Below are 56,545 nucleotides of genomic sequence, written 5' to 3'. Positions count from 1 at the left end.
GGAGTCTTTGATTCCTTATATCTGAGGATAAGGATGTTGGCTCCGTTGGAGCCGCCATTGTTTAGTACGCCTTCTCCTTCAAGAGAAGGCGCTTTTGTGTCGGATTACGGCTTTCGCCTAATCCGACCTACATGGCTTCCGAGTACGCGCGGATTCCACCCCGTAGGTCGGATTAGGCGAAAGCCGTAATCCGACAGCCCACGTTAAAGCCCACTCACCGCCGCTTCACGAAATAAACACTCAAATTCTGCCCCATCAGACTCTGCACCTCACTGCCCAATGCCTCCGCCTGAATCTGCTTTTGCACAGGCCCGGTTGCCAGGCTGTGGCCATCCGCATCCCGTGCTTTCACGAGCTTCCATTCCACCTCATTGCTTACCATAGCCATCAGCTCGTTCAGCTGGACGGTGTTCTGCGGCCGGAACCATCTGTCGCGGCAGCCGCCGAGGCTGTAGAAATCGGCGTCGGCGGTCAGTTCCTGCCAGCTGGCATCGTTCCGATTGGCCAGAACCATCCGGCGAAGCTGGCGCAGGGTCTGGCGGGTGGGCTGGAGTTTGTGCTCACTGACCAGTTTGCGAATCTGTTTGTCGCCGGAGGTTTGCTCGGCAATGGCGGTGTGCATATGTACCACGGCGCCGGAGCCGGTGGCTTCGTTCACCAGGGCGGCCAGTGACAGGGTGGTCATGGCCGGTGAGGGCAGGCGGCCGACTTCGATCCAGTGCACCTGGTGGCCATCAGCCACGAAACGCTGGGCGATGGACCAGGGCCAGAACACGATGTTGTCCATGCCCCTCTGGTTTGCCATGCGGGTAGCCTTGGCAATATTGGCCAGGGATTCATCCACTGCGATCACTTCCACATCGTCCAGATAGCTGGCCAGTTCCATGGCCCGCTGGCCGGACTGGGCGCCGCAGACCATGATGCGGAGGGTGGCTGGCAGGTTTTCGGTGGCCAGGCCCAGTTCGGTGGCCATCAATGCTTTCAGGCTGCTTTCGGTGCGATAGGCCAACTGTGACCAGCAGGGCCATGCCTGGGGAACATCGGTCTTATCCAGACACAGTTCCTCGGCTTTCTCATCGAAATTCTGTTTGATGGCCTCTTCTTCGGCCCGATCGTAATAGCTGGCGGCTAAGACTGGCTGCAATGCCAGGGGCCAGTCCACCAGGTTCCATTGGCCAAGCTGTACCGCGAAGGGCTGGTGGAAGAAGGCGCCATACATTGCGCTGATCATCAGTGAGCCGATGAGTCCGTCCTGCTCCTCGCCGAGTGCGAACTGGGCCTGGATGCTGTCGTTGATGGCAGAGACCAGTCGTTCTTCATCGTCTTCAGCTGCCAGGGCATAGCCGGTTCTGTCGGCGTATTGAGCGATGGCCAGCGTCAGGCGTTGCAGTTCGTCCCGAAGTTCAACGGTTTGTGCGACTTCGGCAATGATTGCCCGACGCAGCAGGGTAACCAGCTCTTCCACCGCAGGATTGGGCATTAGAGTTTTCTGGAGGGCAAGGATCAGCAGTTCATCTTCGCTGGCGGCATCCAGGAATATCTGTGCGTCCGGGTTGTCCAGATCGTACTGCTGGTGAATGATCGCGCCGACAAAACGGCCCAATTCCTGATGCGGCAGACCATCCCGCTGCAGCAGGGCGATAGCATCCTGCGCCAGGGCGGAGTCCGCAGTATCTACTTCCAGGTTCTGGGCGCAGGTGAGCATGCCGCTGTAAACGGAATCCCATTCGGCGCCGGTTTCGAGGAGCCTGCGGTAATGTAGATAGGCTACATCAAACTGCCCCTGCAAACGCTTGGAATGGGCAACGCCACAGAAAGCGGCGGCAGATTGCCGGTCGCAGTCCAGGGCCTGCAGGAAATACTGCTCTGCAAGCGCCGGGCGTTCGGTTTTCAGGGCCCAGTAGCCCAGGTTGCAATACTGTTGCGCCTGGCCCGGCTGGTGATTGAGGCTGGCGTTGAACAGGGTATGGGCTTTCTCAAGCTGCCCTTCGTCCAGTTCCACCCGGCCCAGAAGGCCCAGCGCGCCGGCGTTCTCCGGCTCAATAACCAGTGCCCCGGTCAGGTAATCCCGGCATTCCTGCCGGGCCTTCAGCCGCTGGATATGGCTGAGGCCGTTGCTGTTGGACTCCCCGTAGGCAAGGTTGGCCTGCAAAAGCAGACGGGCAGCCTGGGCCTGTTGGGACTGGGATACCTGGACTTGATGCTTGGCTTGCATGGGACACCTCGTGAATACAGCCGCAATTTGGGGCGGCAAAGGTCTGCAGTTTTTTGACGGTTTGCCGTGCTTTGGGGAAGGTGTTGCGAAAGGTGTGCCAGTTTGGAGATGGGGTTGGCAGTGAGATTGGGTTTCGAAACATCTTTGGACTGATCAAGAACTATTGTATCCTGTACATACAGATGTAAATACAAGGATGTGTAATGCGTTTTGAATGGGATGAGGCGAAGAATGCCCACAACATCCGCAAGCATGGAATCGATTTCGTGGATGCCATCGATATTTTCAATCACCCGATGCTGACATCTGTAGACGATCGGTATGCCTATGATGAAGAACGTTGGGTCGCTGTGGGTTTAATGCGACAGTTTACAGGCGTGGTTGTATACGTGGAGAGATGCGGAGACGTTGTCCGGATAATTTCAGCTCGAAAAGCAACCCGGCGAGAGGTGAGGCTTTATGAACAGAACATCTAAAACAGACTGGCAGCGAATGGCTGAACAGGACGACGAACGAATCGACACCAGTGATATACCAGAACTGGATGAGGCCTTCTTTGAAAAGGCCGAACTGCGGGTGCCGGCGAAGCAGCCGGTAACGCTTCGGATTGATGAGGACGTGCTGGCCTGGTTCAAGGCTCAGGGAAAGGGGTATCAAACAAGAATTAATAAGTTGCTGAGGCAATATATGGAAAACCAGGTTCACAGGCGCTGAATGTTGCAAACCAGCCAGAACCTAAACTGCGAAGCATATGAAATCCGCTCAGCTCTCAGGAAGCCCCATGCCCACCGAACCCAGAGCCGCCTACCAGCTCAAAGTAACCCTCTCCGGCGCCAAGCCGCCGATTTGGCGGCGTTTGCTGATTGAGCCCGGCACCACCTTCCGGGACCTTCACCGCATTGTCCAGGTGGCCATGGGCTGGCAGGCCTCACACCTGCATCTGTTCCAGACAGAAGACGGCACCCTGATTGGCGATCCGGCCGAGGATTTCGACGGCATGATGAATTTCCAGGACGAAGCCGCTGTGCCCGTCTCTGCCGTGCTGCTCAGCGAAGGGCAGGCGTTGCACTACGAGTATGATTTTGGCGATAGCTGGGAGCATCAGATAGTGCTGGAGAAGATCACATCCGTGGAGCCGGGCAACGAAACTCTTCCTGGCTGCATCAAGGCCGTGCGCCGATGCCCGCCGGAGGATGTGGGTGGATTGCATGGATTTTACGAATTCCTCGACGCCATGGAGGATATGGCGCACCCCGATCACATCGCCGTTCGCGAGTGGTGCGGCGAGTGGTTCGACCCGGACTTTGTCGATCTCGAACAGATCAACGCGGATCTTGCCGAACGCGATGACTGGTTCCCGGAGGATCCTGAGCATGGCGCCCCACCGGCCAGCGATTTTCAGGGGCTTAGCCCGGCCCAGGTGCATGAATTGCTACAGAACCCGCTGAACTGCCCATCGGTTTTCAACCCTTTTTTCGATGCGGGATCGGTGAATGAACTGCTCGATACGGCACCGATCATCCGCATGGCCAGGGTGTTGGTAGAGGCCATGAAAGGCAAAGGCATTCGCCTGACTGGCAAGGGCAACCTGCCGCTGAAGCAAGTGAAGGCCATGGTCGAAGCGGGCGGGGAATCCATGGTAGCGCCGATGGCCATGTATTCACCGATACGCTCCGAAGAACACGTGCTGGCGGTGATCCTTACTCGCGTGCTGCTGGAAATTGCCGGCTACATCAAAAAGCAGAAGGGTGTGCTCTCCCTTAAGAAAACTGCCGAAACCAGGCTGGAGAAAAAAGGCTGGTTGATGGTTTACAGGGACCTGCTATCCACGGCGTTCACGCGGCTCAACTGGGCTTCCATGGACCACTTCGATGGTCTGGATAAAATACAGTACGCCGCGCCATTCTGCTTCTGGCTGCTGGCCGAGAAAGGCGATGAGTGGCGTCCGGTGGACGAATATCTGGACGACATGCTTAAGGCCTTTCCCCGGCTACCGCTTGCCGCCTACCCGGTGGTCTTCATGAGCGATGAGGAGCAAGCTAGATTTGCTCTGCGCTCGCGAATGATAACGTTGTTCCAGCTCCTCGGTCTGATCGAGCTGGATCCGGAGCATGCACGATTGCAGGATAAGGGTGAGCAGATGATGCGGCGGGCGGCGTTGTTTGAAGGGATGTTTACCGGAATATAAACCCTGGGGCCGTCCTTAAATCGGCGATAATGCAATTTTTGGCAAAATTTGCCATAATCCGAAGATTGGAGGGCTTGATTATGGCAACAATGAATATATCCCTGCCCGATGCGATGAAAACCTGGGCAGAACAACAGGCGGAATCTGGAAGGTATTCCAACACCAGCGATTACGTGCGTGATCTTATTCGTAAAGATCAGGACCGGCGACACAAAATCGACCAGTTACAAAGTCTCGTTTCAGCGGGAATTGCCAGTGGAGAAGGAGCTCGTTCAATGGATGAATTGAGAGCTGCTGCAAAGTGTTTAGCCAGGGATGGAGAAGTCGATGAATTACGTTCTCAGCAGGAAGGCTGAAGAAGATATTATTTCTATCTACCTCCATGGATTGGAACACTTTGGTGAAATGCAGGCCGACGCTTACCACTCAAAGCTAGAGGCTTGCTTCGAGTTTCTTGCTCGAAACCCGCTTTCCACGCCGGAAGCATGGAATTATCCCCGCCGGTACGAATATACCCTGTCGGCGTACATATCGTGATCTACCAGATAATAGACTCATGCAACATATTCATTGCGAGGGTGCGGCACGAGCGTGAAGACTGGCTATGAATATAGGTTCCACCAAAAACCAAAACGGCCGGGTTGTTAGCCCGGCCGTTTTGGTTCCAGAGTTCAGGTTTAGCGACGTTATCCCTGCAGCAACTGCAACACCTGCTGAGGCCGTGCGTTGGCCTGGGCCAGAACCGAGAGGCCGGCCTGCTGGAGAACCTGGGTTCGAGCGAGTTCTGCCGATTCCGCTGCGAAGTCGGCATCGCGGATACGGCTGTTGGAGGCCGAGAGGTTCTCGGAGGTGGTTGCCAGGTTTGCGATGGTGGATTCGAAGCGGTTTTGGACGGCGCCGAGTTCAGCTCGAAAACTGTTAATTTGATCAATTGCATAATCAACAGAAATCATGGCGAGATCGGCACCTTCCGGAGTGGAGATGTCCGTGTTATTCAACGAGATAGTGTTTGCTGCCACAGTGCCCGATTGAGTCAGTGTGACGTCATCAACCGTGTCACCATCCAGATCGGCATTAATTGCAACGTCAAAGTCCTCTCCGAATTGTGATGAAAAGATGATCTCAGTGTTGGTCTTATCAAGATTAGCTCTTACGCCGGTATCATTTGACCTTGCGTTGATTTGTCCGACTACATCTTCCAGCGAACCTACGCCGTCAACTGAAAAAGTCTGCCCATTCACTTCGAAATTAAACGTTGAGCTATTGCCGGCATCGAAGAATTCGGCCAGCCCTCCTCCTGTCGCGACAAAACTCTCTTGATAAGTAGTTGGTGGAGTTCCACTATCAGATAGAGCAAAGTTGACCGGAAGATCCTCTCCCGTCGGGTTGGTAAAAGTAAGTTTGCCGGTTGCGTTGTCACCTGAAACGACAATTCCCAGTGGGTCGAGGGTTCCGTTAGCGTCAATCTTGCCTTGCAGGCTAGTTGCCAAGGCCTCGACGTCTGCTTCGTTGCTATTGAACGGGAGAGACTCCCCGTCAATCGTCACGCTGCCGGTTATGGGCTGTTGCGAGAAATCGAGAGTTACTTCACTCGTTTCAGTTTGAATGGGTACGTCACTGGTAGTGAAATCAGACGTTTGTGAAATAACACTTCCTAGCTGGCTTCCTCTTGAGTCCAGACCGGATACGCCGATGGTTTCACCAGTATTCGCTCCCACCTGAAAGGTCTGAGTGCCAAACGTCCCGTCGAGGACCTTCAAGCCGTTAAACGAAGTCTGACTCGCGATTCGATTAATCTCTTCTATGCGTTGCTGAACTTCTTGGTTCAGAGCCTGCCGGTCCGAGATACTGTTGGTCGCGTTGGCCGATTGAACGGCAAGTTCACGAATACGCTGAAGGTTGTTGGTAATTTCATCCATGGCACCTTCGGCCGTTTGCGCCAAAGAAATGCCATCGTTAGCGTTTCTTTGCGCCATATTCAGACCGGTGATCTGAGATTGAAAGCGCTCTGAAATGGCAAGGCCGGCCGCATCATCTTTTGCAGAGTTGATTCGTAGGCCCGAAGACAGCCGCTCAAGCGCCACATTGGCCTGCCCCTGGGAGGCGTTCAGATTACGTTGCGCGTTCAGCGAAGCAATGTTGGTATTAATGACCTGAGGCATATCAATTCTCCCTGCTCAGAGGTGCCGGAAGCCTGGTGCCCGATCTTTAATGGGAACCCTTGCCGGCTGAAATTCGTTAAATTGCCGTTTTGCAGGGTGATAAGCGAAGGGTGTGCCAGTTTCTTCAGATAATGTTTAGAGCATTGTTTTTAATAGGAATTGAAACAGTGTTGTCAGATTGGGTGGGGGCCGAGCGCCAAAGCGCTGCCGCTCTGAAGGGAACTGAATTGCCGGTTTTACATTTGTTAACAAAAACAGTGGTTTTTTTTCTAAAGCAACTGGATATGGCGCCGTTAAGTGGTGTAACAGGGCGGCGCTCCCAAACTGAAAACGGGCGCCAGACCTTTTCCATGAAATAACGACATCTGTCGAAGGAGAAGCATTATGGCTCTCGGTATTAACACTAACGTCGCGTCACTGTCTGCTCAGAATCAGTTGAACAGTTCTCAGAAGATGAACGACGAGGCTTTGCAGCGCTTGTCCTCTGGTCTGAGGATCAACTCTGCCAAAGACGATGCTGCCGGCCTGGCAATCTCGACTCGTTTCAGCGCTCAGATCTCTGGTCTGAATGTAGCCCAGCGGAATGCCAACGATGGCATCTCATATGCCCAGACAGCTGAAGGTGCGCTTGGCGAAATCACTAACGCTCTGTCGCGGATCCGTGACCTGGCCGTTCAGTCCGCTAACGACACAAATTCCTCATCGGACCGTCAGGCATTGAATCAGGAAGTAAGCGCACTGATTGAAGAAGTGAACAGGATTTCAACTAATACCCAGTTTAACGGACGTAACATTCTGGATGGGTCTCTTGATGATCTTACTTTCCAGGTGGGCGCGAATGCGGGTCAAACCATCAGCGTTGACGGTGTCAACACCAAGGGATCTCAGCTTGGCGCGGAAGTATATGAAGGCGACTCATTTGATGTGTCTAATATTGCAGCCTTGACTGACCTTACCGTAAACGGTGAGAGCGTCGATCTTACTAATGCTCAAGGTGTCGAAGATGTTGTTGAGGCAATCAACGAAGTTGCAGCAGATTCCGGTGTGACAGCTTCGAAAGCTACATCTACAGTCGTTGATACAGGTGCTTTCACCGGAACAAATGCTGGGACAATAAATATCAATGGTGTTGATATTGATATTGCCGCTGGATCCACGATTGGTGAAGCGCAGGATGCGATAAACGCTGTTTCTGGTCAGACTGGTGTTGTAGCGTCCAATGATTCATCCAATATCACTTTAACGGATAAGAATGGTGCAACCATTAAAGTGACTGATGACAGCGGTGAAGATATTCTTGGAGATATTGCCACTTCAGAGCAAGAGTTCGATGCAGGTATTGTTCTGAGTACAGACGTTGGTGAAACAATTACGCTGGGTGGTACGACTGCAAATGTTGAAGGCGTAGGTCTTGAGGAAACGCAGGTTACCACTGACACGCAGACCTTGACAGATGTAGATGTGCTGACTCGTGAAAATGCTTCCGAAGCAATTACGACTGTTGACTTCGCTCTCGATCAAGTCAACAGCCTTCGGGCGGAGTTGGGGGCGGTTCAGGCCCGCTTTGACTCCACTATCTCCAACCTTGCTTCAACCTCAGAAAACCTGAGCGCCGCCAACAGCCGTATCCTGGACGCAGACTTCGCAGCAGAAACTGCGAAGCTCTCCAAATCCCAGGTGCTGCAGCAGGCGGGTATCTCGGTACTGGCCCAGGCCAACGCCCGGCCGCAGCAGGTTCTGTCCCTCCTGCAGTAATTGGGGCATAGCGGTACAAGCCGGAGCCTTCGGGCTCCGGTTTAACGCCGTTTGAGGATAGCGAGGTAAAGCTATGAATGACGTTAACCTGAGCAACCCGAACCTGAAGCTGGTGCGTTCCAGTGAACAGGCACCGGTGAAGGCACTGTCGTCATCTCAGGCCGAAGGCAGGAATGCCTCCGACCTGGCGTCGTCATCCGCAGGCATTTCGGCGAAAGTTCAAAGCGCCCAGCAGTCCAGCGAGCCCTCCACGGCCGAAAGGTTGAAGGATCGCAACGAGGACCAGCGGGAGCAACTGGACGATGCCGTCACTCAACTGAACGATTTCGTACAGAACGTTCAGCGGGACCTGCAGTTTGAAGTGGATCGGGAAGCTGGGCAGACCATCGTAAAGGTGGTCGACCGCAATACCGATGAAGTTATCCGCCAGATTCCGGATGAGGTTGCCATGAGGTTGGCAGAGAACTTGCAGCAGGACGAACCGCTGACGTTGTTTAATATTAAAGTGTAAAAGCTTGCCGCTTCGGCGGTTGGTTAAACAACGGTATTTCAGCACCGCCGCACCTGAGAGGGTCCGGCGGTGTTCTGCGTTTTCGCGTGCAGTTAAAAATGGGGTCAGAAGAAAGTTTTATTTTGACCCCAGAGTAGTAGTGCTTGTTACAGGGCGTTACAAATCGGTGAGAGAAAAAGGCAAAGTTTTGCCGCTTCTTGCCGATAAACTGAACAATGAAGAGATTCGCCCCCTTGAGGAGGCATGGTTATGGCAGGTATATCATCATTAGGCGTTGGGTCCGGGGTTCTTAACTCGGATCTGGTGGATCAGCTGGTTGCCGCGGAGCGCAAGCCCACGGAAACTCGGCTGGATCAGAAAACCGAGCGCACCGAGGCGCTGATCTCCGCCTATGGCAAGCTGCGTAGCGCAGTGACGGAGTTGCGTCTGCCCATGCGCCAACTAGGCTCGGCGGATGCCATGAAGTCGTTTTCTGCTACTTCCTCCGGCGGCAATGTGTCCGCCAGTGTGGATGCCAGCCAGGCTAGCCGGGGTACCTATAACCTGAACGTGGAAACCATCGCGGAATCTGATGCCATGGCGTTTGCCGCCGTGGCGGACCGGGATGCCACCAGCGTGGGTCAGGGCACCATGACTCTGCAGGTGGGGGACAAGACCACTAACATCCTGATTGATGAGGGTAATGACACCCTTCAGGGCGTAGCCAACGCAATCAATGACTCAGATGCCGGGGTGTCGGCCAGTATTCTGAATACCGGTGATGGTTATCGTCTGGTGCTCAACTCCGACGAAACCGGCACTGCTAATCAGATTAATCTGAGCACTGGTGCCGCCGATGGCACGGACCTGGCCAATTTTGTGGCGGGAGCTGAAACGACCACTGAAGCCGCAGATGCCAAATTTACGATCAATGGCATTGAGGTAGTTAAGGGCTCCAACACAGTTGATGATGTGGTGGATGGGGTGACCTTCGATATCACCGGCACCGGTACTTCCACCGTCAAGGTAGAGCAGGACACTGCAGCCGTTGCCGAGCGGGTGCAGGCGTTTGTTGACAAATTTAACGCGCTGCAGACCACCATCAGTGAGCTTTCTTCCTATGACTCTGAAACCGGCCAGGGCAGCATCCTGACCGGTGACTCTACGGTTCGCAACATCCAGGGCCAGCTCAAGCGGGTACTGAGTGATGTGATTCCGGGTCTTGAAAACGCCAATGTTCGCAGTTTGGCGGATGTGGGTGTTACCACCGATTGGCGCACCGGTAACCTGCAGTTTGATAGCCAGAAGTTTCAGCAGCAGTTGCAGGAAAACCCGGACGATGTCACTGCGCTGTTTGCCGAGCAGGGCCGCACCACAGACGGGCAGATTGAGTTCGTGCGTAGTGGTACCAATACTCAGGCGGGTGATTACGATATTAATGTCAGCCAGCTGGCGACCCGGGGTAGTCTTGGATACGACCTCAGCGGTGCAACGGATATTACTGTGGCTGAAGGCACCGAGCTGACTTTTCAGGTGGATGGAGAAACCAGCGCGACGATTGCGTTGACTGCCGGCACCTATTCGGTGGATGCACTGAGGGATGAGTTGCAGTCACAGTTGAATAACAATTCAGCCCTAAACTCAAGCGGCCGTTCAGTGCAGGTGGATGTCGATGGTACGGGTAATCTGACATTCGCATCCGGCCGATATGGCAGCGAGTCCAGCGTGAATCTCACCAGCAGTAATCTGGCGGAGCTGGCAACCAAAACCGGCCAGGCAGGTACCGACGTGCAGGGCACTATTAATGGCCAGACGGCCCAGGGGGACGGCCAGGTGCTGTTCCTGGGTGGTGATGCCGGTTCCGGTGCAGCAGGTTTGCAAGTGCGTGTGCTCGGCAGTGAAACCGGTGCCCGTGGCTCGGTATCGTTTATTGAAGGTGTGAGCGAGCGTGCTGTAAATACCATCACTGACATTCTCGGTGCCAATGGAGCTCTAGATTCCCGCACCAGCAGTCTGAACCGGGAGCTGGAGCGGATTCAGGAGGATCGGGTTGATCTGGAGCGTCGCATCCAGTCCTACCAGGAACGCCTGGTCAATCAATTCAGCGCCGCCGATTCCCTGATTGCCCAGCTCAACAGCACCCGGGATTACGTCAGCCAGCAGTTGGCGGCACTGGCTCCGAATAACAACGGCGGCGGCAACGGTTAAGGGTGCCGCATCAGAACAGATCGGGCTATACATTAGGTATGGCAAAACCGGAAATCCGGTAACGACGAGGTAAATTATGAACGGTTTGCAGGCTTATCAGCGAGTTAATACCCAGACCAGCATCACCGATGCGGACCCCCACAAGCTGATTCAGCTTCTGTACAACGGTGCCCTTGAGCGCATCAACATGGCGAAGGCTCGGATGCAGGCAAAGGACTACGAAGGTAAGGGCAAGCTGATCTCAAAGGCGATTGAGATCATCGGCGGTTTGCGCGGCTTCCTGGACTTTGAGAAGGGTGGTGATCTGGCCGTTCGGCTGGAAGGCCTTTATGACTATATGGAGCGCACTCTGTTCGAAGCGAACGCGAAGAATGATGTTGCCAAGCTTGATGAAGTTGCGAACCTGCTTCGAGCCATCAAGGAAGGCTGGGACGGCATTCGCGAAGAGGCTATTGGTCAGCAGCAGGCTGTCTGAATCGGTCCATCCGCTTTGCTGAAGATGGGGTCAGATGAACGCTTTCATCTGACCCCTTGTTCGTCCGCCTGCTGCCTAATACCCGCGCCCAATAGCCATTCCCCCCGCTCTCCCGTACAATACTGCCCTTCTTTTCAACACATCCATTCTGTTCAGTCTGGAGCAAGGGCATGTCTGATATCAAAAAGGTGGTGCTGGCCTATTCCGGTGGCCTGGATACTTCCGTCATCGTTCGGTGGTTGCAGGATACCTATAACTGTGAGGTGGTGACGTTCACCGCCGACATCGGCCAGGGCGAGGAAGTCGAGCCGGCGCGAGCGAAAGCCGAAGCGTTGGGCGTTAAGGAAATTTACATCGAGGACCTGCGCGAGGAGTTTGTGCGCGACTACGTGTTCCCGATGTTCCGCGCGAATACCATCTATGAGGGTGAGTACCTGCTGGGTACGTCCATTGCCCGTCCTCTGATTGCCAAGCGTTTGATTGATATTGCCAATGAGACCGGCGCCGATGCCATTTCCCATGGCGCTACCGGCAAGGGTAACGATCAGGTGCGTTTCGAGCTCGGTGCCTACGCACTGAAGCCGGGCGTGAAGGTGATTGCCCCCTGGCGTGAGTGGGATCTGAATTCCCGCGAGAAGCTGCTGGCCTACTGCGACGAGCGCAACATTCCGGTGGAGAAGAAGAAGGGTAAGAGCCCGTACTCCATGGATGCCAACCTGCTGCACATCTCCTATGAAGGCATCAATCTGGAAGATCCCTGGGCGGAAGCCGAGGAAGATATGTGGCGCTGGAGTGTGTCTCCGGAAGCCGCGCCGGATAAGCCGACTTACGTTGAGCTGACCTACAGGAAGGGCGACATTGTTGCCATCGATGGTCAGGAATTGAAGGCACATGAAGTGCTGGAAACCCTGAACAAGGTTGCCGGCGCTAACGGTATCGGCCGTCTGGATATTGTTGAGAACCGCTACGTGGGCATGAAGTCCCGCGGCTGTTACGAAACTCCGGGCGGCACCATCATGCTGCGTGCCCACCGTGCCATCGAGTCCATCACCCTGGACCGCGAAGTGGCGCATCTGAAAGACAGCATCATGCCGCGTTATGCCGAGGTGATTTACAACGGCTACTGGTGGTCGCCAGAGCGTGAGGCTCTGCAGGCGCTGATCGATCAGACCCAGAACTATGTAAACGGCACCGTTCGCCTGAAGCTCTACAAGGGCAATGTGGATGTGGTTGGCCGTAAGTCTGATGATTCTCTGTTCGACGAGAAGATTGCCACCTTTGAGGAAGATCAGGGTGCTTACGATCAGAAGGATGCGGAAGGCTTCATCAAGCTGAACGCCCTGCGTCTGCGGATTGCTGCTGGCAAAGGCCGCAAACTGTAAGACTGAGGCTTCGTGCCGGACCAAGGCCGGTGCAAGCTTCCAGAAAACGCCCGTAAATACGTCCATGTAGGGCTCGGTCGCGCCATCCCTGGCGCTCCACGTTTCTGGAAGCTTGCACCGGCCTCGGTCGTTCAGGCTTTTGGGTTTTCCTCCAACTGGCGAAACTCTCCGGGCGTCTTCCCCGTTACCGCTTTGAACTTCCGGTGAAACGATGTGGTTTCACTGTATCCCAGCCTTAATGCGATATCCGGAATGGCCAGTTCGCTGTTGCGAAGATAGTCCTCGGCCATTTTTTGCCGCACTTCATCTAACAGTTTCTGGTAAGACACACCTTCCTGGCCGAGTTTTCTCTGGAGAGTCCGGCTGGTCATGCCCAGGTCTTCGGCCACCATGTCTTGTCTGGTGATACCGTGCATCAGTTGTTGCTGGATGCTGTGGCGGACTTTCGAAGTCAGGTCGCTGTCGGTGTCCAGGGAGGCCAGCTGGCTCAGGGCGTGGGCTTCGAGGGTTTTGCGGAGCAGGGGGTCCGGCTGTCTCAGGCGGGTTTCCAGCAGGCTTTTCTTGAGGGTGATGCTGTCTTCATCCACTGAGAAAGTGATCGGGCACTGCCAGCGCTCCTGGTAGGCCTTTTCAAGTTCTGAACCTGGCGAGGGTCGGCGGAGTTTTACCGAGCTTGGTGACGCCTCCTGATTGTCCGCAAGCCAGCGGGCGTAGTTCACCCAGGAGGCAAAGACGTTGTCCACCAATTGTGGTCGGACGACGGGGTCGGTGTAGTTGCAGTTCCAGGACAGTTTGATGTCTTCGCCTTTCATGGCGAGGCTGGTGGTGCCCATATCGCCAACGAGTTTTTCGAACGGCGCAATGCGTGCCACGGCCTCGCCCAGAGTCGCGCAGCTCATGGTGATGTAGCCGAGCACGCTGTAGGAACCTGGTTGAACGAAGTCGCCGGTTTCCAGGCCCAGAATCGGGTTGCCGGTTTGTTCGCACAACAAATGGATAAAGTGCTGGAATTGTTCGCCGTTGATTCGGCCGTCGTCGGTATCGAGTAGATCCCGGTTCAGTTCGGCTTTGTCGAAAAGCTGGCTGATATCCACGCCGGCGGATTCGGCAGCTCGAACGTATTGGCGCAGGGCGGCGACGGAGGCGGTTCCGAGGGTTTTCATGGTTACAGCACTGTTTTTGGAGTCGTTGTAGCGGGAGTATAACGGAACTGGCGCGAAAACGTTTGGAGGGGCAATAAAAAGGCCAGCTAAAAAGCTGGCCTAAAAAACAAGGAAAGAACGAAAGTGCCTGAAAAATTCGTTAATCCGGTGGATTCGATTCCCCATATGGCGGCGGAGGTACTACACGGCTCCTCCGCCATGGGGGATACTGCTTAAATCCACAATTGCAGAATAAGTCTTCCGCGCCTTCATGTCTGTTTGTGAAGTGTGTATCAGTGTTACGGAGTGTGTAGCCGGAATGGAGCTTGGTTGGAAGGGTAGTTGTCGGATTACGCTTTGCTAATCCGACCTACGGGTGGTGCTCAATTTCGGGTAGGTAGAGGGTAGCTCGGATTAGGCGAAGTTGGTTGTCTGATTACGCTTCGCTAATCCGACCTACAGTTAGCTCTGAGTTTGGGGTGAGGGTAGGTCGGATTAGGCAAAGCCGTAATCCGACAAACAAATTAGGCCGTTGCACTGACTTCCGGCGCAGTCTCGGTAAACCGCCGGGTATCGTACGCATCCACCAACCCCTGCACCGCCGCTCGCTCCATGTCCTGGATTGAGGGCGTGCCGTTCTGGGCGTCGGCTTTGCAAAGCACCATGCCGGCTTCCACGGAAATATAGCCGGCGGTGGTCTTCAGGGCCTTGTGGTTAATGCCGTCGAACACGCGGCGGAAGGCGGTGGTGGTGCAGTGGTCGCTGGTGGGGAAGTAGGCGATGATGGCGAACTGGTTGTCGCCGACGCGGCAAAGGGCATCAATGGGGCGGATCAGGGTGCTCAGCCGGCGGGCGATGCCAATGGCCAGTTCGCTCATGACCGTAGGCGGGTGTTTGCGCTTGAGCTCCTGCCAGTTGCGAATGCCGCACAGTACATAGGCGGAACAACCTCCGCGGGATTCGGCGTGGCGCAGCATCTTGGTCAGCCGCTCTCGGCCGTATTTGGTGTTGCACAGGCCGGTTTCCAGATCAATGATGTTGGTGGATTCCAGTTCCCGGTTGTTTTCGATCAGCAGGGAGTTGGCCCGGAGCAGGGTATTCTGGCGGTCTGCCATTCGGTCTGCTGCAAAGATGCGCGGGATCAGTTGCTTGGTCATGTCGGACTTGTAGATAAAGTCGTCCACGCCCCGGTCGAAAGCCTCGGAGAGGGCTTCCACACTCTCCCGGGCGGTGAGCAGGATCACGTAGGTGTAATGGTTGTTCTGCTCGTCCTGTTGTCGCACCTGGTCCGTCAGTTCCAGACCATCCATCTCGGGCATCAGCCAGTCCGCTATCAGCACGCTTACCGGGCGTTGTTCGATCAACTGCAGGGCTTCCGGTGCGTTATTAACGATGCGTACGTCGCGATATCCGGCATTTCGCAGTGTACGGCCAACCACCATACTGCTGAACTTTGCGTCGTCTACTACAAGGATGGGAAGGTCCAGATTTGGCATTGTTATCTACTTTTACCAGTCCGTTGTCAGGTGCGGGAGTTGCCGGGGGTTGGTATCATCCCCAGCAAATTGAAGAAGTATACCTTCTTACACTGTTGGAGAATAACGACCATGCCTTCTTTTGACATTGTTTCAGAAATCGATATGCACGAAGTCACCAATGCGGTCGACCAGGCCAAGCGCGAACTGGGTAATCGCTGGGACTTCAAGAATGTCGAAGCCGACATTGAGCTGGACGACAAGGGCATCACCATCAGTGCCGAGCAGGAGTTCCAGCTCGAGCAGTTGCTGGATATGCTGCGCATGGCGTTCGCCAAGCGTAATATCGATGCCCGTGCACTGGCAGAGGACGGCGACAGCAAGTCCGGCAAGCTGGTCAAACAGCACCTGTTGCTGAAGCAGGGCATCGAAACCGATATGGCCAAAAAGATCGTGAAGATGATCAAGGACCAGAAGATGAAGGTCCAGGCCAGCATCCAGGGCGATAAAGTGCGTGTGACCGGCAAGAAGCGGGATGATCTCCAGGAGGCCATCGCCATGCTGCGTGAAGCTGAGCTGGATATCCCGCTGCAGTTCAATAATTTCCGCGACTGATCCGGAGGCTTCACCATCGTAACCGGCACCCGCCTGGCCCTGATTCGGGACACGCTTTACACCTACACTCGTTGGCAGGTGATTGCGCTGCTGTTCCTGGGTTTTTCCGCGGGTTTGCCTTTCCTGCTGGTGTTTTCCACCCTGAATGCCCGGCTTGCGGATGTGGGGGTGGAAACCGCCACCATCGGGTTTTTCAGCTGGCTTGGGATTACCTATTCCATAAAGGTGTTCTGGGCGCCGGTGGTGGACCGCCTGAAGCTGCCGCTGCTGGACCGGTTGTTGGGCAAGCGCCGAAGCTGGATTATCTTTGCGCAGTTGGGTATTGCCACGGGGCTTTATCTGATGGCCAGTGTGGACGCGACCGTTGCGCCGGAGATGATGGCTCTTTGTGGATTGCTGGTGGCGTTTTCCTCCGCCACACAGGATGTGGCGATTGACGCCTACCGCATCGAGATTGCCGAGGAGCGGCTTCAGGCGGCCCTGGCTGCGACCTACATTTTCGGCTACCGGCTGGCACTTCTTGTGGCCGGCGCCGGCGCACTTTACCTGGCGGAGTTCTGGTCCTGGCAGGTGTCCTATAATGTGATGGCTGCCCTGGTGGGTGTGGGTGCACTGACGGTACTGGTTGTTCGCGAGCCCCGCGTGAACCATTTCGCCGCCGCCCAGGATATTGCCCACAAGATCGAGCAGGAGGCCGCCAAGCGCACCCATCTGAATCCCCGCCTGGCAAGACTGGTCGGCTGGTTCTACGCCGCCGTCGCCGGCCCGTTCCTGGACTTCTTCCGGCGATACCGGGAACTGGCTCTCGTGATCCTGCTTATGGTTGCCGTTTACCGGATTTCGGATATTGCCATGGGCGTCATGGCCAACCCGTTTTACCTGGATTTCATGGGCTTCAGTAAAACCCAGGTGGCAGATGTGACCAAGATCTTCGGCTTCTTCATGACCATTGCCGGCTCGCTGGTTGGCGGGGTTATGGTGGTTCGCTACGGTGTTCGGCGCATTCTTCTGTTGGGGGCGATTATGACCGCTGCTACCAACCTCCTGTTCGTCGTTCTGGCTCAGTACCCACCCAACATCGTCACCCTGGCTGCGGTGGTCAGCGCCGATAACCTTAGTGGCGGTATCGCCAACGTGGCCCTGATCGCCTGGCTCTCCAGCATGACCAGCGCCTCGTTTACCGCCACGCAGTATGCCCTGTTCAGTTCGCTGATGACCCTGCCAGGCAAGTTTCTGGGAGGGTTCTCCGGCATTGTTGTGGCGGGCTTCGGTTACGCGGAATTCTTCCTGGTGGCCGGCATAATGGGCGTCCCGGCTATTTTGTTGGCCATTTTTATGATTCGAAATGGCCATCGATTGGATGCGTTGGCACCGCGGAATGAATCAAAACCGGATGCAGAATCAGAAAGTAGGTCGGATTAGCGAAGCGTAATCCGACAAAAGCCGTTGGATTACGCCTGCGGCTAATCCAACCTACGATTGTGAGGAGTTGAACTCAGGGCCGTAGGTCGGATTAGCGAAGCGTAATCCGACAAAGAACGAGACGCCTAAAACATGTCCGAACCAACAAAGGATCAAAAAATCTGGCAAGTCGTCGCCGCAATCCCGCCCGGCCAGGTAGCGAGCTATGGCCAGATCGCCGCCATGGCCGGCCTGGGGCGCCAGGCCAGATACATAGGCCGAGCCCTGGGCAAGTTGCCCACGGGTCACAGTATCCCCTGGTTTCGGGTTATCCGTAGCAACGGCCAGATCGCCTTCCCAGAAGGGTCCGATGCCTACCAAACCCAGGTTGGCAGATTGAAGCGCGAGGGCGTAGAGGTCACCAACGGCCGCGTCTCCATGCGCCGATTTCAATGGCAACCTTAGGCCGGAATAGGCAAAGCAACCATAAATCGGATTGATAGTAGGTCGGATTAGGCGAAGCCGTAATCCGACAATCCAGAGCTAAAAAGTCGTAGGTCGGGTTAGGCTCAAAGAGCCGTAACCCGACAACACATCCACTTCATACAAGGACGTATGATGAACTACCGCAGAAACCGCGTACAAGGCGGCACCTACTTCTTCACCGTCGTAACCGCCGATCGAAAACCTGTTTTCAATTCAACTGCTGCCGTGGCGTGTCTGCGGTCATCATTCCGCTCCGTCATGCGGCGATATCCTTTCTCAATAGATGCCATGGTAGTGCTCCCGGATCATCTTCACAGCGTATGGACATTGCCCGAAGGCGATCATGACTTTTCCAGGCGGTGGCGATTAATAAAGACGGGGTTCACGAAGGTCGCTAGAGATATCCCGGGGCTTCCAATCGGTTTAAATGGCTCGCTATGGCAGAAGCGGTTCTGGGAGCATACGATCCGGGATGATCAGGATTTTGAGCGGCATGTGGATTACATCCATTTCAATCCTGTGAAGCATGGGTATGTCGCGAGGGCATCGGATTGGCCGTATTCCAGTTTTCATCGGTATGTTCGCGAGGATGTTTTGCCGAGGGATTGGGCGGTTGATGAGGATTTGTTGGTTGGGGTTGGGCGGGAGTAGTTGCTTGGTTGGATGAAGTCGAGTTGGTTGTCGGATTACGCTCCGCTAATCCGACCTACGGGGTGCGGGAGGCGGGCGCCGAATTTGTAGGTCGGATTAGGCCCGGAGGGCCGTAATCCGACACTTGTTGCTCAGCTCTGCTATCAGGTTAGAGCCTCAGAGCCCCATCCACTTCAATCATCCGCCCTGACACATAGTCGTTCTCAAAGATAAACGCGGCTGCCGAGGCAATCTCTTCCGGCTTGCCCATGCGCTTCAGCGGAATGCCGGCGGTCATTTTTTCCAGGGCTTCTGGCTTCATGGAGGCGGTCATTTCAGTTTCGATGAAGCCCGGGGCGATACCGGCACAGCGGATGCCGTAGCGGGCGAGTTCCTTGGCCCAGACCGGAACCAGGGCAGAGACACCGGCTTTGGCGGCGGAGTAGTTGCTCTGGCCCATGTTGCCGGCGCGGGAAATGGAGGCGATGTTGATGATTGCGCCCTGATCGCCATTCTTGATCATCTGGGTGGCGGCTTCGCGGCCGCAGAGGAACACGCCGGTTAGGTTGACGTCGATGACGGCCTGCCACTGGGACAGCTCCATGCGGCGCTCGACTTCGCCATCTTTCACTTTGACCATCAGGCCGTCCCGGAGGATGCCGGCGTTGTTGATCAGGCCATTGAGGTGGCCGAAGTCTTTTACGATGGCTTCAAAGGTTCTCTCCACGTCTTCTTCTTTCGCGACGTTGCAGACGTAGCTTCTGGCCTCGGAGCCCGCGGCCACGCAGGCGGTGACGGCGTCGTCCAGCTTCTCCGGCATAAGGTCGATGAGCGCGACTTTTGCCCCTCTGGCGGCAAGGTATTCGCCCATGGCGCGGCCAAGGCCCTGGCCACCGCCGGTAATTGCAATCACGGAATCTTGAAGTTTCATGTTTTGCCCTAACTACTGTTATCAGGTGGTTTTACGGTTGCTGTGCGTCTGTGCGGTTATTTTTGTGCGCGGAGTATACCAAATACGACTATGGTGGGGTTTTATCCTTGTCGGATTACGCTTCGCTAATCCGACCTACCAGGCTTGCGTTGGATGACGCGTCGCTCATCCGACCTACTTTTGACGTACAGGCCGGTAATGTAGGTCGGGTTAGCGAAGCGTAACCCGACAGTATCTGAACCAATGGAGGCACTTTGTCCGTTTTCCTTTTTCTTTTCATTATCATGCCAATCGCCGAGATGGCGGTCCTGATCCAGGTCGGCGGCATGATTGGTGTACTCAACACCGTTGGACTGGTGTTGCTGACAGCGGTGATTGGTGCCTGGCTGCTCCGGCAGCAGGGGCTGGCAACCTTGCTGAGGGCCAACCAGCGCCTGAACAGTGGTGAATTGCCTGCCAAAGAGGTTGCTGAGGGGTTGATTCTGGCGGTTGGCGGCGCCTTGTTGCTGACACCCGGTTTCATTACCGACACCGTCGGTTTTCTGTGCCTGATTCCGGGGACCCGCCACTGGCTTGCAGCCCAGGCGCTCAAGCGTATGGTTGTGGCGGGGCGGAGCCGGAGCCAGAGCTTCTATTTTCGTGCCGGTGGCGGTTCAAATCCGTTCGGACAGGACCCGTTTGGCGGTCAGGAGAATCCGTTTGGCCGGCAGCGGCCGTTTGACCGGGACAGTAACGGCGACATCATCGAAGGTGAATACCAGGACGAGACGGAATCCGATCGGGATCGCATCGAAAAAAAGTGAAAAAATTTTTCTGCGGGGTGTTGAAAAGACCTACCTGCTACCCCAAATAGAAACCACAAGTTCGCTGCGGGCTGATTTCCACTGAAAACAGTTGGTTATCCGGCCGGGCAATTTGTCGGATTGCGCATCGCGAGTCCGACTTACATCAACAATGTCATTGCCACATTAATCTGACTATTGGAGAAACCGAGCAATGAAAATTCGTCCGCTACACGATCGTGTTGTCGTGCGCCGTAAGGAAGAAGAAGAGAAAACTGCGGGTGGCATCGTGCTGCCGGGTAACGCCAAAGAGAAGCCTTCCCAGGGCGAGGTGATTGCCGTTGGTAACGGTCGCATCCTGGAAAACGGCGAAACCCGCTCACTGGCGGTCAAGGTGGGTGACACCGTGGTCTTCGGCCAGTACGCCGGTAACACCGTCAAGATCGACGGCGAAGAGCTCCTCATCATGAGCGAGAGCGACATTTACGGCGTGCTTGAGTGATCGCTGAGGCGAATCGCACGAACTCTCATTAATCCGATTGATTCAACGACTTCGGTTTAACGAACAGGAATAGAAGACATGGCAGCAAAAGACGTTAAATTCGGTGATAGCGCGCGTAAGCGCATGGTCGCAGGCGTCAACGTACTGGCAGACGCGGTTAAAGTGACCCTGGGCCCGAAAGGCCGTAACGTGGTTCTGGAAAAATCCTTCGGTGCGCCGACCATCACCAAAGATGGTGTTTCCGTAGCCAAGGAAATCGAGCTGAAAGACAAGTTCGAGAACATGGGCGCCCAGATGGTGAAGGAAGTGGCTTCCCAGGCCAACGACACGGCTGGTGACGGTACTACCACTGCAACCGTTCTGGCTCAGTCCATCGTTAACGAGGGCGTGAAGGCCGTGACCGCCGGCATGAACCCGATGGATCTGAAACGTGGCATCGACAAGGCCACGACTGAAGCTGTGAAGGCAATTCGCGAGATGGCCAAGCCCTGCGACGACAGCAAGATGATCGCTCAGGTTGGCACTATCTCTGCCAACGGCGACGAGACCATCGGCAAGATCATTGCTGACGCGATGGAAAAAGTCGGCAAGGAAGGCGTCATCACCGTTGAGGAAGGCCGTGGCCTGGAAGACGAGCTGGATGTGGTTGAAGGCATGCAGTTCGACCGTGGCTTCCTGAGCCCGTACTTCATCAACAACCAGGACAACATGTCTGCCGAGCTGGAAGACCCTTACATCCTGCTGGTCGACAAAAAGATCTCCAACATCCGTGAACTGCTCCCGGTTCTGGAGGCTGTTGCCAAGGCAGGCAAACCGCTGCAGATCATCGCTGAAGATATCGAAGGCGAAGCGCTTGCTACCCTGGTAGTGAACAACATGCGTGGCATCGTTAAGGTCAACGCTGTGAAAGCGCCTGGCTTTGGTGACCGTCGCAAGGAAATGCTGCAGGACATTGCCATTCTCTCCGGTGGTACCGTGATTTCTGAAGAAGTCGGCCTGACTCTTGAGAACACCACCCTGGATGACCTGGGCACAGCCAAGCGCGTTAATGTGACCAAGGAAAACACCACGATCATCGGCGGTGCCGGCGCTCAGGCGGACATCGAAGCCCGCGTTGAGCAGATCCGCAAGCAGATCGAAGACAGCTCTTCCGATTACGACAAGGAAAAGCTGCAGGAGCGTGTTGCCAAGCTGGCTGGCGGTGTTGCCGTCATCAAGGTGGGTGCCGGTTCTGAAGTGGAAATGAAAGAGAAGAAGGCCCGCGTTGAAGACGCGCTGCACTCCACCCGCGCTGCGGTTGAAGAGGGCATTGTGCCGGGCGGCGGTGTTACCCTGATCCGTGCCATTGCAGCTCTGGAAAAGGTGGACGCCATCAACGAAGAGCAGAAAGCCGGTGTGAACATCCTGCGCCGTGCCATGGAAGCTCCGCTGCGTCAGATCGTTTACAACGCAGGCGGTGAGTCCTCGGTCGTGGTTGCCAAGGTCCGCGAAGGCGAAGGCTCCTTCGGCTACAACGCCGCGACTGAAAACTACGGCGACATGCTGGAAATGGGTATTCTGGATCCTGCCAAGGTAACCCGTTCCGCGCTCCAGGCTGCCGCTTCCGTAGCGTCCCTGATCATCACCACCGAGGCGATGGTTGCGGATGAGCCGGAAGACGAGAAATCCGGCGGTATGCCGGACATGGGCGGCATGGGTGGCATGGGAGGAATGGGCGGCATGATGTAATGCCGGCCTGATCCTGGCCCCTGAAAACCCCGCGTTAGTTCACGCTAACGCGGGGTTTTTGTTTTTTTGTCATGAACTTGCCCCATGCCTTTGCTAGACTCGGCTTCCGGTCCATTATCTGTGCAACGCTGAATGAGTGACGCTGAACCCAAATCCTTTCTTCGCCCCGGCAAGGTGTTTCTGCTTCTGTTGCTGGGCGCTCTGGTTTATCTGCTGTCACTGATGGTTCTGGTTCCTGCGGGGTGGGTCTGGCAGCAGGCATCTGCCCACGTGGCTCTGCCTGCCCAGGTGGAGGTCCGTCAGGTGGCCGGCAAACTCTGGGATGGCGAGGCGGGTGTTGTGGTGGCGGGTTTCCCGTTGCGTGTCGACTGGCGCCTGCACATGCCCTCGGTGACCAGCCTGGAGTTGCCCGTCCGGATTTCTGTGGAATCGTCACAATCTTCCCTCGATGGCAATGTTACGATTGGCTGGCCTGCCAGCGCCCGGCTGGATGCAAGCGGTCGGGTTATTGTGGCCGAGTTTGAAGAGCTTATCCGTCAGAGTGGCGGTGCCATGATTGAGGGCGAGGTTACGATTGATCGGCTCGACATGGTCTGGACTGATAACCGGATTACCCGGGCCGATGGGCTCGGGCGCTGGGACGGGGGCCTGGTGAGCTGGCCAATGGGCGACCAGAGAGGCCAGGCGGAGTTTCCGCCGATGCAGGCGACCATGGATACCACTCAGGGTGGCGTTGCCCTCAAGGTGGCAGAGCAGGGCGGAGATGGTCCTGCGGCGGATGCAACGGTCTTCTGGAACGGAATGATGGAACTGCGTGTCTACAAGCGCATGGTGGATCTGGCCGGTCAGCCCTGGCCCGATTCTGCCAGCCCGGGCGATGTCGTTTTCCGGGTACGCCAGCCTCTCGTACCGGGGGCTCGATAGTATGGCTCTGTTGAGTGTTCCGGCTCAGGGCCGGATTTCCCGGATCCTGGCGAATTTGTTGCTGCTGGTGCTGGTGGTTTATCTGGCCGTCATCCTCGCCAGAATGACCTGGTTATTCGCCTGGGACGACAGGCCGGTTCCCAGCGCGCCAGCGTCAAACAGCGCCGGGAACATGGCCGGGGGCGGTGGTCTGACGACCTCCATGTCAGTCTATGATTTTTTCGGGCGTTCCGAGCGACCGGTTGAGGTGGCGGAAGCCGTTCGACGCTCTGCACCGGAAACCCGCCTTCGCCTTCGGCTTGAAGGGGTGCTGGTAGCGCAGCGTCCGGAAGACTCCGGTGCTATAGTTGCTGGAAGTAACGGTGAAACGGCGTATTACCGGGTAGGCGAGATGTTGCCTGGCAACGCCGAACTGGCGGAAGTGGAGCCTGGGCGCGTTTTGATTCGCCGGGGCGGACGATACGAATCCCTGACGTTTGAAGAGCAGGAGTCGTCTGAACTGGTTGCAGAGGTGGCTGCCGAGCCGGCAGAATCGTCACCGGATGCGTTCCTGGCCAGCGCCCGCGAACAGATTGACAGCCAGGGCACCGCCGCGCTGGCGCCCTTCGGGTTGAGCCCGGTGGACGACAGCGGCATGTCCGGCTACGTATACGACGGCTCTAACGCCATGCTCAATGCCGTCAACCTGCAGGCCGGCGATGTGATTACCGCCATTAACGGCCAGCGACTGGGTGATATCAACCAGGACAAGTCCCTGCTTGAGAACTGGCGGGGCCAGGCCCAGTTGGAGATAGAAATCGAGCGTGACGGATCCATCCTCACCATCAGTTATGCCATACCCGAACAGTGGCGCTGACCGGGTTCATCGAAACAGGACGAAATCGCCAGATGTATAACCACAAGACCAATATATTGCGGGCCATTATCCTGCTAGTTCTGCTTCCCTTGATGTCCATGGCACAGGGGCAGGAAGCCGAGACCTGGCGACTGAATCTCAAGGACGCGGATATCCGCGCCTTTGTGACCCAGGTGGCTGATATTACCGGCTACAGTTTTGTGGTGGACCCGAGGGTCAAGGGCAAAGTGACGGTGCTTTCCAGCGCCCCGATGAACAAGGATGAGATTTACGACCTGTTCCTGGCGGTTCTGAATGTTCACGGGTTCACCGCCATCCCCGGAGAGGAAGTCATCAAGGTGGTGCAGCAGGTTGACGCCAAGCAGTCGGCGGAGTCGCTGGAGCGCTTTCCCGAAACCCCCTCCGAGCAGTTGATTACCCGGGTTATCCAGATCGACAACGCCAACGCTCTTGAGCTTGTGCCGATTCTCCGTCCGCTGGTGGCCAAGTACGGGCACCTGGCCGGTGTCGCCGCCGCCAACGCGCTGATCATCAGCGACCACTCCTCCAATATCCAGCGCATCGAGCAGATCGTCCGGGAACTGGACAGCCCGTCAAAATACGAGGTGGAAGTGATTCAGCTCCAGGAAGCCTGGGTCGGCGATATGGTCACCTTGCTTCAGGAACTGGCTCCCGACGAACTGGGGCGGGGCGGCGGTGAAAATGCCGCGAGGAAATACAGCGTGACCGCGGATGAGCGCAGCAATCGACTCATTCTTCGGGGCGATGAGACCTTCCGTGACAAGATGCGCGGCCTGATCAGGCAACTGGATCAGCCCTCGGCCACCGGTGGCGCCACCAAGGTGCTGCGGCTGAAACACGCCGACGCCAAGAATCTCACAGAAATTCTGAAGGGTGTAATGGGCGAGCTGGTCAAGGAAGGTTCGGGCTCCGGAGGCTCCGGTGGCGGCGCCAAGCCTCAGGGCAGTTTTGCGGTCTTCGCGGATGAGGGGCTTAACGCCCTGGTTGTTCGCGGTGAGCCATCCCTGATGCAGGAAGCCGAAGAGATCGTGGCGGCTCTGGATGTGCGTCGCGCCCAGGTTATGATTGAAGCGGCTATTGTCGAGATCAGTGACGAGCTGGGGCAGGATCTGGGCGTTCAGGTTGCCGTGGGTGATGAGTCCGGCGAATCCACGCCGGTCGCCGGCACCAACTTCGGGAATGTGGGGCGTAGTCTGGGCGAGGTGCTCAGCGCAATTCTGACCGAATCCGCCATTACCCCAGCCACAGGCGGCATCACCATTGGCGCCGGTCAGCGTAATGAAGACGGTGTCAGTTGGGGTATTCTCCTGCAGGCGCTTTCCACCTCAGCCGCTGCCAACCTGCTTTCCACGCCCAGCATCATTACCCTGGACAACCAGGAGTCGGAAATTATCGTGGGCCAGAACGTGCCTTTCCGTACCGGTCAGTCCACGGTCACCGGTGATGGTACCACCAACCCGTTTACCACCATCGAGCGTCGCGATATTGGTCTGACCCTCAAGGTTACCCCGACCATCAGCGCCGATGGCCTGGTGCGTCTGGTTGTGGAACAGACTACGGAGAGCGTGGCGGACAGCATCGAGAATGCGTCGGACATTGTCACCAACAAGCGGGAAATCAAGACCACGGTTCTTGCTGATGACGGTGAGACCATCGTACTGGGCGGTTTGACCCGGGATGATTATCAGGTCAACAAGAGCAAGGTTCCCCTGCTGGGAGATATTCCGTTTATCGGGCGCCTGTTCTCCTCGGAGTCGGAGCGTCGGATAAAGCGCAACCTGCTGGTGTTCCTGCGCCCGAAAATCATGCTGGGCAAGGACGAAGCCGTTGCGGCTACCTCTGAAAAGTTCAACCGGCTGTGGGATGTCAATCTGGACATCCGTGAGAAGCTGGGGATCCCGACGGAAGAGCAGCGTCCGACCGTAGATGCGCTGTTCGAAGACGGCAGCACCCGGGGCCGGTAACCCCTCAGACAGCCAGTGGCGGCATCGGACAATCCATCTGGTCCGCCACCAGTCTCATCAGTTCGTATTCCCGGGTTTCCACCTTGCCGTCGCGGGTGATGCAGTGCCCGCAGGCATCAATGATCGCCGGCTTCAGCAGGGGAGAGAGGCCGTTCAATGCGGTCAGGGCCTCCCGTAACTGGCGCATGGTGACTTTTTCCAGAACCGGTTCAGCATCCCCCTTGCTGTTCATGAAGCCTGCCATGGCTTCCCGATATAGCCCTTCGGCATCCGCCCGGGAATCAGACCCCGCCCGCGCCAGCAAGCTCAGAAGCTTTTGCAGGGCTGGCATGACCGCTTTGTAGCTCTTGTATCGAACCGGTACCACTCTCGAAGCTTCATCACCAAGGTGGCGCGACAGGAAACTGGTCAGGGCCAGTTCGAACAGGGTTACCCGGTTATCCGCCGCCACCAGTTTCTGGACATTGGTGATCAGCATCTCCCGTTCTTCCGGGTCCAGCTTGCGCAGGGCTGGCATGGCCAGTTCCAGGGCAGGGAACCGGACCCCCTCACCGATGGTTTTGAGCGCTGGCAACAGCTTGTCCAGCAAGTCCGGCTGGCTGCCCAGTAGCGGATGAGCGGGTAGAAGATTCAGTCTTTCCGTTTGCTGTGGGCGCGGTAGTTCGCTGATCAGCAGGGCGTAGCAGAGCTGTATGGCTCCGGCCCGGGTGTAAAGCAGGTTCCGGAAGGTGGCCGGAAGCCTTTCGAGGAAACGCAGAGCGAAATCTTCGCTTTGCCGGTTGATGGTGCCCACCTGGTCAGAAAACTTCCGGCCAGGTTCTATGGTTTTCTCCGGGCTGGATGCGAGCGGTGATGTTCTCCCGCCATTGCCGGTGACCGGGCCGAGCATGTCCGATGCCGCGCCAGTAAAGCCCGACACCCCAGCTCCCGGTGTCGGCGCGGAACCGCCGTACAGGCCAGAGCCTGGCTCTGTATCCCGGAGCCGGCTGCGCAATCGGGCCAGCATGCCCGGCTGAATCGCGTTGATTCGCTCGTCGATTGGCGGGTGGGATGCCAGCAGGGCGGTGAATTTCATCCGGGCGCTCTCACCGAAGCACATATGATTCATATCGCTGGCGTGGCTGGTGGTGTCCAGATAGCCGCCCTTCATGCCGATCTTGAACAGTGCACCGGCGATGCCCTCGGGGTTGCGGGTGAACTGCACAGAGGACGCATCCGCCAGCATTTCCCGCTGCCTGGAGACCGCTGCCTGAATCAGCCGTCCAAAGAAGACACCCACGTAGCCAATCACGAACAGAGCCAGACCAATGATGCCCATGGCCGCCTGTGCCCGGCCGTCCCGGGATCGGCCTACCCGGTGGCCCCGATAGAAGGACGCCCGAAGGAGGAAGCCGCCAATCTGGCCGATCATCAGGATGCCGGCAAGCAGAGCAATGAGCCGGACGTTCAACCGCATGTCGCCGTTGAAAATGTGGCTGAATTCGTGAGCAACTACACCCTGAAGCTCGTCCCTTGAGAGCTGGGTTAGGGCGCCATGGGTGACCACCATCACGGCTTCGCCGGGCGTGTAGCCGGCGACAAAGGCATTGATGCCGGTTTCCTGGTCCATCACGTAGAGTTCTGGTACCGGCACGCCGCTGGCGATGGCCATTTCCTCAACGATGTTGCGCAATTTGCGCTCGTCGCTGTCCCGGGTGTCCGGATCGATTGGCCGCGCGCCGACCATTTTGGCCACCCTCTCGCCTCCGCCGGCCAGGTCGATCCAACGCAGCAGGGAGCCAAGAACAATCAGCCCAACCACGGTAACGGCCGTTAATATCCCATGGTTGGATAGCAGCCAGTGGTGGAAGGCAAGGCCGGATGATTCGCTGCGGGTCACGAAGTAGCCAACGAGACAGACGGCGAGCGTAATGAACGCAACCGCCGTCAGGAACAGGAAAACCAGCAGGCTGGTATTGCGCCGGGCATGGGCCTGGCGCTGGAAGAAACCGGGATGAGCCATGCCTCAGGGCCTCAGAAGGCCACTTTCGGTGCCTGGCGGGCTTCCGGTGAGTCCAGTTCCAGTTGCGCCGTTTCCTTGAAGGCAAACATGCCGGCAACGATGTTATTCGGGAACTGCTCCCGGAAGATGTTGTAGCTCATCACGCCGTCGTTGTACGCCTGGCGAGCGAAGGCGACCCGGTTTTCGGTACTGGACAGTTCTTCCATCAGTTGTTGAATGGTTTCGTTGGCTTTCAGCTCCGGGTAGTTCTCTGCCACGGCATAGAAATTGGCCAGGGCTTTGGTCAGGAGATTCTCCGCACTGCCCAGGCGCTGGATCTTGGTGCCGTCACCGGGGTCTTTGGCGGCATCTTTCTGGGCGCTGACGGCGTTGTTACGGGCTTCCATCACCTGGGTGAGGGTGCTCTTCTCGTGGGTCAGGTATGCCTTGGCTGCTTCCACCAGGTTGGGGATCAGATCGTGCCGGCGCTGCAGCTGCACATCAATCTGGGCAAAGCCGTTCTTGAACTGGTTGCGCAGGGAAACGAGGCGGTTATAGATAAAGACCAGATAAAAGACAACGACGGCAATGACGATCAGGCCGATAACGGTAGTTCCCATGGCAACTCCTCAGGGTGATGGATCAGGCGTTATTTTCCACGATTTGCTCGTGGAAACCTTTTACGAAGGTCTCAAATTCGCGTGGCGACAAAGGTTTGCTAAAGAAATAGCCCTGGGCGAGCTTACAGCCGCGCTGGCTCAGGTAATATTCCTGTTCTGCCGTTTCCACGCCTTCGGCAACCACCGACAGGTTCAGGCTCTTGCCAAGGTCGATGATGGTATTGGCAATCCGCGTATCTTCCTCGTTGACCAGCAGGTCCCGGATAAACTGTTTGTCGATCTTCAGGTGCTGGACTGGCATCTGTTTGAGGTAGGTGAGCGAGGAATAGCCGGTTCCGAAATCGTCTACCGCTATGCTGATGCCCGCCTTGTTGAGCCTGCGAAGCTTGGCCACGGCGTCTGACAGGTTGGTCATGAAGCTGGTTTCTGTCACTTCAAGTTCCAGGCGCCCGGCGGGAATCTTGTGTCGCCGCAGGGTGTCCAGGATGTCGTCGACAATGGTTTCCTGCCGGAGCTGGACGGCCGAGAGGTTTACGGCAATGCGCAGAGGGGAGCCATCCGAGGCCCAGCGTGATGCCTGCCAGCAGGCCTGGTCCAGAACCCACTGGCCGATTTCAACGATGGAGCCATTCGCTTCGGCCACCGGGATGAAGAAGTCTGGCGGTACCATTCCCCGGGTCGGGTGTTCCCAGCGCAGCAGCGCTTCCGCGCCGATCACACGTTTGCTCTCCAGGTTGATCTGGGGCTGGTAAACCAGATGGAACTGATGATTGGACAGCGCCTGGGAGAGATCCTTTTCCAGTTGCTTCCGGTCCCGTATTTCCTGGTCAATGCTGGCAACATAGAACTGGAAGTGGTTATGCCCGTTCTGCTTGGCCAGGGTCATGGTCTGCTCGGCGCTTTGAAGCAGCCGGTCTGCGTGATTGGTATCGGACGGGAACAGCGCAATCCCCATGGTGGCGGTCATTGAAATGTTCTGCTCTTCAACCAGCATGGGTGCACTGATGCAGGCGAGAATCTTCTCCGCTGTGTCGGCGGCCTGGAAGCCGTCCCGCAGGCCCTTCTGAACGATCACGAACTGGTCGCTGCCAAGGCGTGCAATGGTAAAGCGGGCATTATCCAGTTTGCTGGTCAGCCGATCCGCGATGGTTTGCAGAATCAGATCGCCGGCTCGAAAACCGCACTGTTCGTTCACGGACTTGAAGTCATCGATACCGCAGACGATCAGCGACAGTTGGGTATTCCGTTTGCTGGCATCCTCAATGTCCCGCACCAACAATTCCATAAACGTATCGCGGCTGGGAAGGCCGGTAAGCTGGTCGTAGCGGGAAAGCCGGCTGACCCGGTCCTCTGCCTCACGATGGCGTTTCTGGCTGTCGCCAATGGCCACCAGAAGGTTGTTGGTGGCGTTTACCCAGAGGCCGAGTTCATCGCCCTTATGGCCGGAAGGGGTCGTGACGAGGCGGTCGTCCGGGTGAGCCGGGTCGACCTGTTTGACCGAGCTGACGATTCTCAACAGCGGTCGAGTCAGCAACAGGTGGAAAACATAGAACAGGACCAGCCCGAGGATAAGGGCCGTCGCTATCCCGGAAGCGAAGGTAACCGCGGCCCTGTCCAGCCAGGTTCGGGCGGCCGGCGCCGTGTCGTAGTGAACATCGAGGTAGCCGTATACGTTCTCCGGGTTGCCCTCGCGGAACAGTGGCTCCCGGAACATGCGCTCGGCATCGAAAATCGGATTGGTAACCGGGCGGAAGGCGGTTTCCTGAAGAGGGCGGCTACGGTTGCCGAGAGGGTCGCCGTCGGGGTGGACAATGCGGGCCATGTGTACCGCTTCCTTGGCAAAGAGGCCGTCAACAACCTGCTGGGCGAGCTCCGCATCAATGCTGAATACCGACTGGGTGGCGGCGTCCTTCACCATGGCGATTGTCTGTTCAGCATCGTTATCCAGCCCCATGGATACACGCTTAGCATCCAGGATAACCTGTATGGCGCTGACAATGACGCCGCTGACGAGGGCTACAGCAAGAATCCACCGTAAGATTCGATAGCCCAGGCGATGTTCAACCTCGAAGGAGTTTTGCATTCAGGCCTGTCTTATTCCGGTTTCTTCAGGACGATGGTTCCGCACTTCAGGCGATGCGTTTGGGGTATCACCCTGATTGTTGTTTCCAATTATGGTTCAGAGTCGGGATATCTTCATGGAGTATCGGCGATTTTTCCAAAGATTTCAGGGTGTGGTTGTATCAAATTGTAATTGCTTGGATATGACAGACACAAAAACGCCCGCCAGGGGCGGGCGTTTCAGTTCAGTCTCTGCCGACTGCATCCAGCGGCGGAGCGCCGATCAGGCCAGGTTTTCGTTCACGAAGTCCCAGTTGACCAGGTTCCAGAAAGCTTCCAGGTAGTTCGGGCGGGAGTTGCGGTAATCGATGTAGTACGCGTGCTCCCAAACGTCGACTGTCAGCACCGGCTTGTCGGCACCGGTCAGCGGCGTTTCCGCGTTGCTGGTGTTCACAATGCCAACACTGCCATCGGCCTTCTTGACCAGCCAGGTCCAGCCTGAACCGAAGTTGTTGGCAGCCTTATCGTTGAATTCTTTCTTGAAGTCCTCAAACGAACCAAAGGCTTTTTCGATGGCTTCCTTGGCAGCGCCGGTCGGCTCACCGCCGCCGTTCGGGCTCAGGCAGTGCCAGTAGAAGGTGTGGTTCCATACCTGCGCCGCGTTGTTGAACAGCGGGCCGCTGGCGCTCTTGATAATGTCCTCAAGAGATTTGTTTGCGTTATCAGTCCCTTCTACCAGGCCGTTCAGCTTGGTGACATAGGTGTTGTGATGCTTGCCGTAATGGTACTCAAGGGTTTCCTGAGAGATATGCGGTTCCAGTGCGTTCTTTTCGTAAGGCAGTGCGGGAAGTTCAAATGCCATGAGGTCGTTCTCCCTGTCTCTCTGTTTATGTTGATGTGCGTAAACCCAATATAAGGTCGATTTGAGTCAGATCAACCCTTTGGTGTTAAAGAACTTTTAAACTCGGGGCTGCCGGGCAGGAACTGCGCGCAGTTCTTCACCCGCCACACCAGTTCTTCGTAGCTGTCGGCCAGTATGTTCACATGGCCCAGCTTCCGTCCCGGCCGTTCGCCTTTATTATAGAGGTGAACATGCGCGTAGGGCAGTTCGAGGATGCGTTCGATGTCGCCATGCTCGCCGATGATGTTGATCATGCAGCTCACTCCGCGGGGCGCAACATTCCCGAGAGGATGCCCGCTCACCGCGCGGATATGATTCTCGAACTGGCTGGTCATTGCCCCTTCAATCGTCCAGTGTCCTGAGTTGTGGACCCTTGGGGCCATCTCGTTGGCCACCAGACCATTGGCCGTCTCGAACAGCTCAAGGGTTAATACGCCAACGTAATCCAATTCGTTCAGTAGCGCCTTGATGTACCGCTCGGCATCTTCCTGGACATGGTTTTCGAGCTTTGGTGCCGGGGCAATCGAGTAACGCAGGATGCCTTCGTGGTGGGTGTTCTCCGCCATCGGGTAGAAGGCAAGTGCGCCGTCTTCAGCGCGCACCGCGATAATCGACACTTCCCTGTGGAAATCGACAAACTTCTCCACGATCAGGCGCGGGTGCCCAATGGATTCCCAGGCAGCCTCGGCCTCTTCAGGAGTTCTGAGCACAGCCTGGCCCTTGCCGTCATAGCCTTCGGTGTTAGATTTCGCCACCACGGGGCAGCCAAGCTCCTCGGCCGCGGCTTTCAGTGACGCGGCGCTGTCGGCAATTTTCCACTCCGGCGTCGGGATGCCCAGCTGGCCGAACAGGGTTTTCTCCGCTTCCCGGTTCTGGCACACCTGCAGGGCGCGGGGGCAGGGGTGTACCGGTTTATGAGCGGCAATCTTTTCGGCTACGTCTACCGGCAGGTGTTCAAATTCATAGGTAACGCGGTCTACGCGGGAAAGGAAGTCATCAAGGTATTCGCCGTCCCGGTCGATGATGACTTCACCAAGGCCGGCACTGGGGCTGCCGGACATGTCATAGAAAACAAAGGTCTTGGCCAGTGGGTATCCGGCCAGTGCCAGCATTCTTCCCAGTTGGCCGGCGCCCAGTACACCAATTCTCATTTGTGTTCTCCTGCCTCTGTTCGGCATTTTTCAAAAGTTGGGGAAGCGGGCGCTTCTTGCTCCGAAGCTAGCGTCACTGGTCCCGGGGATCAGGGTTGTCCAGAATCGTTTCGGTCTGTGTTTCCCGGAACTGTTCCACGGCTTTGCGAACATTGTCGTCGGAGGTGCCGATAATCTGTGCTGCCAGCAGGCCGGCATTGGTAGCCCCGGCTTTGCCGATGGCCAGGGTGCCGACGGCGATGCCGCCAGGCATCTGGACGATGGACAGCAGGGAATCCAGACCGTTCAGGGCTTTGGACTGAACAGGCACACCCAGGACCGGCAGGGCGGTTTGTGAGGCAACCATGCCCGGCAGGTGCGCTGCGCCGCCGGCGCCCGCGATAATGACTTTCAGGCCGCGGTCTGAGGCGGTTTTGGCGTAGTCAAACAGCAGATCCGGGGTGCGGTGGGCCGAGACGACTTTGGTTTCATAGGGCACGCCAAGTTTCTCGAGCATGTTGGCGGCGTGTTCCATGGTGGGCCAGTCGGATTTGGAGCCCATGATGAGTCCTACAAGCGGCTGCATATGCAACAGTCCTGTGATAATTGGAAAGCCGGCCATTGTATGTTTTGGCTACCTACCATGCAACAAAGCCGGGTGTAGGTCGTGGTTGGCATTTCTTTTCCAGAAACCGCTACGAGCACTTCCATGTGCGCTTGACTGAAGCCATCCATGGCTTCAGACATTTCTGGAAAAGAAATCCCAACCACGCCCCAGGCCTCAGTGTGGTCTTCCCGTAATGCACCTTTATTTCACCCTGCTTATAAGTACAGGTATTATCGGACCTTATTGTTTGAACCGTCCATAGTCAGGAGCTGTAATGGAACCCATTCGTCCAGATGATGATGAGCTGAGGGCTGAACGACCGATTGGTAGTGCCGAGCCGAAGAAGCCGGCGGAGAGAAGGCCGGGGTCATCGTCCGGTGGGAAAGCCGAACCGTCGCGGCCGGCGAAGCCTCCCAGAGATGGCAAGGGCGGTAACGGGGGCAGCGGCGGTAAGGGTCGCGGTAGCTCTGCGATGCTGTGGGTGCTGTTGATTGTGGTGGCAGGGGCTGCCGGGGCTGGTTGGTATTCGCAGGAGCAGCGGGTTCAGGCGCTGGAAGGCCAGCTTGAGGAAGCGGATTACTGGGCGCGGCAGAGTAAGCTGGCGCTGGCCCGGTTTGAGGGAGAGCTTTCAGAGACCGGTGAGAACCTGCAGGAGCGGGGCGCGTCGTTGGAGGATCAACTGGCAGCACAGAAGGAGCGGCTGGATACGGCCGATAGCGAGATCCGCAAGCTTTGGGCCATTGCCAACGAACGTAACAAGAAGCGTCTGGATGATCATCAGGAGCGGATTGCTGCGGTGGAGTCCGGCCTGGCAGAGGATGAGAAGGCGATAGGAGCACTGGAGGGGTCGGTTGAGAAGGTACGGACCTCGCTTTCCGCCGATATAGCGTCTCTGAAAGAGCAGACTGAGACGTCGGTAACGGCGTTGGAGGATGCCAACCGTCAGGCGACGGATCAGTTGACCAGGCTCAGTCAGCAGCTGGCGGATGTGGATCAGGTGATTGAAAGCCGTATCAAGCGGTTTGAACAGGAACAGAAGCTTGGGATCAGTGGCATGGAAGGTCGGATTTCAGCCCTGGAGCGCGAGACGGATGAGCTTGCCGGTGATGGCCGGGTTCAGGCGATCCGTAATGAACTGGCCAGTCTGAAAAAGACGGTTGAGTCCATTGATTCCTCTCGCTCTCAGTTGACTTCCCGCCTGGTTCGGCTGTCCGAGGAGGTGAATCAGCTTCGGAGTCAGGTTAGCGGGCAGTGAAAGGCCTGTTTCTGATGACTTTGGCGATGGCATTTCGGGTTTTGTAACGGTTTGTAGTCATCCCTTGCGGTAGCTCTCATTTCTGCCGTTTTGCAGTTGTTATGATCAGGCAACTCGCAATCAGGATGAAGAGTTAACAACAATGAAAACCCGAGTGCCCTCTGTTTTTTCCATTCTCCGGCCGCTGGCTGTGGTGTTTCTTTTGCTGGCGTTGTCGGGTTGCACGGTTTACCAGTCTATCGGCAAAAGTGTCGGTTCGTTCCTGCACCCGGTTTCCGGTCATGATTTTGTCCATATTGATAACGACAGCTGGGACCGGCGCAACGCCGTGATTTATTTCTATCGGACGCACTCCCAGTGGGCCGCTGATGAAATCGAGGCCCCCAGTGTCTACATAGACGACACGCACTACTTCAATATCCGGAATGACAGTTTCACCTGGCTGGAAGTCAGCCCCGGGGAGCGTCACATCGCCATGCGCCGGCCGCTGTTGGGGTTGGAGGGTATGAATTCTTTCAGTCTGAGCATGATTGCAGACGCCACGCTGGAGGTGGAACCGGGCCAGATCTATTACCTGCGTTATAACGAGCTCTCGGAACCGGGCCAACGGCATCCGGATCTGGAGTCGGACCATCCCCTGGCTCAGGGCGACCTGCAACTGGTTACCCGGGAATACGCCATGCAGGCCGAGGAGATTGTCTCTACCCGCTTCCTGAACAGTGATCTGTTGGCGCCCAACCATGCCGCAACCTCAATCGTGGAAGTGAACGAGGACCTGGATTACGAGCGCCAGCTTGTGTTGCTCGAAGAGGAGCGGGAGCTTGAGATTGAGCGCCTGAAGGAAGAGGGAAAGTACGAATCTGCTTCCTGGCTCTGGCCCTTCGGAGGCGGCCCCACGGTTCCCCTGGAGGCGGATCGCAAGATCGAAAGGCTGGAGCGGGAATACGCGGAGCTGGAACTGGAGCGTGAGCGGAAGGAAGAGGCAGAATCCGGCGGTGGCTGGTGGATTTTCTGAGTGCTGACTACACTGACGGCAGGTGAATGACTCGGGAAGTTTAAAAACAATGGCTCTCAAGGATTCTCTTCGTCTCAGATTCGAAAAACTGGCCGACGATGTGGTACCGCAACTGCTGGATAGCTGGGGCGATCTCCAGAAACGGCTGGACGAACTGAACTGCTCGCTGGCCAATCGGGCGGTCCCGGAAGACAGGCGCAGCCGTGTCAGTGAGCTGTCTCTGCAGGAGAAGGCGCAGCAGGCCGGCCAGAATCGCCCGGCATTACGGGCGGTCAGAGCTGCGGGCAGGGCCTCGCGCAAAAAGTAGAATTGCTTAAAAACTGTCCGTTTTTGAATGGCTTGCAGGTTTTTTTATAAAATTCCGGGAAAATATTTGACACCGTCAGCCAAATGCTTAAAATGCGCCTCTCACTTGGTTGAGACAGCAACGCTGGCCGGCAAGTGAGCGCCTTTGAAAGGCTTGAAAGTGGGTGGTTAGCTCAGCTGGGAGAGCATCGCCCTTACAAGGCGAGGGTCACTGGTTCGATCCCAGTACCACCCACCACTTTCAAATGCATCACCGGATCACCCCATCCGGTTTCAGGTTCGGGCCCGAGGGCCGGAATTGATGCGGAGCGGTAGTTCAGTTGGTTAGAATACCGGCCTGTCACGCCGGGGGTCGCGGGTTCGAGTCCCGTCCGCTCCGCCACTTTTTACTCAAGCAGTATTCCCGGGTGGTTAGCTCAGCTGGGAGAGCATCGCCCTTACAAGGCGAGGGTCACTGGTTCGATCCCAGTACCACCCACCAAAATTCCAGAAAAGGGCCGATCCGCAAGGATCGGCCCTTTTTTTGTCTTGGTTGTCGGATTACGCCTTCGGCTAATCCGACCTACATAGACTTCAAAGACACCCCCGTAGGTCGGATTAGCCAACGGCGTAATCCGACACCACAAGCGCGGTAGGTCGGATTAGCCAAAAGCGTAATCCGACACCCAGGTCCAGTCGATTCTTACTTGCCTATCAAAGACTGCCCACAAACCCGCACAATGTTTCCGTTCACTCCATTGGACGAAGGACTGCAGTACCAGGCGATGGCTTCAGCCACATCCACCGGCTGCCCGCCCTGGGACAGGCTGTTCATCCTGCGGCCCGCCTCGCGGATGGTGACGGGCATGGCCGCGGTCATCTGGGTTTCGATAAACCCGGGGGCAATGGCGTTGATGGTCACGCCGTTTTTCAATTGCCGGGCCATGGCTTCCACGTAGCCGATCACGCCGCACTTCGCGGTTGAGTAGTTGGTCTGTCCGAAGTTGCCGGCAATGCCGCTGATGGAGGAAATGCAGACAATGCGGCCGTTTTCTTTCATGAGCTCGCGCTTTGCCAGTTCCTCGTCGATCAGCTCCTCGGCGGTCAGGTTCACGGCGATGGTCATATCCCAGAAGTGCTCGGGCATGTTGCCAAGGGTTTTGTCGCGGGTGATGCCGGCGTTGTGGATGACCAGGTCAATGCCGCCGAAATGCTCCTCAATGAAGTCGGCGATCAGTTTCGGAGCTTTGTCGTCGGTAATGTCGCAGGCCAGGGCCTTACCGTTAATCGCGGAGGTAACCTTCTCCAGTTCCTCCATGGCTGGCGGAATGTCGAGGCCGATAACGGTGGCGCCGTCCCGTGCCAGGGTCTCTGCAATGGCCGCACCGATGCCGCGGGAGGCGCCGGTAACCAGGGCTATTTTGCCGGTCAGTGGCGCGACCGGATTAGTTGCTTTCGCAGCATCGCTCTTTCCGATCTTGACGACCTGCCCGGATACGTAAGCGGAGCGGGGGGACAGGAAGAAACGTACACTGGAATCCATTTGCTTCTCCGCGCCGGGTGACATCCACAGCAGGTTCGCGGTTGAGCCTTTCTTGCCAATTTCCTTGCCAACGCTGCGAACAAATCCTTCCAGGGCCTGCTGGGCAGCGGCCTGGGGTGCCTTTCTGCAGGTGGCGGGGTTCTGGCCAATGATCAGAACGCGAGCGTTGCTGCCCAATTTTTTGATGGTGGGATGGAAGAAGTCGTACAGGGCGCGGAGGTCGCCAGGGCCCTTGAGGCCGGTGGCGTCGAACACCAGGGCTGAGAATGTCTGGTCGATTTCCGAGCCCAGGTCCAGTGGCCTGGCCTTGTTGCCGGCCCTGGATGAGTCTTTCAGCCTGTCGTTGCCGCTGGCGTGGTGCAGGGTAGCGGCACTGGCGCTGAGGGTGCTGCCAAGGCTTGCAATGGCTTTTCCACCATTTGCAGCCCCGATGAGAACCTCACCCTCGATAAAGGGCTGGTCGGTGCGCTTGAGGCGCTTGAGAGGCACCGGTGCTGGCAGGCCCAGGGATTGTGCGGCGGTTTTGCCTACCGGTGTGTTTACTATTCTAAGATAGAGGTCAGACATGGGTGGCTTCCTTGTGGTTGCATTCGGGTTTCTGGATGCGAATCGTCCTACAGGGTAAAGAATCGGACAGTTTTTGGATTGACTCAATGCCTGTAGGGTGTTGTCAGGGGTGCCAATGAGGCGTTTCGGGTTGTCGCTAAACTGTCGACATTAACAATTCGACCTGGGTGCAGGGAACATTGGGGGAAGGCTTCCCAGAACACGCCCGTGAATACATCCATGTAGGGCTCGGTCGCGCCATCCCTGGCGCTCCACGGTTCTGGGAAGCCTTCCCCCAATGTTCCCCGGACATCACGGTTACTTCAAAACGGATGAAATGATTATGGCAGAAGCATCGAAAGCTCCACGTAAGAGAACCGCTACATCAAAAAAGACCAGTACTGCTGCCCCTTCGGGTATTCGCCGCGTGGCGGTACTGGGTGGTAACCGGATTCCGTTTGCGCGTTCCAATACAGCGTATAGCAAGATCAGTAACCAGGAGTTGCTGACGTCGGCGCTGCGGGGGCTGGTGGATCGGTACGGTCTTCAGGGGCAGCGGCTGGGTGAGGTGGCCGCCGGAGCGGTTATCAAGCATTCCCGGGATTTCAACCTGACCCGCGAGGCGGTGATGAGTTGCGGTCTGGCACCGGAGACGCCGGCTTATGATATTCAGCAGGCCTGCGGGACCGGGCTGGAGGCGGCGATTCTGGTGGGCAACAAGATTGCCTTGGGGCAGATTGAATGCGGCATTGCCGGAGGTACGGATACCACATCCGATGCGCCGATTGGCGTGGGCGAGGGGCTTCGGGAGATTCTGCTGGATCTGAACCGGGCCAAGACGACCGGGGAGCGATTGAAGATTCTTGGGCGGTTCCGGCCGGGGCATCTGAAGCCGGAGGTGCCCCAGAACGGCGAGCCCCGTACCGGTATGTCGATGGGTGAGCATGCCCAGGTGACGGCGAGGGAATGGGATATTGCCCGGGAAGACCAGGACAAGCTGGCCTGGGAGAGTCACCAGAAGCTGGCCAAGGCGTATGAAGAGGGTTTCTTCACGGATCTGCTGACGCCGATGGCAGGGCTGGAGAAAGACAACATTCTGCGGCCGGATACCACGTTGGAGAAGCTGGCCACGCTCCGGCCGGTGTTCGATCGGGAAAACGGTACCATGACGGCGGCTAACAGCACGGCCTTGACCGACGGTGCTTCCTGCGTGCTGTTGGCTAGTGAGGAATGGGCGAAGGCCAATAATCATGAGGTCAAGGCGTGGCTGACGTTCTCGGAGGTCGCTGCCGTTGATTTTGTGGACAAGAAAGAGGGCTTGTTGATGGCGCCTGCCTATGCGGTGCCCCGGATGCTTGAGAAAGCCGGGTTGACGCTTCAGGACTTCGATTTCTATGAAATCCACGAAGCCTTTGCCGCGCAGGTACTCTGCACTCTGAAAGCCTGGGAGGATCCGACCTTCTGCAAGGAACGCCTGGGTCTGGACAAGCCTCTGGGTAGCATTGACCGCGACAGGCTCAATGTAAAAGGCAGCAGTTTGGCCACCGGTCATCCCTTCGCGGCCACCGGTGGCCGCATCGTTGCGACCCTGGCCAAGTTGCTGGAAGAGAAAGGCAGTGGCCGTGGACTTATTTCCATATGCGCCGCAGGCGGGCAGGGGGTCACGGCGATTCTGGAGCGGTAAGTTTGCGAAAAACCGGAACTTTCCTTTGACAGAGCCAGGTTCACCCCTTATCATGCGCGCCACGTTGATCAGGGGTTCCCTGAGGAACGAAAAGTTTGATGCGGGGTGGAGCAGTCTGGTAGCTCGTCGGGCTCCCAATCCCGAAAAAGCCGAAGGGAGCCATCGACCTTCGGCTTATGAGGCCGACCAAGAGGCGGACTCTGAAGCAGGAATTGATGGAAAGTTTGATGCGGGGTGGAGCAGTCTGGTAGCTCGTCGGGCTCATAACCCGAAGGTCGTAGGTTCGAATCCTGCCCCCGCTACCATTTGAAATAAAGCCGGCCTTGTGCCGGCTTTATTCGTTTTTGCTCCCGCTGTTTTCAGAACCCTTCGGGTCTCACAAACCCCGCCAATCCGGCCTCTTCCAGCAATCCCGCAAAGCCGATCGTGGTCAGGTCCATCCCTGGTGCGCCGATAACCTGTACATTGAATGGCAGGCCCTCCTTCGTCCGCCCTATGGGTACTGAGGTGGCTGGCAGGCCCAGCAAGGTGGCAAAGGCGATCCAGCAAAACTGGTCCATGTACGCCCTTGGCTGGCCGGCAACGGTGATGCGGCGTTTGAACACCGGTTGAGTATGGTCATGCCGTATGGCGGTGGTTGGTGTCACCGGGGTGAGCAGGATATCCACCTCCTGGAAAAGGGATTCAATTTCCGCCCGCATTTTCTCTCGCATTTCGCTCCAGGCCATCCATTGGTAAACCGGTTGGTTCACGCCGCGCCCGTATTCACCGATAAACGGCGTCATCGGGCCGAGGAACTTGAGCCAGGGTTCCAGTCGGGCGATCCATTTCATTTGCCGGCGCTGGGACGGTTTCAGGGAGGTGCTCAGCAGCGCCCCCAGCAAGTTGAAGTATGCCGGCAGGATATGTTCCAGGCTCAGTAACGGGTGCCGGGCTTCCGTCACCAGTGCTCCCTGATCAGCCAGTGACCTGCCCAGCGCCTGATAACCTTCGGTCAGTTCGCGCTCTACCGGGCACAGGGGATCTTCCAGCCACAAACCGACCCGGGCCTGGTCCAAGCGTTGAAAGTGCGAGGGGGCCATCTGAACGGCCCAGCTGCGTTCTTCGGCCGGCCGGGGTTGGGCAATCACCTTCAGTAGAAGCTCAAGATCCCTGGCGTTACGGGCCATGGGGCCGCCTTCAGCCAGGTCCGGCCTGGACTGGGCGCCTGGCGGGCCGGGAATGTGGCCCCGGAACGAGACCAGTGAACGGGTTGGCTTGTGGCCGAAGACACCACAGAAGTGCGCCGGTGTTCGGATGGAACCGGCAAGATCACTGCCCACTTCCAGAGGCGTCATGCCGGCAGCGAGTGCCGCTGCTGCGCCACCGGAGGATCCGCCCGGCGTATGGGCCGGATTGTGGGGGTTATTGGTCACCCCGAACAGTTTGTTATAGCTCTGCAAGTCAGTGGCGTAGACGGGCACATTGGTCTTGCCGAGGATGATGGCTCCGGCGTCCTCCAGCCTCTGAACGACATCGGCATGAGATTCGGGTTTATGATTCCTGAGCGCCGGTGCACCTGCGGTACAGGTCAGGCCGGCCACTTCCCAGGTGTCTTTCAGGGTAAGCGGCAGTCCGTGCAGGGCGCCTTTCAACGTGTTGGCTGCGCGCTGCTCGTCGGCCTGGCGGGCACTGGTGAGCGCTCGCTTCTCGTCTAGGGTCACCACTGCATTGACGGATCGATTATGCTTGCGGATCTGCTCCAGCAGGGCCCTTGTCAGGTCCTCGCTGGTCAGGCTGCCGGCCTCCAGTTGTTTCAGGAGTTCATGGGCCGGTTGATAGTGCAATGGAGATTGCGGTGCATCCATGGGTGTTCTCTTTATTGTTGAGGTGCTTTAGGAGCGCCTGGCATTCAGGGCAGCTCTGACCGCCAGTGTTTTACGTTTACCTGCCCCTTGATTGCGTCAATGATCTCAATGATCAGATTGATCAGCGCTTCGTTCTGGGCTTCATCGGCTTTTACGTCATCCGGCGTGGGCAGGAACACGTTCACAATGTCTTCGATGAAGGCGTGGTTGGACGCTGAGGCGAGATCTTCGAGAATCTGGTGGATAACGTGGGCAACGATGTCGCCAACGGCTTCTTCCAGGGTTTCCTGGATGGTGGGGCCCACCACAGGCAGATATTTCAGCCGTGACAATTCCAGGTTCTGTTTGAGGGCATTGTCGACCCTGTCCTCCAGATAGCTTCTGAGGGCGCCGCGATTGGGGACATAGCCTTCCTGGGCAGCCTCGGCAACCCGCTTGGAAATCCAGTCGGAGAGCATGTCCCGCCGAGGGTACAGGATGTCCTTCTGGATCTTGTCGAATAGCGGGGAGCCCCGCTTGACTTCCTGTTGCACGCCGCTGAGCACCTTGAGCACGATACGGTCCGAGAGCTCTTCCATGAAGGCTTCGTAATAGAAGTTCACGAATTGGTAGAGCCTGGTGCTGGTAATATCGATGATCTTGTACTGGTGCAGGCGGTAGATAATGGAGATGACCCGCAATATGCGGAGGAAGCGCAGGCTTCCTACAGGGATGCAGCCCACCAGGTCATACCAGTGAATGAACGGGTAAAAATACCAGCGGTCATAAACCTTGGCCCGGATAGCATAGGCCCAGCGAACAAAGAACTCCGTCAGGAAGATGCTGACGAAGATCATATCGTAGAAGATGAAGCGTTCGTGGATAGGGTGGTATGCGGACTGGATGGCCGGGACATGTTCTTTTAGCAGATTCTGAACAGCGACAAAGTTATAGATTGAATCCCAGATAATGAATGCCAGGTTGATAATGAGCAGGCCCAGCATCAGGAAATCAATGATGAACCAGACGAGCTGGTGGCTGGATTTCAGGTTTTCTCGATTTATCTTCAGCATTCGCCAAGGTCCGGTCTGTTGCTAAGTACCTGACAGGTTAGCTTATTTCGTCAGTACAAACGACTCGCCCTAAAGCCGGCTTCTGAAGGCCGCCCGGTCAATCATGGATTAACTTGACCCTCTGCCATTAAACTCCCACGCTTGAACGGAAATCCTTCTTGTTACCACCAACATTGAAATAGCCGGATGCTATCAATCTACCAAGCTGTGAATTCGGGCCGGGTCCGGCTTTTAATCAGTCTGCTCTGTTGTCTGCCTGCATGGGTGTGTGCGCAACAGGTAGTCGTGAACATGGAAGGAGACTTTCCGGAGCTGAAATCCAACGCCGAGGCGTTCATCGGCGAAGTGGAGGGTCGCAGCGCGGGCAACCTCCGGCGTTATGCCTCCACAGCGGTCGACCAAGCGCGGGAGGCGTTGAGGGCGCTTGGCTACTACAGCCCGATGATCGACTGGCGTATCGAGCAGGGCGATTCGGATTCCACTGCCACGCTGTTATTGTCGATAACTCCCGGTGAGCCGGTGCTGGTTAAATCCCGTGTTGTTGAGATCAGAGGCGCAGCAGCGTCTGATGATCGCTTTACGTCTGACCTCCCCGCGCAACCCGCCGAAGGCGATGTCCTCAATCATGGCCAATATGCCAATCTCCGGGACACCATCCAGACCCGTGCCCGTCGGCGTGGATATTTTGACGGCAAATTTGTTACCCGCACCCTGGAGGTCGATCCGGCAACCCGAAGTGCCACTGTCACCCTGATTTACGACAGTGGAGACCGGTATAAACTGGGAGAGGTTTCCTTTGAGGAGGGGCACTGGTTTGAAATTGGCCTGCTGGAAGAGTTCGTCACCTTCGAGCCGGGCGTTCCCTATCATTCCGATGAAATTGCCAGGCTGAACCGCGATCTCCAGAACAGCGGTTACTTCCGGGGCGTGGAGATTGATGCCTCTCCGGCCAGTGCGGAGGACGGTGTGATTCCTGTCCGTATCGAACTGACCCGAAGAGAGGCCCGGTCGGTGGCCACGGGCGTCGGCTTTTCGACCGACGTCGGCCCGAGATTTCGTGGCAACTGGCGAGAGCACTGGATCAATCCCATGGGCCACAAACGCGGCGCGGAGACCGAGCTTTCGATGCCCCGGCAGAATCTGAGCACCTGGTACGAATTGCCGCTGGATCCACCGATGAGTGATCTGATCCGGCTTACCGCCGGATATCAGCGGGAGGACATTGAAAATGTCGAATCAGAACTGCTGACCTTCGGGCAACAGTGGCAGCATCAGCTCGATAACGGCTGGCTGCAGGTATTGTCGCTGCGCTGGGAGGGGGAGCGTTTTAACATCGGTGACGATGAGAAAGGAACGAGTACCCTTCTGTTGCCGGGAGCCGGATACTCGAAAATGCACGCAGACTCGCCGCTGGACCCGTCCCGGGGCTACCGTCTGCAGTTCGACATTACCGGTTCGCACCGGGCGGCGTTATCGGATGTGGACATTCTGCACGTCAATGCCCTGGCGAAGGGGTTGTACACGCTGGCGGACAGGCACCGGTTTCTTGGCCGGCTTCAGGCCGGCGCGGTGGCTACCAACCGGTTTTCAGATGTGCCGCCCTCCCTCCGTTTCTTCGCCGGCGGTGACCAGAGTGTGCGAGGCTACGGCTATGAAACCCTCTCGCCTGAGAACGACAACGGGGTGCCCGTGGGCGGACGTTACCTGATGGTCGGCAGTGGCGAGTATCAATACCAGTTTGCTGACAAATGGCGCGCAGCGCTGTTTGTGGACTACGGCAATGCAATCAATGACCTGAGCGACCCACTTGCAACGGGCGCCGGAATTGGCATTCGCTGGATCAGTCCGGTCGGGCCACTGCGGTTTGATATTGCCAAGGGGCTGGATCGGGAGTTTGGCGGGGAATGGCGGATCCACTTTTCCATGGGGCCAGAACTGTGACACAGACACCGGAAACACCCGAAGGCCAGCATAAGCCGGGCCGTCCGCGCCGCTTCCGGTTTTGGCTGCTGCTGTGTCTGGGTCTTCTTCTGCTTGTGCCGGTGTTGCTGCTTGCGGCGGTGCTGCTGGCCCTGCGTTCCGAGACCGGGACGGCCTGGGTGATTGATCAGGTGCCGGGCCTGCAGGTTGAAAGTGGCCGTGGTTCGCTGTTTGGCCAGTGGCAGGCTGACCACCTGGAATGGCGGGGGTATGGGGTTGAAGTGGTTGTCGAGGCGCCGCTGGTGGACTGGTCGCCTTCCTGTCTGTTCCGGAAACAGCTCTGTGTAGAAAGCCTGAGAGCGGAAAGGCTGGAGGTCACCCAGCTGCCGCCGGCCGATAAATCCGGAGGTAGCGACGACGTTGCCCCGCCGGGTCTCGACCTGCCTCTGGCACTGAAGATCAGCGGCGTGCGGATGGGGCCTTTCACCTTCAATGGCAGCAGGATCTGGGATCGGCTTGAGCTGGATGCCGGCGGTTCGGGCGCTGACTGGAGGATTGATCGCGCCTGGTATCAGCTTGACAGCTACACCGTTTCAGCCTCAGGCCGAGTCGAAACCCGCCGGGACTGGCCCGTCAGTCTCGAGGTCAGGGCGGATCTACCGCCACCGTATGGTGATGAATGGATCGTGGACGCCACACTGTCGGGCAGCGTGCGGGATCTGAAGGTTTCCGCCGCAAGCCGGGGCTACCTGGATGCTGAGTTGTCAGGGGAGGTTGAGCCTCTCGATCCGACGTTGCCCGCCAGGCTCAGGTTGACGTCGGACCGGTTCCGTGCGGCCGAGGCGTTGCCGGAAACGCTGGTGCTGAACGACTGGTTTGTGGAAGCTCGTGGCAGCCTTCAGGAGGGTTTCCGTACCCGTGGGCAGGCCCGTCTGCCGGGAACAACGGGGCCGGTAATGCTGGCTCTGGAAGGTCTGTTGACCACCCGGGCCGCTGAGAACATCCGCGTTGAGCTGGCCACTGACAGGCAGAGCGGTGGTGGTCAGGATACCGTGGTTGCCACCGGTGCGGTGGATTGGAGCCAGGGATTGGACGCCAGTGCCGATGTCCGCTTGCGCGGGTTTCCCTGGTATACCCTGGTCCCCGGACTTGAGCAGCCAGTGGTTGCGCTTCGTTCGCTGGATGGCACCGTATCCTGGCGCGAGGGCCGCTATCAGGCAACGCTTGATGCCAGTGTTGATGGCCCCCAGGGCAGTGCTGAGCTGTCGACCGCTGTGGATGGTGACGCGGAGCAGACCACCCTGACGGATCTGGCCGTCAGTACCGGTGCAGGGTCCCTCACCGGGAACGGATCGGTGAACTTTTCAGGCCCACTTTCCTGGCAGGCCGCTCTGAGGCTTCAGGATTTCAATCCGGGTTACTGGTTTCCGGTCCTGGAAGCCAGTCTCAGTGGCGATGTCACCACCGAAGGCCAGCTCGGGGACGGCCCCATCCCTGAAATGAATGCCGACTGGGATCTGGAGGGTGACTGGCGCTCCAATCCTGCGTCTCTGGTCGGCCGCCTGGATACCTCCTCCGGAAACTGGGCGCTGTCGGACCTGAGCCTGGTGGTGGGCGACAATCGGGTTGAGGGGCGCGGTACCTGGGGATCCGTGCTACAAGGTGATCTGTCCCTGAGCCTGCCCAAGCCTGAACTTTTTCTTCCCGGCCTGACCGGCCGTCTGGAAGCGAGCCTGAAAGCTGAGGGCACGCCGGAGAATCCGGTGGGCGAGCTGACAGCCAGTGCCCAAAAGCTGGGCTGGCGGGATCAATTGAGCGTGGACACCCTGAACCTGGAGGCGAGTCTGGAGGACGGGTTGCAGCTTGCAAGCCGTTTGGAGGCGGGCGATATCCGTGGTTTCGGACAGGCGCTGGAAACGCTCGTTATCAGGGCGAATGGCACTCAGGAGCAGCACGCTGTCAGTATCGGTGCGAGCCATCCCGAGGCCGAGCTGGAGTTGGACTTTGAAGGGGGCGCCGGTTCTGGCTGGCAAACCTGGCAGGGCGCATTGTCCCGGGGTGTTATCGATCTACCGGAGCAGTCTCAGCGGTGGGCTCTGGAATCGCCAGCTGTTCTGGCCTATGGCAGTGAGGGTGAGTTGACCTTTGGCAAGCATTGCTGGCGTTGGCAGCAGAGTACCGTCTGTGCCGATGACCAGACACTGCTCCCGGCCCCACGTCTTGCCTACCGAATCGACCGGTTTCCGACCCTGGCCCTGGAGCCCCTGTTGCCGGAAACCCTGCGCTGGGATGCCCGGATTAACGGAGAGGTCAATTTTGCCGCCACGGACGACGGTCCGGATGGCCGGGTCTATCTGGATGCCGGTGACGGCGAATTTCAGCTATTGGTAGACGGTGAATGGGAATCCCTGACTTACAACACGCTAACGACCGAGATCAGCCTCAAGCCGCAACAGGCCAATCTTGGGGTTCGTCTTGCCGGTCCCGAACTCGGCGAGTTTGCCCTGGATATGGGGCTTGATCCCAATTCGGAAGACCGGGATGTCGAGGGCAGCTTCCGGCTTGAGGGCCTCGATGTTGTGCTTGCGGGGCTGCTCTCAGGGCTTGATGAGGTTGCCGGTCGGGTAGACGGTCAGGGTGAACTCTCCGGCCCGCTGATGAAACCTGCCGTGACCGGTGAATTGCATCTGGTGGATGGACGGGTGTCGGATCCGCGACTGCCGGTGCCGATGGAAGACTTGATGGCCAGCCTCCGGTTTGCCGGTTATTCGGCAAAACTGAGTGGCAGAATCAGGAGTAATGCACGGAGCGAAACCGTTCTGGATGGCGACATTGACTGGCAACAGTCACCACGGGGGGAGATCACCATTTCCGGAAACCGTGTGCCCTTCAACCTTGAGCCTTACGCCCAGCTTGAAGTTGAGCCGGACCTGCGGATTGTCTTCCGGGAAGGAAACCTGGAGGTCTCCGGAGAGGTCGGGGTGCCCAGGGGCGGCATCGAAATACAGGGGCTGCCGGCACAGGCGGTGTCGGTGTCGGAAGACGAGGTGATCGTTGGCGTGGAGCGGGAAGAGCCGGTTGTCCGTTCGCTGAACATGGATGTGAAAGTGGTTGTGGGAGAAGACCGGGTGACTTTTGAGGCATTCGGGTTGACCGGTGATCTTGAGGGTTCGCTCAGGATTGCCAACGATATGGATACCCGGGGCACGCTTCAACTGGTTAATGGCCGCTACGAAGCCTACGGGCAAGAGCTTGAGTTGAGACGGGCAAGATTGCTGTTTGTGGGTAATCTGACCCAGCCCTACCTGGATATCGAAGCCATCCGAACGGTGGATACCGTGGTAGCCGGTATTCGGCTGAGCGGACCCGTTCAGTCACCCCAGACCGAGGTTTTCTCGAATCCTGACATGCCGCAAACAGATGCGCTGTCCTACGTGATTCTGGGGCGGGCGCCCCAGAGCCGCGGCGATCAGGGCCAAATGAGCCGGGCAGCACTGTCGCTGGGGCTGACCCAGGCCAACAAGGTCACCGGGCAGATTGGCGAAGAGTTCGGGATTCGCCAACTCACCCTCGAAGCCGAAGGCTCCGGTGATCAGACATCGGTGGTGGCCAGCGGGTACCTGACGGATGAATTGAGCGTCCGCTATGGGGTCGGCATTTTCGAGCCGATCACAACCGTTGCGTTGCGCTACGATCTCGGCCGGTATTTCTATCTTGAGGCCGCCAGCGGTCTGGCGGCCTCCCTGGATATCTTCTACACGCGGGATTTCTGAGCTCAATCCAGTTCAAAGGTTGCACTGACGGATGCCCGGATTTCCCGCTCTCCCACGCTGGAGACGGTATCCGATATGGACTTGGCTTCGGCCATCATCATCGGTACAGGGCGATGACCGCCGTTGATGTTGATGCTGACCACCTCCCCGCAGCTCTGGTCCAGTTGACCGGCAACGAATCTGCACCGGGCCCGGGCGTCGGCAATGGCTCTGGCCAGCGCTTCCTGTTCCATTCCGGTTTCGTCCGAGTGGAAAAACTGTTGGGGGCCGAGGTGGTAATCCAGACCCAGGGCCTGTGCCTGCTGGAGCAGCGGATTAAGAAGCGTCAGGTCACTGATGCTGAAACTGATGGTCTGTGAAGCCACAGCCTGTTTTCGGGGTTCTTCGCCCCGCTCAGGGGCAGGCAGCGTGCGGGTGTAAAGATTCACGGTGGCATCGGAATAATCGTCAAGCCGGGCCCTGTATTCTGTAATCCCTTCACGCCACTGGTCCATCAGTGCAGCCACCCGTTCGGTGGCTTTCTGGGGAAGTTCATGCCCGGCGCTGGCGGTGAACTGGAGCCGGGCACTGTCTGGCTCGTAACGTACGCTGCCCTCGCCAGTGAGCGTTACTTCGCCCGCCATCGCCAGGGCCGGCACAGAGAGTGCCAGGGTAAGAAGTAAACGGGGATTGCGGTTCCGTCCGTTCATGGTATTTCCTCCTGTGAAAACAGTCGCGATATCAGGCACTGCTGGAATCCGGTTCCAGGCGGGCCAGTTTGAATCGTCGGGCGGCATCCACGAACTGGCCAAAGATTCGCCGGTGTCCGCCATGGTAGAGAAGATATTCCGGGTGCCACTGAATGCCCGTCAGCCACTGGCCCCGGGTGCTTTCAATGGCCTGCACAAAAAGATCATTATCCACGGCAGTTACCCGCAGATTGCGACCAAGGCGCTTGATGGCCTGGCTGTGAATACGGTTGGCGCCGATCACCGGCGAACGCATCGCTTGCTCCAGCCTGCTGGAGGTCACCAATCGAACGGTTTGCAGGGGGAGCAGCAGGGGGCGATGTCGGGTATTGACCCTCAGAGGGATCACGTTCTGGCACAGGGACCCGCCATGGAAAACGTTTATGAGCTGCGCACCCCGGCAAATCCCGAGCACGGGAATGCCGATGGCTTCAGCCTGCTCAAGGAGCGACTGATCGGTTGCATCCCGTTTGCGGTCGTAGTTTGCGGTAACCTGAGGTTCCTGGCCATATTGTTCCGGATGGACATGGGTGCCGCCGGAGAGCACCAGGCCATCAAGCATGGCGACGGCTACCCGCGAACCGGGACGAATATAGTGGGTCCGGGCGCCGTGAAGGCGCAGGCCAAGGCTGATCAGACGATGGGCCAGGCTTTTGCGGGCGGGACCGCTGATGCCGATGGTCAGGCCCGGAATCTCAAGCTCTTGTTCAGGATACTGTTCAGACATACCCGTTCTTGGCCAGCCAGTCGTCGGTGGTTTCCTGCCAGCTGTGGGTCAGGTTGTGCAGGTTTAACTTGCGCCGCTCCCGGAACAGCTGGCGCAGGCTCGCCAGGTCGTCCGGATTGTTCGCCAGTTGCTCCAGTACGATCCAGTCGTTCCATACCGTCGAAAAATGCCAGTCAGGGTTATCGATGTCGCAATCCGGCAAACGGTAGTGCAGGGTTGGCCGGCTCTTGATTCTGGGATCCTGAACATGGCGTTCCAGTCGTTCCCTGTCCAGGTGAGCAAACAGCGGGAGCAGATCAAGTGCACGATTGCGGGTAGGATTGAATTCCAGGTAGTCCTCCATGAGCTCGCCGAGGTTCGGATGGTAGCTGTCTTCCATCAGGAGCTCGGTGTAGCGGCCGTGCCAGGGTTCAATATAGGTGGTGAACTTGCGGCTGACATCCAGTTGATGCCGGTGCTTGAGCCAGTCGTAGAGTGCCGCGAACGCCTGAAAGTAGCGTACGAGGGTCTGTGGACTGAGGTCGGGCAGTTCAGGGTTCAGTTGCAGGCCAAAGGCGAAATAGATGGCGTCCCGGCTTCCCAGCGCCCCGGCATTCCTGAGTTTGTCTACGAGGGTTTCAATGACCTCCAGGTTGGAAAAGGCGAGGGGCGGGCTGATGATCTCCAGCGGTACGATCCGCTCGGCAGCGGCATCAATAACACCCATCGCCTGCCCTCCCAGATCCCGGATCGACTCGGGCAGCCGCTCATCGGCCAGATCAAGCTCCTTGATAGGATCGGAATCCAGCTCAACCGTAAACTCACCCAATGCTGTTTCAAGATTCGTCACGTACCGTGACTGAAGTACCGGTGTGCCCTCAAGCAGACTGGCCGCCAGTGTCACCAGTTCATCGTAGCCCAGGCCAGACAGTTCTATCTCGACGCCAACCCGGCGCTCTTTGCCTTCGTTTGTTTCCAGGATGTCGGGCATCCTGCACGCATTGGTTCGCGTCATGGTACTTCCTGATTTGAATGGATACTGGCTTAACCTTATCACACCGTTGTGGGTGGTCATTGTTAAGCGGATGCAAGAAAATCCCCGGCCCGACTTTACACTGGATAAAACACTGTATATAGTCAGTTTACTGTATATAAAAACAGGGCTGTCGGGGTGGCTCTTCCATTGAGGAAAACGCCGGCGCCGGCACTGATCTAGCGGAGTAGCTTGATGAAGCTGACAGCAAGGCAATCCCAGGTACTGGACATCATCCGCCGATATGTCGATGAAACCGGCTATCCACCCACGCGGGCAGAAATTGCAGCGGAGTTGGGTTTCCGTTCCGCCAATGCGGCGGAGGAGCACCTTCGGGCGCTGGCCCGGAAAGGGGCCATTGAGATGGTGCCTGGTGCCAGCCGTGGCATTCGCTTGCCTGAGGCGGAAGAAGATCTGGGTCTTCCGGTGATTGGTCAGGTGGCTGCGGGCAGTCCGATTCTTGCCCAGGAGCATATCGAGGACCACTGCACCCTGAGGCCTGAATTTTTCTCGCCTTCCGCGGATTATCTGCTGAGGGTTCGAGGCATGAGTATGAAGGATATCGGCATTCTGGACGGCGATTTGCTGGCGGTGCATAGCACGCAGGATGTGCACAACGGTCAGGTAGTCGTTGCACGGGTCGGCGATGAGGTGACAGTAAAGCGGTTCCGCAAGGAAGGCTCAAAAGTCTACCTGATTGCCGAAAACGAAGAATTTGCACCCATCGAAGTGGACCTGACAGAACAGGAACTGTTCATTGAAGGCCTGGGTGTTGGTGTTATCCGCCGCTCTGATCTGCACTGATCAGTCCGGATAGCCTCAGATAGATTGAAAACGGGTGAATTATGGAACAACTGAGCTTTAACCAGAATCTGGCTTACAATCCCAATGCTCTGTCCTGTTCAGTGCCGGCAGGTGCCGCCCGTGAGCGACGCTCTGTCATTCGCGCCCGACGTTCCCCGGAGATCAGCGAGGCGCCGGTCTCAGGCAACGTGACGGAGATTATCCTGCCTGAGGGGCAGGTCGAAAATTTCCAGCTTCTGCTGCCCATGCTGACCCAGTTGAATCAGGAGAAGCGTTGGCTGGCGTGGATTGATCCGCCCCAGGCGCTGGTTAGCAAATGGCAGAAAATGCACGGAATCGTTGCGGGCGAATTGCTGGTGCTCCGGTCAACCCCGGATTATCCCGCGCAGGAGCTGGCTGAGCGGGCCCTGAGCGCGGGTACCTGTCATGCGGTCGTCATGTGGACCCGGAAGCTGGGTCGTACAGCACTCGAGTCCCTGCAGAGAGCCTCTTCCGAGGGGAACAGCCACGGGGTTGTTCTGAGGCAGCGCTGATCGCTCAGTGCAAAGTGTAGGAGGGCTGGGCGTCCGGGGCGTCCAGTTCGTCGTCTTCCCAGTCGATGTCGTGTGCAACGTTGCCGACAGCCTCAATGCCTGCAGCAATCATTGCCTTGGCGACCGACATGTCGCGGTCTTCCATCATCTCCCGGGCCTCTGCCGAGAACGAGATTTTTACCAGTGGCGCACTGTCATCATCGATGCGTCTCAGGGCATAGTCGCCATTGGTCAGTTGCACAATTTCAAAAAACGATGGTGACATTCAATAAACCTTCAAGTTGATAAGAGTGGAAAAACCGGCGGTTCGAGTGGCTTACCACTCGCTGTGCTGTTCTTCCAGATCGTCGGCAAAATGTTTAACGGCATTGAGCGTTTTCAGTAACGCCGCCGCAGATCGATCCGGGCCGGAATCGGCGGATACCGCAATAATATTCTCCGCGCTGACGGTTTTTCTGGTTGCCGGTGGCCGGCTCTGCGAATTTTCCAGTTGTTCCAGGTGGTTCCACCAGCTGCCTGATCGTTGTTCCAACTCTCGCAACCGGTTTACCTCATTGGGTTCAGACCCGATCAGCGAGGCCAGTTCAGCGAGGGTTGTGGGCTCCTCTGATTTCTTCTGGTAAAGCCTGGCAACCATAACCAACAACAGGCGCCGGGATCTCAGTAATAGCTCTATCGAACCCTGTATAGCTGCTTCTCGCCGCAGGGCCTGCTCCGCCTCATTTGGGGGCTGCTCTTCATTCTGAACCGCCGGACGGTCAAGTTGCCCCAGTAGCGTGCGTGCAAGGAAGAGCTTCTGAGAAACCATTGAATGCCATTGTGAGGCCATCGAATACCTTTAACCCCCAAGCGCAGGTGTAACCCCGGAAAATTAATGCGCCACTATATCATTTTCAGCGACTGATTTCTTCCTCTCTCTCTGCCAGTCCGGTTTCACAATAAAATACAAACATTCACTTGAAACGGTCGTTTGAATTTGGCAAAAAGGCGCCCGGCTGTACGAGTTCTGATCGTTGCGGCTGCCCAAAAGCATGAACTTCTGGAGGTGTAAGGGATGCGAAGCCACATCGTTGCAGGTGTTGCCGTGGTTGTTCTCGGGTTTTCCGGACAGGCTTTGTCCAAGGTCACGGCTGATGAAGCCGAGCGGTTGGGTGAGGAGCTCACGCCCGTAGGAGCCGAGAGGGCGGGTAACGCCTCAGGCACAATCCCTGATTGGACTGGCGGGTTTGCCACGCCGCCTGAGGGCTGGCGCAAGGGTGAGGTGGAAATTGATCCGTTTCCGGAAGACGAAGCCCTGTTCGTCATTACGTCCGACAATCTGGACCTCTATCGGGACAAATTGTCCGATGGCCACATTGCCATGATGGAAAAATACGGGCCTGATTTTTTCATGCCCGTGTACCAGACCCGGCGAACGGCCGCCTTCCCCGAACATGTGTACGACAAGTTTCGGGACAACGCCCTGACAGCGGAGTTGCTGGATAACGGTAACGGCGTTAGGGATACCATCATGACCAGCCCATTTCCGATTCCCAGGAACGGTCTTGAAGTCATCTGGAACCACATCCTGCGTTACCGGGGCGAGGAGATTTCACTGCGCAGCGCCTCTGCCACGCCCCAGAAGGACGGGGCGTACAATCCGGTGGTCAATGATTACGACTATTTCTTCGCCTACAGTCGAAAGGGTGCCGAACTTGAGGAGATTGATAACAAGATCTTCTACCTGAAAACGGACACCGTTTCTCCATCGTCACTGGCAGGTACGATCACGCTGGTTCATGAGACCCTCGATCAGGTCCGGTCGCCCCGCCTGGCCTGGCGCTATGATTCCGGTTCCCGCCGGCTCCGCAGGTCGCCCAATCTGGCTTACGAGACCGATCTGCCCAACTCGTCTTCATTGCGATCTGTTGACCAGAAAGACATGTACAACGGCGCGCCCAACCAGTACGACTGGGAGCTGAAGGGTAAGCGCGAGCTGTTCGTGCCATACAATGCCTACCGGCTTCATGGGCCGGAAGTGGACGCTGATGACGTCATTCGTCCGGGCCATATCAATCAGGAACTGACCCGTTATGAGCTTCACCGGGTCTGGGTGGTAGAGGCAAAGCGCAGGACGGGTATCAGCCACATTTATGACCGCCGGGTGTTCTACGTTGATGAGGACAGCTGGCAGATCCTGGCGTCCGAGGAATACGATGCCGAGGGGAACCTTTGGCGTGTGTCAGAGGCTCATAACATCAGCTACTACAGTGAGCCGGTGTTCTGGACTACCATGGAAATGACCTACGACCTCAAGGCGGAGCGTTATTACATTGACGGGCTTGATGATGGCTTCCCGGCGTATGACTTCGATCCCGGCTTCCGGGGTAGCGAGTTTACTGCCTCTGCCGCCCGCCGCGCTGCCCGCCGCTGATCCGCAAGGAGATTGAAATGGCAGACCCGCAAGCTCACCTGGACCACCTTGACCGTCTGATGGCGAATCTTGGTCGAGCCCTCGCAGACAGAGACTGGGAGGCAATTACCGAACTGAATGAACAGGTGAAACCGGCAGTCGAACCTATGATGGCTGCTCTGGAGGCGGGAGAGCTTGACGCGGAGCCGGTCAGGCTCCGCTTGCAGGAGCTGCAGCAGTTTATTGACGCAGCGGATGAATCCGCGCGCATTGCCCGCAAGGAAGCGGAAGATGACATCAGGGGGGTAAATCGGAACCGCAGTGCAGCAAAGGCCTATCAGAACGTCTCCTCGAATCGACCAAAATAGCGTCATAAAATTGACTCTGCCGGCCTTACAGTCTTAAATACCGCACAAATCCCTCAAGAGATTCGGTTGAATGTCTAAAAATAACAAAGTGCTGGTGCTGAGCGAGGATGAATCAAGATTGCGGGACATGGTCACGATTCTTGAGTTCATCGGCGAGGAGCAGGTCCTCGCCGGCGATGAAGCAAAGGCGCTTTTGAGCAGTGGCGACAAGGAAAACCTGGCAGATATTGCGGTCGCAGTGGTGAACGGCGAGGATTCAGGGGTCGCCGAGACGATCACCTCAATATCCAGCGCCATTCAGGGCGTTCCGTTCCTGGTGGTCGGCCACCCTGACCTCAAGGGGCTATCCGATGACGTCAGTAGCCGCATCATTGCCTACATGGAATGGCCGCTGAACTATACCAAGTTTGTGGACTCGCTCTACCGTGCCCAGATTTACCGGGACCAGTTCAGTCGCTCCCGGGAGCGTGGCCAGCAGCGTGGCCTCCAGCTTTTTCGCAGTCTGGTGGGGACCAGTCGAAAGGTTCAGCAGGTACGCCAGTTGATGGAACAGGTAGCCGATAAGGACGTCAGTGTCCTGATTACCGGCGAATCGGGTACCGGCAAGGAAGTTGTCGCTCGTAACCTGCATTACCACTCCTCCCGTCGTGACAAACCGTTCGTGCCGGTGAATTGTGGCGCTATTCCGGCGGAATTGCTGGAAAGCGAGTTGTTCGGGCATGAAAAAGGCGCTTTTACCGGAGCGATCACGGCACGGGTAGGGCGTTTTGAGATGGCGGAGGGTGGTACCCTGTTTCTCGACGAGATCGGGGATATGCCACTCAACATGCAGGTTAAGATTCTGCGGGTTCTTCAGGAGCGGACGTTTGAGCGGGTGGGGAGCAATCGCACCCAGTCGGCGGATGTCCGGGTGATTGCGGCCACTCACAAACATCTGGAACACATGATCGAAGCCGGCGATTTCCGGGAAGATCTCTACTACCGCCTGAATGTCTTTCCGATCGAGATGCCGGCCCTGCGTGATCGGGTGGAAGATATCCCCCTTCTGATCAACGAGCTCATTTCCCGGCTGGAAAAGGAAAAGCGCGGCTCGCTACGGATGAATTCGGCGGCGATCATGAGTCTCTGTCGTCATGACTGGCCCGGTAATGTCCGTGAACTGGCCAACCTGGTGGAGCGGCTGTCGATCATGCACCCTTACGGGGTGATCGGCGTTCAGGAATTGCCCAAGAAATTCCGCTACGTTGATGACTACGATGAGAACCGGCCGGTTGAGGACACCGGAATGCCATCGGGTATTCCTGGTCTGGTTGGGCTGGATGCGCCGGCACTGCTGCCGGTGAATGGCATTGACCTGAAGGACTACCTCTCCAATCTTGAGAAGCAGTTGATCCAGCAGGCACTTGATGAGGCGGGTGGCGTAGTTGCC

At 57.2% G+C, this 56,545-nt stretch carries 52 protein-coding genes and 4 tRNA genes (2 of these 56 cut by a window edge); 37 read left to right on the top strand and 19 right to left on the bottom strand.

Annotation, left to right across the window (positions count from 1 at the left end; genetic code table 11):
- On the top strand, positions 1-25 hold the final stretch of the coding sequence (gene sbcB, locus ACESMK_RS08260; RefSeq protein ID WP_372997098.1) for an exodeoxyribonuclease I. Its footprint begins 1,421 nt before the window's first position; 25 of the gene's 1,446 nt are visible here — the last part of the coding sequence; the start codon falls outside the window, past its left edge; the stop codon is at positions 23-25.
- Positions 26-214: 189 nt separating this feature from the next.
- Here sbcB and ACESMK_RS08255 read toward each other — a convergent pair whose 3' ends face one another.
- Positions 215-2,215, bottom strand: a complete 2,001-nt coding sequence (locus ACESMK_RS08255) for a hypothetical protein (protein WP_372997096.1) — start codon at positions 2,213-2,215, stop codon at positions 215-217.
- A gap of 203 nt (positions 2,216-2,418) precedes the next feature.
- Here ACESMK_RS08255 and ACESMK_RS08250 point away from each other — a divergent pair, with 203 nt between their 5' ends.
- The 6 genes from ACESMK_RS08250 (at position 2,419) to ACESMK_RS08225 (ending at position 5,011) form a co-directional block, all read left to right on the top strand.
- The gene (locus tag ACESMK_RS08250) at positions 2,419-2,691 is read left to right on the top strand and encodes a BrnT family toxin (protein ID WP_372997094.1); all 273 of its coding nucleotides are present in this window, start codon (positions 2,419-2,421) and stop codon (positions 2,689-2,691) included.
- The gene (locus tag ACESMK_RS08245) at positions 2,675-2,929 is read left to right on the top strand and encodes a BrnA antitoxin family protein (RefSeq protein ID WP_372997092.1); all 255 of its coding nucleotides are present in this window, start codon (positions 2,675-2,677) and stop codon (positions 2,927-2,929) included. The genes ACESMK_RS08250 and ACESMK_RS08245 overlap by 17 nt, the downstream gene beginning before the upstream one ends.
- 67 nt (positions 2,930-2,996) lie before the next feature.
- Entirely contained in the window at positions 2,997-4,403 is a 1,407-nt protein-coding gene (locus ACESMK_RS08240) for a plasmid pRiA4b ORF-3 family protein (RefSeq protein WP_372997090.1), read from the top strand.
- A gap of 80 nt (positions 4,404-4,483) precedes the next feature.
- Positions 4,484-4,759, top strand: a complete 276-nt coding sequence (locus ACESMK_RS08235; RefSeq protein ID WP_372997088.1) for a type II toxin-antitoxin system ParD family antitoxin — start codon at positions 4,484-4,486, stop codon at positions 4,757-4,759.
- Positions 4,719-4,940, top strand: coding sequence for a type II toxin-antitoxin system RelE/ParE family toxin (locus ACESMK_RS08230; RefSeq protein ID WP_372997086.1), 222 nt, complete (start codon positions 4,719-4,721; stop codon positions 4,938-4,940). The genes ACESMK_RS08235 and ACESMK_RS08230 overlap by 41 nt, the downstream gene beginning before the upstream one ends.
- Complete coding sequence (locus tag ACESMK_RS08225) at positions 4,889-5,011, top strand: type II toxin-antitoxin system RelE/ParE family toxin (RefSeq protein ID WP_372997084.1); 123 nt, start codon at positions 4,889-4,891, stop codon at positions 5,009-5,011. The genes ACESMK_RS08230 and ACESMK_RS08225 overlap by 52 nt, the downstream gene beginning before the upstream one ends.
- A 78-nt stretch (positions 5,012-5,089) precedes the next feature.
- On the opposite strand, the gene ACESMK_RS08220 is transcribed toward ACESMK_RS08225, so the two are convergent.
- Positions 5,090-6,565, bottom strand: coding sequence for a flagellin (locus tag ACESMK_RS08220; protein WP_372997082.1), 1,476 nt, complete (start codon positions 6,563-6,565; stop codon positions 5,090-5,092).
- A gap of 384 nt (positions 6,566-6,949) precedes the next feature.
- On the opposite strand from ACESMK_RS08220, the gene ACESMK_RS08215 reads away from it, so the two are divergent.
- The 5 genes from ACESMK_RS08215 (at position 6,950) to ACESMK_RS08195 (ending at position 12,875) form a co-directional block, all read left to right on the top strand.
- Positions 6,950-8,320 carry a flagellin gene (locus ACESMK_RS08215; protein ID WP_372997080.1) on the top strand — a complete coding sequence of 457 codons (1,371 nt, stop codon included), beginning with the start codon at positions 6,950-6,952 and terminating at the stop codon, positions 8,318-8,320.
- A gap of 73 nt (positions 8,321-8,393) precedes the next feature.
- A complete protein-coding gene (locus ACESMK_RS08210) occupies positions 8,394-8,831 on the top strand; it encodes a flagellar protein FlaG (protein ID WP_372997078.1) in 438 nt (145 codons plus the stop codon).
- Between the two features lie 249 nt (positions 8,832-9,080).
- Entirely contained in the window at positions 9,081-11,018 is a 1,938-nt protein-coding gene (gene fliD / locus ACESMK_RS08205; RefSeq protein WP_372997076.1) for a flagellar filament capping protein FliD, read from the top strand.
- A gap of 76 nt (positions 11,019-11,094) precedes the next feature.
- A complete protein-coding gene (gene fliS / locus ACESMK_RS08200) occupies positions 11,095-11,493 on the top strand; it encodes a flagellar export chaperone FliS (RefSeq protein WP_372997074.1) in 399 nt (132 codons plus the stop codon).
- A 170-nt stretch (positions 11,494-11,663) separates the two neighbouring features.
- Positions 11,664-12,875, top strand: coding sequence for an argininosuccinate synthase (locus tag ACESMK_RS08195; RefSeq protein WP_372997072.1), 1,212 nt, complete (start codon positions 11,664-11,666; stop codon positions 12,873-12,875).
- Positions 12,876-13,006: 131 nt separating this feature from the next.
- Here the strand turns inward: ACESMK_RS08195 and ACESMK_RS08190 are convergent, their stop codons facing one another.
- Positions 13,007-14,038 (bottom strand): AraC family transcriptional regulator, encoded by a 1,032-nt coding sequence (locus ACESMK_RS08190; protein ID WP_372997070.1) that lies wholly within the window; start codon positions 14,036-14,038, stop codon positions 13,007-13,009.
- A 503-nt stretch (positions 14,039-14,541) separates the two neighbouring features.
- The gene (locus ACESMK_RS08185) at positions 14,542-15,513 is read right to left on the bottom strand and encodes a response regulator (RefSeq protein ID WP_148609588.1); all 972 of its coding nucleotides are present in this window, start codon (positions 15,511-15,513) and stop codon (positions 14,542-14,544) included.
- 111 nt (positions 15,514-15,624) lie between these two features.
- On the opposite strand from ACESMK_RS08185, the gene ACESMK_RS08180 reads away from it, so the two are divergent.
- The 4 genes from ACESMK_RS08180 to ACESMK_RS08165 all read left to right on the top strand — a co-directional run bounded on the left by ACESMK_RS08180 (position 15,625) and on the right by ACESMK_RS08165 (position 18,645).
- Positions 15,625-16,107 carry a YajQ family cyclic di-GMP-binding protein gene (locus tag ACESMK_RS08180; RefSeq protein WP_008171349.1) on the top strand — a complete coding sequence of 161 codons (483 nt, stop codon included), beginning with the start codon at positions 15,625-15,627 and terminating at the stop codon, positions 16,105-16,107.
- A gap of 78 nt (positions 16,108-16,185) precedes the next feature.
- A complete protein-coding gene (locus ACESMK_RS08175; protein ID WP_372997068.1) occupies positions 16,186-17,529 on the top strand; it encodes an AmpG family muropeptide MFS transporter in 1,344 nt (447 codons plus the stop codon).
- Positions 17,530-17,661: 132 nt separating this feature from the next.
- A complete protein-coding gene (locus ACESMK_RS08170) occupies positions 17,662-17,973 on the top strand; it encodes an MGMT family protein (protein WP_372997066.1) in 312 nt (103 codons plus the stop codon).
- 150 nt (positions 17,974-18,123) lie between these two features.
- A complete protein-coding gene (locus ACESMK_RS08165; RefSeq protein WP_372997064.1) occupies positions 18,124-18,645 on the top strand; it encodes an REP-associated tyrosine transposase in 522 nt (173 codons plus the stop codon).
- A 148-nt stretch (positions 18,646-18,793) separates the two neighbouring features.
- Here the strand turns inward: ACESMK_RS08165 and ACESMK_RS08160 are convergent, their stop codons facing one another.
- Entirely contained in the window at positions 18,794-19,555 is a 762-nt protein-coding gene (locus ACESMK_RS08160) for an SDR family oxidoreductase (protein WP_372997062.1), read from the bottom strand.
- A 254-nt stretch (positions 19,556-19,809) separates the two neighbouring features.
- On the opposite strand from ACESMK_RS08160, the gene ACESMK_RS08155 reads away from it, so the two are divergent.
- From ACESMK_RS08155 to gspD, 6 genes are all read left to right on the top strand, one after another.
- Complete coding sequence (locus tag ACESMK_RS08155) at positions 19,810-20,358, top strand: FxsA family protein (RefSeq protein ID WP_372997060.1); 549 nt, start codon at positions 19,810-19,812, stop codon at positions 20,356-20,358.
- Between the two features lie 193 nt (positions 20,359-20,551).
- Complete coding sequence (groES, locus tag ACESMK_RS08150) at positions 20,552-20,839, top strand: co-chaperone GroES (protein WP_008171363.1); 288 nt, start codon at positions 20,552-20,554, stop codon at positions 20,837-20,839.
- A gap of 78 nt (positions 20,840-20,917) precedes the next feature.
- Positions 20,918-22,567: a chaperonin GroEL gene (gene groL / locus ACESMK_RS08145; protein WP_372997058.1), complete on the top strand. Its 1,650-nt coding sequence runs from the start codon at positions 20,918-20,920 to the stop codon at positions 22,565-22,567.
- Between the two features lie 132 nt (positions 22,568-22,699).
- Positions 22,700-23,491, top strand: a complete 792-nt coding sequence (gspN, locus tag ACESMK_RS08140) for a type II secretion system protein N (protein ID WP_372997056.1) — start codon at positions 22,700-22,702, stop codon at positions 23,489-23,491.
- A gap of 1 nt (position 23,492) precedes the next feature.
- Positions 23,493-24,347 (top strand): type II secretion system protein N, encoded by an 855-nt coding sequence (locus ACESMK_RS08135; RefSeq protein ID WP_372997054.1) that lies wholly within the window; start codon positions 23,493-23,495, stop codon positions 24,345-24,347.
- 32 nt (positions 24,348-24,379) lie between these two features.
- A complete protein-coding gene (gspD, locus tag ACESMK_RS08130) occupies positions 24,380-26,332 on the top strand; it encodes a type II secretion system secretin GspD (RefSeq protein WP_372997052.1) in 1,953 nt (650 codons plus the stop codon).
- Between the two features lie 4 nt (positions 26,333-26,336).
- Here gspD and ACESMK_RS08125 read toward each other — a convergent pair whose 3' ends face one another.
- The 6 genes from ACESMK_RS08125 to purE form a co-directional block, all read right to left on the bottom strand.
- Positions 26,337-28,334: a M48 family metallopeptidase gene (locus ACESMK_RS08125; RefSeq protein ID WP_372997050.1), complete on the bottom strand. Its 1,998-nt coding sequence runs from the start codon at positions 28,332-28,334 to the stop codon at positions 26,337-26,339.
- An 11-nt stretch (positions 28,335-28,345) separates the two neighbouring features.
- Positions 28,346-28,933: a LemA family protein gene (locus ACESMK_RS08120; RefSeq protein ID WP_372997049.1), complete on the bottom strand. Its 588-nt coding sequence runs from the start codon at positions 28,931-28,933 to the stop codon at positions 28,346-28,348.
- A gap of 22 nt (positions 28,934-28,955) precedes the next feature.
- Positions 28,956-31,016, bottom strand: a complete 2,061-nt coding sequence (locus ACESMK_RS08115; RefSeq protein ID WP_372997047.1) for a putative bifunctional diguanylate cyclase/phosphodiesterase — start codon at positions 31,014-31,016, stop codon at positions 28,956-28,958.
- Positions 31,017-31,277: 261 nt separating this feature from the next.
- Positions 31,278-31,856 (bottom strand): superoxide dismutase [Fe], encoded by a 579-nt coding sequence (gene sodB, locus ACESMK_RS08110; RefSeq protein ID WP_099616805.1) that lies wholly within the window; start codon positions 31,854-31,856, stop codon positions 31,278-31,280.
- 71 nt (positions 31,857-31,927) lie between these two features.
- A complete protein-coding gene (locus ACESMK_RS08105) occupies positions 31,928-33,046 on the bottom strand; it encodes a 5-(carboxyamino)imidazole ribonucleotide synthase (RefSeq protein WP_372997045.1) in 1,119 nt (372 codons plus the stop codon).
- A 73-nt stretch (positions 33,047-33,119) separates the two neighbouring features.
- On the bottom strand, positions 33,120-33,611 hold the full coding sequence (gene purE, locus ACESMK_RS08100; RefSeq protein WP_372997043.1) for a 5-(carboxyamino)imidazole ribonucleotide mutase: 492 nt from the start codon (positions 33,609-33,611) through the stop codon (positions 33,120-33,122).
- A gap of 295 nt (positions 33,612-33,906) precedes the next feature.
- On the opposite strand from purE, the gene ACESMK_RS08095 reads away from it, so the two are divergent.
- From ACESMK_RS08095 to ACESMK_RS08070, 6 genes are all read left to right on the top strand, one after another.
- Positions 33,907-34,887: a hypothetical protein gene (locus ACESMK_RS08095; RefSeq protein ID WP_372997041.1), complete on the top strand. Its 981-nt coding sequence runs from the start codon at positions 33,907-33,909 to the stop codon at positions 34,885-34,887.
- 142 nt (positions 34,888-35,029) lie between these two features.
- Complete coding sequence (locus ACESMK_RS08090; RefSeq protein WP_372997039.1) at positions 35,030-35,902, top strand: DUF2846 domain-containing protein; 873 nt, start codon at positions 35,030-35,032, stop codon at positions 35,900-35,902.
- 49 nt (positions 35,903-35,951) lie between these two features.
- The gene (locus tag ACESMK_RS08085) at positions 35,952-36,209 is read left to right on the top strand and encodes a hypothetical protein (RefSeq protein WP_372997037.1); all 258 of its coding nucleotides are present in this window, start codon (positions 35,952-35,954) and stop codon (positions 36,207-36,209) included.
- 161 nt (positions 36,210-36,370) lie between these two features.
- Positions 36,371-36,446: transfer RNA gene (locus ACESMK_RS08080), tRNA-Val, on the top strand.
- A gap of 67 nt (positions 36,447-36,513) precedes the next feature.
- Positions 36,514-36,590: transfer RNA gene (locus tag ACESMK_RS08075), tRNA-Asp, on the top strand.
- 23 nt (positions 36,591-36,613) lie between these two features.
- Positions 36,614-36,689 (top strand) — tRNA-Val (locus tag ACESMK_RS08070).
- 201 nt (positions 36,690-36,890) lie between these two features.
- Here the strand turns inward: ACESMK_RS08070 and ACESMK_RS08065 are convergent.
- A complete protein-coding gene (locus ACESMK_RS08065; protein WP_372997035.1) occupies positions 36,891-38,297 on the bottom strand; it encodes a 3-oxoacyl-ACP reductase in 1,407 nt (468 codons plus the stop codon).
- Between the two features lie 322 nt (positions 38,298-38,619).
- Between ACESMK_RS08065 and ACESMK_RS08060 the strand changes: the two genes are divergently transcribed.
- Both ACESMK_RS08060 and ACESMK_RS08055 read left to right on the top strand, forming a co-directional pair.
- Complete coding sequence (locus tag ACESMK_RS08060) at positions 38,620-39,960, top strand: acetyl-CoA C-acetyltransferase (protein WP_372997033.1); 1,341 nt, start codon at positions 38,620-38,622, stop codon at positions 39,958-39,960.
- 228 nt (positions 39,961-40,188) lie between these two features.
- Positions 40,189-40,265, top strand: a tRNA-Met gene (locus ACESMK_RS08055).
- Between the two features lie 54 nt (positions 40,266-40,319).
- Here the strand turns inward: ACESMK_RS08055 and ACESMK_RS08050 are convergent.
- Positions 40,320-41,807, bottom strand: a complete 1,488-nt coding sequence (locus ACESMK_RS08050; protein ID WP_372997031.1) for an amidase family protein — start codon at positions 41,805-41,807, stop codon at positions 40,320-40,322.
- Between the two features lie 44 nt (positions 41,808-41,851).
- On the bottom strand, positions 41,852-42,859 hold the full coding sequence (locus ACESMK_RS08045) for a hypothetical protein (protein ID WP_372997029.1): 1,008 nt from the start codon (positions 42,857-42,859) through the stop codon (positions 41,852-41,854).
- Between the two features lie 291 nt (positions 42,860-43,150).
- Here ACESMK_RS08045 and ACESMK_RS08040 point away from each other — a divergent pair, with 291 nt between their 5' ends.
- The gene (locus ACESMK_RS08040; protein WP_372997027.1) at positions 43,151-44,800 is read left to right on the top strand and encodes an autotransporter assembly complex protein TamA; all 1,650 of its coding nucleotides are present in this window, start codon (positions 43,151-43,153) and stop codon (positions 44,798-44,800) included.
- Positions 44,764-48,552 (top strand): translocation/assembly module TamB domain-containing protein, encoded by a 3,789-nt coding sequence (locus ACESMK_RS08035; RefSeq protein WP_372997025.1) that lies wholly within the window; start codon positions 44,764-44,766, stop codon positions 48,550-48,552. The genes ACESMK_RS08040 and ACESMK_RS08035 overlap by 37 nt, the downstream gene beginning before the upstream one ends.
- 2 nt (positions 48,553-48,554) lie before the next feature.
- On the opposite strand, the gene ACESMK_RS08030 is transcribed toward ACESMK_RS08035, so the two are convergent.
- Genes ACESMK_RS08030 through ACESMK_RS08020 form a run of 3 tightly spaced genes read right to left on the bottom strand, consistent with a single transcriptional unit; the run spans position 48,555 to position 51,001 of the window.
- Positions 48,555-49,241, bottom strand: a complete 687-nt coding sequence (locus tag ACESMK_RS08030) for an SIMPL domain-containing protein (protein ID WP_372997023.1) — start codon at positions 49,239-49,241, stop codon at positions 48,555-48,557.
- A 31-nt stretch (positions 49,242-49,272) separates the two neighbouring features.
- The gene (locus tag ACESMK_RS08025; protein WP_372997021.1) at positions 49,273-50,007 is read right to left on the bottom strand and encodes a gamma-glutamyl-gamma-aminobutyrate hydrolase family protein; all 735 of its coding nucleotides are present in this window, start codon (positions 50,005-50,007) and stop codon (positions 49,273-49,275) included.
- Positions 50,000-51,001, bottom strand: a complete 1,002-nt coding sequence (locus ACESMK_RS08020) for an amidoligase family protein (RefSeq protein WP_372997019.1) — start codon at positions 50,999-51,001, stop codon at positions 50,000-50,002. Before ACESMK_RS08020 ends, ACESMK_RS08025 begins: the two co-directional genes overlap by 8 nt.
- A gap of 210 nt (positions 51,002-51,211) precedes the next feature.
- Here ACESMK_RS08020 and lexA point away from each other — a divergent pair, with 210 nt between their 5' ends.
- The gene (gene lexA / locus ACESMK_RS08015) at positions 51,212-51,823 is read left to right on the top strand and encodes a transcriptional repressor LexA (protein ID WP_273082659.1); all 612 of its coding nucleotides are present in this window, start codon (positions 51,212-51,214) and stop codon (positions 51,821-51,823) included.
- A gap of 41 nt (positions 51,824-51,864) precedes the next feature.
- Positions 51,865-52,356, top strand: coding sequence for a cell division inhibitor SulA (locus ACESMK_RS08010; RefSeq protein WP_372997017.1), 492 nt, complete (start codon positions 51,865-51,867; stop codon positions 52,354-52,356).
- A gap of 4 nt (positions 52,357-52,360) precedes the next feature.
- Here the strand turns inward: ACESMK_RS08010 and ACESMK_RS08005 are convergent, their stop codons facing one another.
- Both ACESMK_RS08005 and ACESMK_RS08000 read right to left on the bottom strand, forming a co-directional pair.
- Positions 52,361-52,621 (bottom strand): hypothetical protein, encoded by a 261-nt coding sequence (locus ACESMK_RS08005; protein ID WP_372997015.1) that lies wholly within the window; start codon positions 52,619-52,621, stop codon positions 52,361-52,363.
- Positions 52,622-52,672: 51 nt separating this feature from the next.
- A complete protein-coding gene (locus ACESMK_RS08000) occupies positions 52,673-53,185 on the bottom strand; it encodes a DUF6586 family protein (protein WP_372997013.1) in 513 nt (170 codons plus the stop codon).
- Between the two features lie 225 nt (positions 53,186-53,410).
- Here ACESMK_RS08000 and ACESMK_RS07995 point away from each other — a divergent pair, with 225 nt between their 5' ends.
- From ACESMK_RS07995 to ACESMK_RS07985, 3 genes are all read left to right on the top strand, one after another.
- Positions 53,411-54,769: a DUF1329 domain-containing protein gene (locus ACESMK_RS07995; RefSeq protein ID WP_372997011.1), complete on the top strand. Its 1,359-nt coding sequence runs from the start codon at positions 53,411-53,413 to the stop codon at positions 54,767-54,769.
- 17 nt (positions 54,770-54,786) lie between these two features.
- Positions 54,787-55,116, top strand: coding sequence for an SOS cell division inhibitor (locus ACESMK_RS07990; protein WP_372997009.1), 330 nt, complete (start codon positions 54,787-54,789; stop codon positions 55,114-55,116).
- A 70-nt stretch (positions 55,117-55,186) separates the two neighbouring features.
- A protein-coding gene (locus tag ACESMK_RS07985) for a sigma-54 dependent transcriptional regulator (RefSeq protein WP_372997007.1) crosses the window boundary here: on the top strand, positions 55,187-56,545 show its 5' portion. Its footprint extends 93 nt past the window's final position; only the first 1,359 of its 1,452 coding nucleotides appear in the window; the start codon lies at positions 55,187-55,189; its stop codon lies off the right edge, out of view.

This window comes from Marinobacter sp. (genome assembly GCF_041687235.1).
Taxonomy (GTDB): domain Bacteria; phylum Pseudomonadota; class Gammaproteobacteria; order Pseudomonadales; family Oleiphilaceae; genus Marinobacter.
Note: the sequence above shows the minus strand (reverse complement) of the source record. Positions and strands in the feature narration are given on the sequence as shown.

Excerpts from the sequence above, each read along its gene's own strand:
- ACESMK_RS08105 (WP_372997045.1), bottom strand. The coding sequence starts at position 33,046 with ATGAGAATTGGTGTACTGGGCGCCGGCCAACTGGGAAGAATGCTGGCA.
- ACESMK_RS08010 (WP_372997017.1), top strand. The coding sequence starts at position 51,865 with ATGGAACAACTGAGCTTTAACCAGAATCTGGCTTACAATCCCAATGCT.
- ACESMK_RS08165 (WP_372997064.1), top strand. The coding sequence starts at position 18,124 with ATGATGAACTACCGCAGAAACCGCGTACAAGGCGGCACCTACTTCTTC.
- ACESMK_RS08185 (WP_148609588.1), bottom strand. The coding sequence starts at position 15,513 with ATGCCAAATCTGGACCTTCCCATCCTTGTAGTAGACGACGCAAAGTTC.
- ACESMK_RS08045 (WP_372997029.1), bottom strand. The coding sequence starts at position 42,859 with ATGCTGAAGATAAATCGAGAAAACCTGAAATCCAGCCACCAGCTCGTC.
- ACESMK_RS08240 (WP_372997090.1), top strand. The coding sequence starts at position 2,997 with ATGCCCACCGAACCCAGAGCCGCCTACCAGCTCAAAGTAACCCTCTCC.
- ACESMK_RS08085 (WP_372997037.1), top strand. The coding sequence starts at position 35,952 with ATGGCTCTCAAGGATTCTCTTCGTCTCAGATTCGAAAAACTGGCCGAC.
- ACESMK_RS08235 (WP_372997088.1), top strand. The coding sequence starts at position 4,484 with ATGGCAACAATGAATATATCCCTGCCCGATGCGATGAAAACCTGGGCA.
- ACESMK_RS08090 (WP_372997039.1), top strand. The coding sequence starts at position 35,030 with ATGAAAACCCGAGTGCCCTCTGTTTTTTCCATTCTCCGGCCGCTGGCT.
- sodB (WP_099616805.1), bottom strand. The coding sequence starts at position 31,856 with ATGGCATTTGAACTTCCCGCACTGCCTTACGAAAAGAACGCACTGGAA.
- ACESMK_RS08180 (WP_008171349.1), top strand. The coding sequence starts at position 15,625 with ATGCCTTCTTTTGACATTGTTTCAGAAATCGATATGCACGAAGTCACC.
- ACESMK_RS07995 (WP_372997011.1), top strand. The coding sequence starts at position 53,411 with ATGCGAAGCCACATCGTTGCAGGTGTTGCCGTGGTTGTTCTCGGGTTT.
- ACESMK_RS08255 (WP_372997096.1), bottom strand. The coding sequence starts at position 2,215 with ATGCAAGCCAAGCATCAAGTCCAGGTATCCCAGTCCCAACAGGCCCAG.
- groES (WP_008171363.1), top strand. The coding sequence starts at position 20,552 with ATGAAAATTCGTCCGCTACACGATCGTGTTGTCGTGCGCCGTAAGGAA.
- ACESMK_RS08210 (WP_372997078.1), top strand. The coding sequence starts at position 8,394 with ATGAATGACGTTAACCTGAGCAACCCGAACCTGAAGCTGGTGCGTTCC.
- ACESMK_RS08035 (WP_372997025.1), top strand. The coding sequence starts at position 44,764 with ATGGCGGATCCACTTTTCCATGGGGCCAGAACTGTGACACAGACACCG.
- ACESMK_RS08125 (WP_372997050.1), bottom strand. The coding sequence starts at position 28,334 with ATGGCTCATCCCGGTTTCTTCCAGCGCCAGGCCCATGCCCGGCGCAAT.
- ACESMK_RS08030 (WP_372997023.1), bottom strand. The coding sequence starts at position 49,241 with ATGAACGGACGGAACCGCAATCCCCGTTTACTTCTTACCCTGGCACTC.
- ACESMK_RS08215 (WP_372997080.1), top strand. The coding sequence starts at position 6,950 with ATGGCTCTCGGTATTAACACTAACGTCGCGTCACTGTCTGCTCAGAAT.
- ACESMK_RS08060 (WP_372997033.1), top strand. The coding sequence starts at position 38,620 with ATGGCAGAAGCATCGAAAGCTCCACGTAAGAGAACCGCTACATCAAAA.
- ACESMK_RS08040 (WP_372997027.1), top strand. The coding sequence starts at position 43,151 with ATGGAAGGAGACTTTCCGGAGCTGAAATCCAACGCCGAGGCGTTCATC.
- ACESMK_RS08190 (WP_372997070.1), bottom strand. The coding sequence starts at position 14,038 with ATGAAAACCCTCGGAACCGCCTCCGTCGCCGCCCTGCGCCAATACGTT.
- fliS (WP_372997074.1), top strand. The coding sequence starts at position 11,095 with ATGAACGGTTTGCAGGCTTATCAGCGAGTTAATACCCAGACCAGCATC.
- ACESMK_RS08115 (WP_372997047.1), bottom strand. The coding sequence starts at position 31,016 with ATGCAAAACTCCTTCGAGGTTGAACATCGCCTGGGCTATCGAATCTTA.
- ACESMK_RS08245 (WP_372997092.1), top strand. The coding sequence starts at position 2,675 with ATGAACAGAACATCTAAAACAGACTGGCAGCGAATGGCTGAACAGGAC.
- ACESMK_RS08050 (WP_372997031.1), bottom strand. The coding sequence starts at position 41,807 with ATGGATGCACCGCAATCTCCATTGCACTATCAACCGGCCCATGAACTC.
- ACESMK_RS08230 (WP_372997086.1), top strand. The coding sequence starts at position 4,719 with ATGGAGAAGTCGATGAATTACGTTCTCAGCAGGAAGGCTGAAGAAGAT.
- ACESMK_RS08195 (WP_372997072.1), top strand. The coding sequence starts at position 11,664 with ATGTCTGATATCAAAAAGGTGGTGCTGGCCTATTCCGGTGGCCTGGAT.
- ACESMK_RS08020 (WP_372997019.1), bottom strand. The coding sequence starts at position 51,001 with ATGACGCGAACCAATGCGTGCAGGATGCCCGACATCCTGGAAACAAAC.
- gspD (WP_372997052.1), top strand. The coding sequence starts at position 24,380 with ATGTATAACCACAAGACCAATATATTGCGGGCCATTATCCTGCTAGTT.
- groL (WP_372997058.1), top strand. The coding sequence starts at position 20,918 with ATGGCAGCAAAAGACGTTAAATTCGGTGATAGCGCGCGTAAGCGCATG.
- ACESMK_RS08000 (WP_372997013.1), bottom strand. The coding sequence starts at position 53,185 with ATGGCCTCACAATGGCATTCAATGGTTTCTCAGAAGCTCTTCCTTGCA.
- fliD (WP_372997076.1), top strand. The coding sequence starts at position 9,081 with ATGGCAGGTATATCATCATTAGGCGTTGGGTCCGGGGTTCTTAACTCG.
- ACESMK_RS08005 (WP_372997015.1), bottom strand. The coding sequence starts at position 52,621 with ATGTCACCATCGTTTTTTGAAATTGTGCAACTGACCAATGGCGACTAT.
- ACESMK_RS08065 (WP_372997035.1), bottom strand. The coding sequence starts at position 38,297 with ATGTCTGACCTCTATCTTAGAATAGTAAACACACCGGTAGGCAAAACC.
- ACESMK_RS08220 (WP_372997082.1), bottom strand. The coding sequence starts at position 6,565 with ATGCCTCAGGTCATTAATACCAACATTGCTTCGCTGAACGCGCAACGT.
- ACESMK_RS07990 (WP_372997009.1), top strand. The coding sequence starts at position 54,787 with ATGGCAGACCCGCAAGCTCACCTGGACCACCTTGACCGTCTGATGGCG.
- ACESMK_RS08120 (WP_372997049.1), bottom strand. The coding sequence starts at position 28,933 with ATGGGAACTACCGTTATCGGCCTGATCGTCATTGCCGTCGTTGTCTTT.
- gspN (WP_372997056.1), top strand. The coding sequence starts at position 22,700 with ATGAGTGACGCTGAACCCAAATCCTTTCTTCGCCCCGGCAAGGTGTTT.
- ACESMK_RS08025 (WP_372997021.1), bottom strand. The coding sequence starts at position 50,007 with ATGTCTGAACAGTATCCTGAACAAGAGCTTGAGATTCCGGGCCTGACC.
- ACESMK_RS08225 (WP_372997084.1), top strand. The coding sequence starts at position 4,889 with ATGGAATTATCCCCGCCGGTACGAATATACCCTGTCGGCGTACATATC.
- ACESMK_RS08135 (WP_372997054.1), top strand. The coding sequence starts at position 23,493 with ATGGCTCTGTTGAGTGTTCCGGCTCAGGGCCGGATTTCCCGGATCCTG.
- ACESMK_RS08250 (WP_372997094.1), top strand. The coding sequence starts at position 2,419 with ATGCGTTTTGAATGGGATGAGGCGAAGAATGCCCACAACATCCGCAAG.
- ACESMK_RS08160 (WP_372997062.1), bottom strand. The coding sequence starts at position 19,555 with ATGAAACTTCAAGATTCCGTGATTGCAATTACCGGCGGTGGCCAGGGC.
- ACESMK_RS08095 (WP_372997041.1), top strand. The coding sequence starts at position 33,907 with ATGGAACCCATTCGTCCAGATGATGATGAGCTGAGGGCTGAACGACCG.
- ACESMK_RS08170 (WP_372997066.1), top strand. The coding sequence starts at position 17,662 with ATGTCCGAACCAACAAAGGATCAAAAAATCTGGCAAGTCGTCGCCGCA.
- purE (WP_372997043.1), bottom strand. The coding sequence starts at position 33,611 with ATGCAGCCGCTTGTAGGACTCATCATGGGCTCCAAATCCGACTGGCCC.